Source organism: Streptomyces sp. NPDC056480, from assembly GCF_042795405.1.
Taxonomy (GTDB): domain Bacteria; phylum Actinomycetota; class Actinomycetes; order Streptomycetales; family Streptomycetaceae; genus Streptomyces.
On the sequence record NZ_JBHTSA010000074.1, the window covers coordinates 1 to 40,393 of the forward strand.

General features: G+C 72.9%; 34 protein-coding genes and 2 pseudogenes. 18 read left to right on the forward strand and 18 right to left on the reverse strand.

Going from position 1 to position 40,393, the window contains the following annotated elements; translation table 11 throughout:
- Nucleotides 1–12: 12 nt before the first annotated feature.
- Both ACFQ79_RS27295 and ACFQ79_RS27300 read right to left on the reverse strand, forming a co-directional pair.
- Nucleotides 13–1,332, reverse strand: a complete 1,320-nt coding sequence (locus tag ACFQ79_RS27295; protein WP_383588240.1) for an MFS transporter — start codon at nucleotides 1,330–1,332, stop codon at nucleotides 13–15.
- Between the two features lie 115 nt (nucleotides 1,333–1,447).
- The gene (locus ACFQ79_RS27300; RefSeq protein ID WP_383588243.1) at nucleotides 1,448–2,050 is read right to left on the reverse strand and encodes a hypothetical protein; all 603 of its coding nucleotides are present in this window, start codon (nucleotides 2,048–2,050) and stop codon (nucleotides 1,448–1,450) included.
- A 107-nt stretch (nucleotides 2,051–2,157) separates the two neighbouring features.
- Here ACFQ79_RS27300 and npdG point away from each other — a divergent pair, with 107 nt between their 5' ends.
- Together npdG and ACFQ79_RS27310 are read left to right on the forward strand one after the other, a co-directional pair.
- The gene (gene npdG, locus ACFQ79_RS27305) at nucleotides 2,158–2,871 is read left to right on the forward strand and encodes an NADPH-dependent F420 reductase (RefSeq protein ID WP_383588246.1); all 714 of its coding nucleotides are present in this window, start codon (nucleotides 2,158–2,160) and stop codon (nucleotides 2,869–2,871) included.
- Nucleotides 2,872–2,972: 101 nt separating this feature from the next.
- Nucleotides 2,973–3,158, forward strand: coding sequence for a hypothetical protein (locus ACFQ79_RS27310; RefSeq protein WP_383588248.1), 186 nt, complete (start codon nucleotides 2,973–2,975; stop codon nucleotides 3,156–3,158).
- A gap of 67 nt (nucleotides 3,159–3,225) precedes the next feature.
- Here ACFQ79_RS27310 and ACFQ79_RS27315 read toward each other — a convergent pair whose 3' ends face one another.
- Nucleotides 3,226–4,020, reverse strand: a complete 795-nt coding sequence (locus tag ACFQ79_RS27315; protein ID WP_383588251.1) for a site-2 protease family protein — start codon at nucleotides 4,018–4,020, stop codon at nucleotides 3,226–3,228.
- Between the two features lie 114 nt (nucleotides 4,021–4,134).
- Between ACFQ79_RS27315 and ACFQ79_RS27320 the strand changes: the two genes are divergently transcribed.
- Nucleotides 4,135–7,464 carry a BTAD domain-containing putative transcriptional regulator gene (locus ACFQ79_RS27320; RefSeq protein WP_383588254.1) on the forward strand — a complete coding sequence of 1,110 codons (3,330 nt, stop codon included), beginning with the start codon at nucleotides 4,135–4,137 and terminating at the stop codon, nucleotides 7,462–7,464.
- Between the two features lie 15 nt (nucleotides 7,465–7,479).
- On the opposite strand, the gene ACFQ79_RS27325 is transcribed toward ACFQ79_RS27320, so the two are convergent.
- The 3 genes from ACFQ79_RS27325 to panB form a co-directional block, all read right to left on the reverse strand.
- Nucleotides 7,480–8,334, reverse strand: coding sequence for an ABC transporter permease (locus tag ACFQ79_RS27325; RefSeq protein WP_383588257.1), 855 nt, complete (start codon nucleotides 8,332–8,334; stop codon nucleotides 7,480–7,482).
- A complete protein-coding gene (locus tag ACFQ79_RS27330) occupies nucleotides 8,331–9,323 on the reverse strand; it encodes an ATP-binding cassette domain-containing protein (protein WP_383588260.1) in 993 nt (330 codons plus the stop codon). Before ACFQ79_RS27330 ends, ACFQ79_RS27325 begins: the two co-directional genes overlap by 4 nt.
- A gap of 120 nt (nucleotides 9,324–9,443) precedes the next feature.
- Nucleotides 9,444–10,307, reverse strand: coding sequence for a 3-methyl-2-oxobutanoate hydroxymethyltransferase (panB, locus tag ACFQ79_RS27335; RefSeq protein ID WP_383588263.1), 864 nt, complete (start codon nucleotides 10,305–10,307; stop codon nucleotides 9,444–9,446).
- A gap of 236 nt (nucleotides 10,308–10,543) precedes the next feature.
- On the opposite strand from panB, the gene ACFQ79_RS27340 reads away from it, so the two are divergent.
- From ACFQ79_RS27340 to ACFQ79_RS27355, 4 genes are all read left to right on the forward strand, one after another.
- On the forward strand, nucleotides 10,544–12,373 hold the full coding sequence (locus tag ACFQ79_RS27340) for an MFS transporter (protein ID WP_383588267.1): 1,830 nt from the start codon (nucleotides 10,544–10,546) through the stop codon (nucleotides 12,371–12,373).
- 60 nt (nucleotides 12,374–12,433) lie between these two features.
- Nucleotides 12,434–13,105 carry a TetR/AcrR family transcriptional regulator gene (locus ACFQ79_RS27345; RefSeq protein WP_383588270.1) on the forward strand — a complete coding sequence of 224 codons (672 nt, stop codon included), beginning with the start codon at nucleotides 12,434–12,436 and terminating at the stop codon, nucleotides 13,103–13,105.
- A 212-nt stretch (nucleotides 13,106–13,317) separates the two neighbouring features.
- Complete coding sequence (locus ACFQ79_RS27350) at nucleotides 13,318–14,343, forward strand: endonuclease/exonuclease/phosphatase family protein (protein WP_383588274.1); 1,026 nt, start codon at nucleotides 13,318–13,320, stop codon at nucleotides 14,341–14,343.
- A gap of 170 nt (nucleotides 14,344–14,513) precedes the next feature.
- Nucleotides 14,514–15,764, forward strand: coding sequence for an MFS transporter (locus ACFQ79_RS27355; RefSeq protein ID WP_383588277.1), 1,251 nt, complete (start codon nucleotides 14,514–14,516; stop codon nucleotides 15,762–15,764).
- On the opposite strand, the gene ACFQ79_RS27360 is transcribed toward ACFQ79_RS27355, so the two are convergent.
- A complete protein-coding gene (locus tag ACFQ79_RS27360) occupies nucleotides 15,733–17,490 on the reverse strand; it encodes an NAD+ synthase (RefSeq protein WP_383588280.1) in 1,758 nt (585 codons plus the stop codon). The genes ACFQ79_RS27355 and ACFQ79_RS27360 overlap by 32 nt on opposite strands.
- Nucleotides 17,491–17,694: 204 nt before the next feature.
- Between ACFQ79_RS27360 and ACFQ79_RS27365 the strand changes: the two are divergent.
- From ACFQ79_RS27365 to ACFQ79_RS27375, 3 genes and pseudogenes are all read left to right on the forward strand, one after another.
- Nucleotides 17,695–17,925, forward strand: a pseudogene (locus ACFQ79_RS27365) (DUF998 domain-containing protein); the annotation flags it as partial.
- 417 nt (nucleotides 17,926–18,342) lie between these two features.
- A pseudogene (locus tag ACFQ79_RS27370) lies at nucleotides 18,343–18,798 on the forward strand (DUF998 domain-containing protein); the annotation flags it as partial.
- Nucleotides 18,795–19,691 (forward strand): alpha/beta fold hydrolase, encoded by an 897-nt coding sequence (locus tag ACFQ79_RS27375; protein ID WP_383588283.1) that lies wholly within the window; start codon nucleotides 18,795–18,797, stop codon nucleotides 19,689–19,691. The pseudogene ACFQ79_RS27370 and the gene ACFQ79_RS27375, both read left to right, overlap by 4 nt.
- On the opposite strand, the gene ACFQ79_RS27380 is transcribed toward ACFQ79_RS27375, so the two are convergent.
- The 4 genes from ACFQ79_RS27380 to ACFQ79_RS27395 all read right to left on the reverse strand — a co-directional run bounded on the left by ACFQ79_RS27380 (nucleotide 19,676) and on the right by ACFQ79_RS27395 (nucleotide 22,069).
- Complete coding sequence (locus ACFQ79_RS27380; protein WP_383588286.1) at nucleotides 19,676–20,095, reverse strand: CBS domain-containing protein; 420 nt, start codon at nucleotides 20,093–20,095, stop codon at nucleotides 19,676–19,678. The genes ACFQ79_RS27375 and ACFQ79_RS27380 overlap by 16 nt on opposite strands.
- A gap of 155 nt (nucleotides 20,096–20,250) precedes the next feature.
- Nucleotides 20,251–20,895, reverse strand: coding sequence for a DUF305 domain-containing protein (locus ACFQ79_RS27385; protein ID WP_383588335.1), 645 nt, complete (start codon nucleotides 20,893–20,895; stop codon nucleotides 20,251–20,253).
- 32 nt (nucleotides 20,896–20,927) lie between these two features.
- Nucleotides 20,928–21,575 (reverse strand): DUF3105 domain-containing protein, encoded by a 648-nt coding sequence (locus tag ACFQ79_RS27390; protein WP_383588289.1) that lies wholly within the window; start codon nucleotides 21,573–21,575, stop codon nucleotides 20,928–20,930.
- A gap of 74 nt (nucleotides 21,576–21,649) precedes the next feature.
- Nucleotides 21,650–22,069, reverse strand: coding sequence for a hypothetical protein (locus ACFQ79_RS27395; RefSeq protein ID WP_383588292.1), 420 nt, complete (start codon nucleotides 22,067–22,069; stop codon nucleotides 21,650–21,652).
- A gap of 249 nt (nucleotides 22,070–22,318) precedes the next feature.
- On the opposite strand from ACFQ79_RS27395, the gene ACFQ79_RS27400 reads away from it, so the two are divergent.
- Entirely contained in the window at nucleotides 22,319–23,680 is a 1,362-nt protein-coding gene (locus tag ACFQ79_RS27400) for a glutamine synthetase family protein (RefSeq protein ID WP_015033133.1), read from the forward strand.
- 36 nt (nucleotides 23,681–23,716) lie between these two features.
- On the opposite strand, the gene ACFQ79_RS27405 is transcribed toward ACFQ79_RS27400, so the two are convergent.
- On the reverse strand, nucleotides 23,717–23,869 hold the full coding sequence (locus ACFQ79_RS27405) for a hypothetical protein (RefSeq protein ID WP_383588295.1): 153 nt from the start codon (nucleotides 23,867–23,869) through the stop codon (nucleotides 23,717–23,719).
- Nucleotides 23,870–23,930: 61 nt separating this feature from the next.
- Here ACFQ79_RS27405 and ACFQ79_RS27410 point away from each other — a divergent pair, with 61 nt between their 5' ends.
- The 3 genes from ACFQ79_RS27410 to ACFQ79_RS27420 all read left to right on the forward strand — a co-directional run bounded on the left by ACFQ79_RS27410 (nucleotide 23,931) and on the right by ACFQ79_RS27420 (nucleotide 26,040).
- A complete protein-coding gene (locus ACFQ79_RS27410) occupies nucleotides 23,931–24,671 on the forward strand; it encodes a hypothetical protein (protein ID WP_383588298.1) in 741 nt (246 codons plus the stop codon).
- Between the two features lie 140 nt (nucleotides 24,672–24,811).
- Nucleotides 24,812–25,306 carry a GNAT family N-acetyltransferase gene (locus tag ACFQ79_RS27415; protein ID WP_383588300.1) on the forward strand — a complete coding sequence of 165 codons (495 nt, stop codon included), beginning with the start codon at nucleotides 24,812–24,814 and terminating at the stop codon, nucleotides 25,304–25,306.
- 44 nt (nucleotides 25,307–25,350) lie between these two features.
- On the forward strand, nucleotides 25,351–26,040 hold the full coding sequence (locus tag ACFQ79_RS27420) for a histone deacetylase (RefSeq protein WP_383588302.1): 690 nt from the start codon (nucleotides 25,351–25,353) through the stop codon (nucleotides 26,038–26,040).
- Here the strand turns inward: ACFQ79_RS27420 and ACFQ79_RS27425 are convergent.
- The 3 genes from ACFQ79_RS27425 to ACFQ79_RS27435 form a co-directional block, all read right to left on the reverse strand.
- The gene (locus ACFQ79_RS27425) at nucleotides 25,967–26,398 is read right to left on the reverse strand and encodes a VOC family protein (RefSeq protein WP_383588305.1); all 432 of its coding nucleotides are present in this window, start codon (nucleotides 26,396–26,398) and stop codon (nucleotides 25,967–25,969) included. The genes ACFQ79_RS27420 and ACFQ79_RS27425 overlap by 74 nt on opposite strands.
- An 11-nt stretch (nucleotides 26,399–26,409) precedes the next feature.
- Nucleotides 26,410–26,946: a pyridoxamine 5'-phosphate oxidase family protein gene (locus tag ACFQ79_RS27430; RefSeq protein ID WP_383588308.1), complete on the reverse strand. Its 537-nt coding sequence runs from the start codon at nucleotides 26,944–26,946 to the stop codon at nucleotides 26,410–26,412.
- Between the two features lie 124 nt (nucleotides 26,947–27,070).
- Entirely contained in the window at nucleotides 27,071–29,227 is a 2,157-nt protein-coding gene (locus tag ACFQ79_RS27435) for a PIG-L family deacetylase (RefSeq protein WP_383588311.1), read from the reverse strand.
- A 380-nt stretch (nucleotides 29,228–29,607) separates the two neighbouring features.
- On the opposite strand from ACFQ79_RS27435, the gene ACFQ79_RS27440 reads away from it, so the two are divergent.
- Nucleotides 29,608–32,610 (forward strand): bifunctional [glutamine synthetase] adenylyltransferase/[glutamine synthetase]-adenylyl-L-tyrosine phosphorylase, encoded by a 3,003-nt coding sequence (locus ACFQ79_RS27440; RefSeq protein ID WP_383588314.1) that lies wholly within the window; start codon nucleotides 29,608–29,610, stop codon nucleotides 32,608–32,610.
- Between the two features lie 35 nt (nucleotides 32,611–32,645).
- Here the strand turns inward: ACFQ79_RS27440 and ACFQ79_RS27445 are convergent, their stop codons facing one another.
- The gene (locus tag ACFQ79_RS27445) at nucleotides 32,646–33,263 is read right to left on the reverse strand and encodes a TetR/AcrR family transcriptional regulator C-terminal domain-containing protein (RefSeq protein WP_383588317.1); all 618 of its coding nucleotides are present in this window, start codon (nucleotides 33,261–33,263) and stop codon (nucleotides 32,646–32,648) included.
- A 99-nt stretch (nucleotides 33,264–33,362) separates the two neighbouring features.
- Between ACFQ79_RS27445 and ACFQ79_RS27450 the strand changes: the two genes are divergently transcribed.
- Both ACFQ79_RS27450 and ACFQ79_RS27455 read left to right on the forward strand, forming a co-directional pair.
- Entirely contained in the window at nucleotides 33,363–34,979 is a 1,617-nt protein-coding gene (locus tag ACFQ79_RS27450) for an APC family permease (RefSeq protein WP_383588321.1), read from the forward strand.
- Nucleotides 34,886–36,457: an amidohydrolase gene (locus tag ACFQ79_RS27455; protein WP_383588323.1), complete on the forward strand. Its 1,572-nt coding sequence runs from the start codon at nucleotides 34,886–34,888 to the stop codon at nucleotides 36,455–36,457. Before ACFQ79_RS27450 ends, ACFQ79_RS27455 begins: the two co-directional genes overlap by 94 nt.
- Here the strand turns inward: ACFQ79_RS27455 and ACFQ79_RS27460 are convergent.
- Complete coding sequence (locus ACFQ79_RS27460) at nucleotides 36,441–37,412, reverse strand: phosphatase PAP2 family protein (RefSeq protein WP_383588326.1); 972 nt, start codon at nucleotides 37,410–37,412, stop codon at nucleotides 36,441–36,443. The genes ACFQ79_RS27455 and ACFQ79_RS27460 overlap by 17 nt on opposite strands.
- A gap of 195 nt (nucleotides 37,413–37,607) precedes the next feature.
- Entirely contained in the window at nucleotides 37,608–38,636 is a 1,029-nt protein-coding gene (locus ACFQ79_RS27465; protein WP_383588329.1) for a LacI family DNA-binding transcriptional regulator, read from the reverse strand.
- Nucleotides 38,637–38,996: 360 nt separating this feature from the next.
- Here ACFQ79_RS27465 and ACFQ79_RS27470 point away from each other — a divergent pair, with 360 nt between their 5' ends.
- The gene (locus tag ACFQ79_RS27470; RefSeq protein ID WP_383588332.1) at nucleotides 38,997–40,271 is read left to right on the forward strand and encodes an extracellular solute-binding protein; all 1,275 of its coding nucleotides are present in this window, start codon (nucleotides 38,997–38,999) and stop codon (nucleotides 40,269–40,271) included.
- Nucleotides 40,272–40,393 lie beyond the last annotated feature (122 nt).

Sequence of the window (40,393 nt, forward strand, 5' to 3'; positions counted from 1 at the left end):
GGCCGGGACCGTTCACACTGTCCCGGCCGCCTCCCGCTCCGCCGCTTCCTGCTGAGCCGCTTCCTGCTGGGCCTTGCGGCGCAGCGAGTCCTCGTCGGTCTCGGAGTCGTACGTGAGGAGCTTCGGCAGCGCCAGGCAGAGCAGGCCCACCGAGGCGACGCAGGCCACGCCGCCCGTCCAGACGGCCGACCGGGTGCCGGTCCAGCCCGCCATCGCGCCCGCCCTGACCTGGCCCAGCTGCGGGCCGACGCTGTACGAGAGCACCTCGATGCCCGCGAGCCGGCCGCGCAGCTCCTCCGGGATCGTCTGGTTCCAGATCGTCGCCCGGCCCAGGCCGCTCAGCATGTCGCCGGCCCCGGCGAAGGCCAGGCAGAGCAGGACCAGCCAGATGTTCCCGAACCAGCCCGCCGCCGCGATCGCCAGACCCCAGCCGGCGGCGCCCGCGACCACGAGCAGCCCGTGCCGGCGCACCTTCGACGTCCAGCCGCTGGTCAGCCCCAGCACCAGCGAGCCGACCGAACCCGCCGCGTACATCAGGCCGAGCGACCAGTCCGCGTCCAGCTCGTCCGCGAGGAACGGGAAGATCGTGTTCGGGAAGGCGAAGAACATCGCCGCGAGGTCGACCGCGTACGTGCCGAGCAGCACCGGCCTCGACCAGGCGTACCGCGCGCCCTCCGCGATGCCCCGCAGCGAGGGCTTCTCCGCGTCGTGCGCGGGCGGCGCGGGCGAGAGCCGGCGGCACAGCACCACCGAGGCGGCGAATCCGACGATGGTCACCCCGTACGCGGGCGCGTGACCCGCGTACGCCACGACCAGGCCCGCGAGCGCCGGGCCCGCGATCGAGCCCATCTGCCAGCGCAGCGAGTTCAGCGCGGCCGCCGCGGTCTGGTGCTCGTGCGGCACGATCCGGGCCAGGAGCGAGTCCAGGGCCGGCCGCTGGAGCCCCGCGAGCGCCGAGACACCGGCCGCGACCACGTACAGCGGCCAGAGCATCGGGGTCGGAAGCAGCGAGTTGACGAGCAGGAGCCCGGCGAGCAGGCCGAGACCCGCCTCGGTCAGGAGGATCACCTTCCGCCGGTCGACGGCGTCGGCGAGCGCCCCGCCGTACAGGCCGAACACCACCAGCGGCACCAGCTCGACCGCGCCCATCGCGCCGACGGCGAGCGGCGAGCCCGTGAGCTCCTTGATCTGCAGCGGCAGGGCGATCATCGCCATCGCGCTGCTGAAGTACGTGACGAGCCCCTGCACCCAGAGCAGCCGGAAGTCCCGGGACGCGCGCCACGGCGCCAGATCGGGCAGGAGCGCGGAGAGCTTCGCGAAGGCAGGGGACACGAGAGGCCATGCTGCGGTGACGAACCGGACGAGGCAAACGATTTTCCCGCTCGCGCACCGGCCGGCGGCGACCGCACCGGCCGGCGGCGACCGCTCCGGGCGGACCGGCCTCCGCCTACCAGCGCGCCGGCGGCGGCGCCGTCAGCCGGTCCGCGAGGTCGGAGAGCCGGTCGCGGAAGCGGCGGTGCCCCCGCGGTGACGGCAGGCTGTTCTCGCCGGCCGCCGCGCTCACCAGATGCTGCACCGTGTCCAGATCGACCTCCGCACCCTCCGCCACCGTGAGCGTCTCGTGCGCCAGCCCGCGCACCTCCTCGTCGCCCCCGTCGAGCGACAGCACCGTCGCCCCCGCCCGCCGGGCGTCGTGCACCCGCTGCAACAGGCCCGCGTCCGGCCGCTCCGGCGCCACCAGCAGCAGCGTCGCCCCCCGCCCCGCCAGCTCCAGCCGGCCGAGGCCCACCGCGAGATGCGCCGGATCGCCCGGCCGCACCCGGTGCCGTACCAGCGTCGGCGCCAGCTCGGGGATCCCCGACCAGGCCGACTCGTCGACCAGGTGCGCCGCCAGGTGCCAGGGCTCGTACTCCTCCGTGCCGACCAGGAGCAGCCCGCCCCGGTGCGGCACCACCGAAGACCTCAGCGCGCCCGCGAACCGGCGGGCCGCCCGCGGCCACTCCGTCCCGGCGAGCACTTCCCGCAGCAACGCGACCCGTACGGCATCCATGGCCCCGCATCCTGCACCAGACGGAGGGCTTCGCGTGGCCGGTCGTGGTCGTTCCACCCGTACGGGAGCCGCCCCGGCGGAGCCGACCGCTCGGTAGTGTCGGGTCCATGACTTCCTCGACTCCCAGCACCCCCGCCGCCAAGGCCGCCCCCAAGGACCCGTGGGACCTCCCCGACGTCTCCGGACTCGTCGTCGGCGTCCTCGGCGGCACCGGCGACCAGGGCCGCGGCCTCGCCTACCGGCTCGCCAAGGCCGGACAGAAGGTGATCATCGGCTCCCGCGCCGCCGACCGCGCCCAGGAGGCCGCCGGTGAGATCGGCCACGGCGTCGAGGGCGCCGACAACGCCGACTGCGCCCGCCGCAGCGACATCGTGATCGTCGCCGTGCCGTGGGACGGCCACGCCAAGACCCTGGAGTCCCTGCGCGAGGAGCTCGTGGGCAAGCTCGTCGTGGACTGCGTCAACCCGCTCGGCTTCGACAAGAAGGGCGCCTACGCGCTCAAGCCCGAGGAGGGCTCCGCCGCCGAGCAGGCCGCCGCGCTCCTCCCGGACTCCCGCGTCGCCGCCGCCTTCCACCACCTCTCCGCCGTCCTCCTCCAGGACACCTCCCTGGAGGAGATCGACACGGACGTGATGGTCCTCGGTGAGGAGCGCGCCGACGTAGAGCTCGTCCAGGCCCTCGCCGGCCGCATCCCCGGCATGCGCGGCGTCTTCGCCGGCCGGCTGCGCAACGCCCACCAGGTCGAGTCGCTCGTCGCCAACCTGATCTCGGTCAACCGCCGCTACAAGGCCCACGCCGGGCTGCGCGTCACCGACATCTGAGCCGCTTCCGGGCAGCACGCCCGAGCCGGTCCGGGCCGGACGGCGGGCATGGGGGACACTGGACGGGCACAGCAGCCGTACCCGGACAGGAGCCGACCCCCATGCCCCGCCTCGCCCTCTTCGCCCTCGTGGTCTGCGCCCTGGCCGTCGCCGCGGCCGTCGTCTCCTTCGTCGAGGGCAGCTTCCTCGGCGTCGTCTGGATCCTGATCGCCGGCCTGTCCTCCAACATGGCCTGGTACTACCTCCGCCGCGCGAAGGTCGAGAAGGCCGCGAACGCCGAGGCCTAGACCCGCCCCGGAGGCCGGACCGGCCCCCGGGCGCTCACCGGCCCCCGGGCGCTCACCGGCCGCCGCCTCAGACCTGGCAGATCTCCGGCGCCTCCTGCCAGAAGCGGAACAGCTGCGAGCCGCAGTAGCGGGACAGCTCCGGCACCCCGAGCGAGCGCATCAGCGCGTCGATCGCGTCGAAGAAGCCGTCGTTGACCGCCGGCACGAACAGCAGCGCGATCACGATGAAGAAGCCGTACGGCGCGTACGGCTCGATCTGCCGCTTCACCTTGTACGACAGCCAGGGCTCGACGATCCCGTACCCGTCGAGGCCCGGCACCGGCAGCAGGTTCAGAAGCGCCGCGGTCACCTGGAGGAACGCCAGGAAGGCCAGCGCGAACTGGAACGCGAGCGGGACGCCGTCGAGCGCGTCCAGCCAGAACGGGGCCGTGCAGACGAGCGCGAACAGCACGTTCGCGAGCGGACCCGCCGCCGAGATCAGGCTGTGCTTCCAGCGGCCCTTGATCCGGCCCTGCTCGATGAAGACCGCGCCGCCCGGCAGACCGATCCCGCCCATGATCACGAACAGCACGGGCAGGACGACGCTGAGGACGGCGTGGGTGTACGCCAGCGGGTTCAGGGTCAGATAGCCCTTCGCCCCCACCGTGATGTCACCGCCGTGCAGGGCCGTACGGGCGTGCGCGTACTCGTGGAGACAGAGCGACACCACCCACGCCGAGGTCACGAAGAGGAAGATCGCCAGACCGGGCAGGGCGGCGAAGTCCGTCCACACCGCCCAGCCCGTGACGGCCATGACGGCGAGGATCGCCAGGAAGACGGGGCTGATCCGCCGCTCGTGGCGCCGGGTGGTGGCCGTGGTCATCGCTGAAGCTCCCAGGGGACGGAGGTGGCGTCGTTCGGTGCCTGATGTGCGGGAAACGTATCGGGTGACGGGGCGAGTTCCGGAGTCGGGGACCCTCTCACGGAGAATGGGCCCGTGCACTACTCCGTCCTCGGCCCGACCCTCGCCCGCACACCCGACGGCACCGACGTGGCCGTCGGCGGCCCCCGGGTCCGCGCCCTGCTCACCGTCCTCGCACTGCGGGCCGGCCGGACCGTGCCCGTACCGGACCTCGTCGACGAGGTGTGGCACGGCGACGAACCGCCCGCCGACGCCGTCGCCGCGCTCCAGGCCCTCGTCGGACGGCTCCGCAAGGCCCTCGGCCGGGACCGGATCGTCTCCGCCGAGGGCGGCTACCGGCTCGACGCCCGGCCCGAGGACGTGGACGCCCGCCGCTTCGAGCACCTGGCCGTCGAGGGCGTCGCCGCGCTCGGCGGCGGGGACCCGGCCCGTGCCGCCGCCCTCCTCGACGAGGCCCTCGGGCTCTGGCGCGGGCCCGCCCTCGCCGACCTGCCCGACCGGGACGCGGAGGCCCCCCGCTGGGAGGCCCGTCGCCTCGACGTCCGCCGGGCCAGGCTGGACGCCGCCCTCGGGCTCGGCGAGGCGCCCGCGGCCCTCCCCGAACTGACCGCCCTCTGCGCCGCCCACCCCCTGGACGAGACCCTGCAGGCGCTGCGGATCCGGGCCCTGCGGGACACCGGGCGCGCGGCCGAGGCCCTCGCCGCGTACGAGTCGGTCCGGCGCGCCCTCGCCAACCGCCTCGGCACGGACCCGTCACCGGCCCTGCGCGCCCTCCACGCGGAGCTGCTGACCCAGGGGCCCAGGGCGGAGCCGAGGCGCGGGCCGAAGCCCGAGCCGGACCGCGCGCCCGCCACCTCCCCCGGCAACCTGCGCGCCCGGCTCACCAGCTTCGTCGGCCGGGACGAGGAGATCGCCGCCCTCCGCAGGGACCTGAAGGACGCCCGGCTCGTCACCCTGCTCGGCCCCGGCGGCGCAGGGAAGACCCGGCTCTCGCAGGAGGCCGCCGAGCGCGGGGCCGCCGGCGGGGCCTGGCCGGACGGCGTCTGGGTCGCCGAACTCGCCCCCGTCACCGACCCCGAGGCCGTCCCCGAGGCGGTCCTCGCGGCCGTCGGCGCCCGCGAGACCGTCCTGCGGGGCGCGGGTGCCGAGGAGCTCCGGGCCGGCGACGACCCGCTCGGCCGGCTCGTCGAGCACTGCGCGGGCCGCCGGATGCTGGTGCTCCTCGACAACTGCGAGCACGTCGTGACCGCCGCCGCCGAACTGGCCGAGACCCTGCTCGCCCGCTGCCCGGGACTCCGGGTCCTCGCGACGAGCCGGGAGCCGCTGGGGGTGCCGGGTGAGCTGGTACGGCCGTTGGCCCCGCTGCCGGTGGGCACGGCGATGCGCCTGTTGGACGAGCGGGGCGCGGCGGCGCGGCCGGGGTTCACCGTGGGCGAGGACCCCGAGGCGGCGGAGGAGATCTGCCGCCGTCTCGACGGCCTGCCGCTGGCGATCGAACTGGCCGCGGCCCGGCTGCGGATGCTGACGTCGCGGCAGATCGCGGACCGGCTCGACGACCGGTTCCGGCTGCTGACGACGGGGGCCCGGACCGTGCTGCCGCGACAGCAGACGCTGCGGGCGGTGGTGGACTGGTCGTGGGACCTGCTCGACGGGGTGGAGCGCGCGGTGCTGCGACGGCTCGCGGTCTTCACGGGCGGCTGTGATCTGGCGGCGGCCGAGGCGGTCTGCACGGACGACGAGACCGGCGAGGCGCTCGACGTACTGGATCTGCTGGGGGCGCTCGTCGACAAGTCGCTCGTGGTGGCCGGCCCGGGGGACGAGGGGATGCGCTTCCGTCTCCTGGAGACCGTGGCGGAGTACGCGGGGGAGCGGCTCGACGAGGCCGGTGAACGGGCGGCGGTCGAGCGGCGCCATCTGACGTACTACCGCGAGCTGGCCCGCCGTACCGATCCCGAGCTGCGCGGATCGGGCCAGGTCGCCGCCATCGCCTGCTTCGGGCGCGAGTACGGCAACATCCGGACCGCCCTGCGCCGGGCCGTCGACGCCCACGAGGAGGACGAGGCCCTCGTCCTCGTCCACTCCCTGCTCTGGTACTGGCAGATGCGCGACCTGCGGACCGACGCCCTGCACTGGGCGAGGGCGGCCGCGGCCCTCGGACCCGACCCCTTCACCCCGCCCGCCGCCCCCGTCGTACCCCTGCACGAGCCGTGCACGGCGACGCCGCCGCCGCTCTCGGAGGAGCAGCGCTGGGAGGCCCGGCGCGGGGTACGGCTCGTCGAACTCCTCAACATGGACCACGACACCGGGCGGTGGACCCGCCCCGACGGGGTGCACCGGCTCCGTGAGATGACCGGCGTCTACACGCCGGGTCTGCCCCAGACCTGCCGGCTGCCCGGCTCCTTCGCCGTCTTCGCGGTCCTCATCATCGGAGAGGCGGGCCGACTGCGCGAGCTCCTCGACGCGACCGTCGACGCCTGCCGCCGCCACGGCTACACCTGGGAACTCGGCAACGCGCTCCAGATGCGCGCCAACATGTCCGCCAACCGGTCCGACATGGCCCGCGGCGCGAGCGTGGACGCCGACGAGAGCCTGGAGATCTTCGAACGGCTCGGCGACGCCTGGGGAGCGGCCGAGGCGCTGTCCTCCCGCGCGGAGTCCCGCGAGCGCCGGCTCGAGTTCGAGGGCGCGGCCGCGGACTACGTCGCCGCCATCGGCTACGCGGAACGGATCGGTGCCCAGTCGCAGATGGCGCTGCTGCGGGCCCGGTACGCCAGTGTCCTCGTCGAGACCGGGCGGTTGGAGGAGGGCGAGGCGATCCTCCGCGAGATCGTCGAGGGGGGCACCAGCCTGGGGCACGAACCGCTGCTCGGCGCCCGGCTGTTCCTCGGTCTCGCGCTCGGCCGCAGCGGGCGCTTCGACGAGGCCCGGGAGCAGCTGAACGAGCTGCGGAAGGAGTTCAGCTCCGAGACGCTCTCGCTCTTCGAGGGCTTCGCCATCGGCAGCCTGGGCTGGCTCGATGTGGTCGAGGAGCGGTACGCGTCCGGGTTCGCCCTGGTCAAGGAGGCGTACGAGCGCTCCATGGGCGATCTTTCGCTGATGGTGGCGCCGCAGATGCCCTCGGTGCACCTGGCCGTCGCGGCCTGGGCCCTCGTGGGTCTCGGCGGGCCGGTGGCGCGGATCGGCGGGGTGCTGCTCGGGGCGGCGGAGGGCCTGCGGCCGGCGGGGCACCTGTCGCTGTCGCTCGAAGTGGACAACCTGCGGCGGGCGACGGAGCTGGCCCGGTCCGTGCTCGGCGAGGACGCGTTCGGCGCGGCACACGCGGAAGGCGACGGCCTCTCCTTGGAAGAGGCCGCCGCCCTGCTCGGTCGCGCCGCCGACGCGATCAGTGAGCGCGCCGAGTCCTGAACCCCCGTGGTGGACTCAGGTCTTCTTGCGGAACTTGGTCACCGCCAGGGGCGCCGTGACGACCGTGATCACGAGGGCCCAGCCGAGGGTCATCCACACCGAGTGGGCGACCGGGCCGCCGTTGATCAGGTTGCGGGCGGCGTCGGCGAGGTTGGACAGCGGGTTGTAGTCGGTGAAGGTCTCGAGCCAGCCCGGCATCGAGGTCGTCGGGGCGAAGATCGAGGAGCCGAACTGCAGCGGCATCAGGACCAGCATCGCCATGCCCTGGACGGCCTGGGCGGTCTTCAGGGTCAGCCCGAGCAGGATGAAGATCCACATCAGTGATGCCCCGAAGACCATCGAGAGGCCGATGGCGGCGAAGAGGTGCAGCACCGAGGTGTGGATCTCCAGGCCGAGCAGGAAGCCCATGCTGAGCAGGATCGCGGTGGCGATCAGCATCCGGCCGACCTCGACGACGATCTTCGCGATGAGGACGGAGGACCGGGCGATCGGCATCGTCCGGAACCGGTCCATGACCCCCTTCTTGAAGTCGTCGTTGATGCCCACGCCGACGGCCATCGCGATGTTCATGCCCATCATCGCCATCAGGCCGGGCGTCACGTAGTTGACGTAGACGTCGTTGTTGCCCTTGCCGGCGATCGCGCCGCCGAAGACGTACACGAAGAGCAGGATGAAGATGATCGGCATCAGGACGGCGTCGAACATCGACTCCGGGTCCTGCTTGATCTGGAGCGCGTTGCGGCGGGCCAGCGCGCCGATGTGGCGGAGGTTGGCGCGGAGACCGATCCGGCCCTCGGCGACGGGCGCGCGCCGCGCGGCAGCCGGACTCGGGGATCCGACGGGGGACTTGGTGACCGTGGTCGTGCTCATGCGGCGACCTCCTCGTTGATCTCGTCGGAAACGCTGGTCTTCTGGCCGGTGATGGCCAGGAACACCTCGTCCAGGCTGGGCAGATGGGTGCCGATGTGCGCGATGCCGAAGCCGCGGGCGCCGAGCAGCGCCACGACGGCGGTCAGCTGCTGGTCGGTGAGGATCGGCACGTACAGCGCGCCCTCGTCGGGCACGACGGTCGATCCGGCGATCCCGTCGAGGCCGGTCTCGCGGAGCGCGGCGGCCATCGCGGGCAGGTGGCCAGGGTCCACCGGGCGGATCTTCAGGGTCCGGCCGCCGACCTTGGCCTTGAGCTCGTCGACGCCGCCCTGGGCGATGACCTTGCCCTTGTCGATGACGGTCAGCTCGTTCGCGAGCTGCTCCGCCTCCTCCATGTACTGGGTGGTGAGGAGGACGGTGACGCCCTCCGAGACCATCCGCTGGACCTCGTCCCACACCTCGTTGCGGGTGCGGGGGTCGAGACCGGTGGTCGGCTCGTCCAGGTAGAGGACGGCGGGCTGGCCGATCATCGAGGCGGCGAGGTCGAGCCGGCGCCGCATGCCGCCCGAGTAGTTCATGGCGGGCCGCTTGGCGGCGTCGGTGAGGGAGAAGCGCTCCAGCATCTCGTCGGCCCGGCGGCGGGCGTCGGCGCGGGAGAGGTCGAGCAGCCGCCCGATCATGTACAGGTTCTCCCAGCCGGACAGCTTCTCGTCGACCGAGGCGTACTGACCGGTGAGCCCTATGGTGCGGCGCAGCTGGCGGGGGTGCTTCACCACGTCGTACCCGGCGACGGTGGCGGTCCCGGCGTCCGGGACGAGGAGGGTGGAGAGGCAGCGGACGAGGGTGGTCTTCCCGGCGCCGTTCGGGCCGAGCACGCCGAGGACGGTGCCCTCCCGTACGTCCAGGTCGACCCCGTCGAGGGCCTTGGTGTCGCCGAAGTGCTTCACGAGGCCCCGGACCTCGACGGCGTTGGTGTGTGATCGCGTCATGGCCCCTACTAGACCAGGGGCCACCGACAATCCTCCGACAGACGACCGACAGCCCGCCGATGGGGGATGTCGGCGGGCTGTCGGGTGGTGCCGCAGTGGCTGTGTGGGCCTGTCGCGGAACTAGTGGAAGGTGTGCTCCTCGGCGGGGAACGCCCCGCCGCTGACGTCCTCGGCGAAGGCGCGCGCGGCGTCGCCGAGCGTCTCGCGGAGGTTGGCGTACTGCTTGGTGAAGCGCGGGACCTTGCCGCCCGTCAGACCGGCCATGTCGGTCCAGACGAGCACCTGGGCGTCGGTGCCGGCGCCCGCGCCGATCCCGATGGTCGGGATGTGCAGCGAGCGGGTGACCTCGGCGGCCAGCTCGGCCGGCACGAGCTCCAGGACGACCGCGAACGCGCCCGCGTCCTGCGCCGCCTTCGCGTCGCGGAGCAGCTTGTGCGCGGCCTCGTCGGAGCGGCCCTGCACCCGGTAGCCCATGGTGTTCACGGACTGCGGGGTGAGGCCCAGGTGGGACATGACGGGGATGCCGGCCTGGACGAGCAGCTCGGTCTGGGGCAGCGAGCGCTCGCCGCCCTCCAGCTTGATCGCACCGACGCCCGCGTCCTTGACCAGCCGGGTGGCGTTGCGCAGGGCCTGGACCGGCCCTTCCTGGTACGAACCGAAGGGGAGGTCGCCGACGACGAGGGCGCGCTTCGTGCCCCGGACGACGGCGGCGGAGAGCAGCGTCATCTCGTCCATCGTGACGGGCACGGTGGTGTCGTAGCCGAGGTGACAGTTGCCCATGGAGTCGCCGACGAGGATCACCGGGATGCCGGCCTCGTCGAAGACGGACGCGGTCATCGCGTCGTAGGCGGTGAGCATGGGCCACTTCTCGCCGCGGGTCTTGGCGGCGGCGATGTCGTGGACGGTGATGCGGCGCGTGCCCGTGCCGCCGTACAGCGCCTTGCTGCTGTCGGCGGGCGGTTTCTGGGCAGCCTGAAGCGTCATGGTGCACGGCTCCTTGTGTCATCTCGAGGCGCCCTGACGGCGTCCCCGGACCACATCCATGGTGGCACTTCGCCGGGCGGGCGGGGAAGTGGGCCGGAGTGGCGCTGTTCACACCGGCGCGCCGGAGCGGGCGCGCCGCGCGCCGTGACGGCGTTCACACGCCCGCAACGTAAAGGCTCGGTCAGGAATTTCGATACGAGACGGTCTCGTATCGAAATGCCTCTAGGGTGGTGGGCATGTCACAGCCGTCCTCCGCATCCGACGCACCCGCCGTGCCCCCCGGAGCCTCCGGACCCCGGGTCCCCGAAGCCGTCCACCGGCGCCGCTGGGCCGTCCTCGGCGTCCTGATGCTCAGCCTGCTGATCGTCGTCCTCGACAACTCGATCCTGAACGTCGCCGTCAAGACGATCGCCGCCCCCGCGCCCACCGGCATCGGCGCCACCCAGAGCGAGCTGGAGTGGGCGATCAACTCCTACACGCTCGTCTTCGCCGGGCTCCTCTTCACCTCCGGCCTGCTCGGCGACCGCCTCGGCCGCAAGAAGGTGCTGCTCTTCGGCATCACCGTCTTCGGCATCGGATCCGCTCTCGCCGCCCTCTCCGGCTCCCCGGGCGAGCTCATCGCCTTCCGGGCCGTCATGGGACTCGGCGCCGCCTTCGTCATGCCCGCGACGCTCGCCGTCCTCATGAACGTCTTCGAGCGCGAGGAGCAGCCCAAGGCCATCGGCATCTGGGCCGGCGGCGTCGGCCTCGCCATCGCGATCGGCCCGATCACCGGCGGCATCCTGCTCGAACACTTCTGGTGGGGATCGATCTTCCTCATCAACGTGCCCGTCGTGCTGATCGCCCTCGCCCTGATGACGTGGCTGGTTCCCGACTCGCGCGACCCCAGGCCCGGCCGGATCGACATCCCCGGCGTGCTGCTCTCCGTCGTCGGACTCGTCCTCCTCGTCTACGGGATCATCCGCGGCGGCGAACTGGCCGACTTCACCGACGTCACCGTCCTCGCCCCGGTCCTCGGCGGCCTCGCCGTCCTGGTCCTCTTCGTCCTCCACGAGCGGCGCAGCGACCACCCGGCGATCGACATGACCTACTTCAAGAGGCCCGCGTTCTCGGCCGCCGTCGCCGCGATCGCGCTCGTCTTCTTCGCCCTCATGGGCGTGACCTTCTTCTCCGCCTTCTACCTGCAGAGCGTCCGCGGGTACAGCGCCCTGCAGTCCGGGCTGCTCATCCTGCCGCTGGCCGTCGCCCAGATGGTGTTCGCGCCCCGCGCGCGGCTCGTCGTCGAACGCTTCGGCGCCAAGGCCGTCTGCACCGCCGGCATGCTGCTGGTCGCCCTCGGCCTCGCGGCCTTCGCCTTCTTCGACGCCTCGACCCCGGTCTGGGTCATGGAGGTCGTCTTCTTCGTCCAGGGCGCGGGAATGGCGCACATCATGCCGCCGGTCACGGTCGCGATCATGCAGGCGCTGCCGCGTGAGAAGGCGGGCTCCGGCTCGGCGATCAACAACACCTTCCGGCAGGTCGGCGGTGCGCTCGGCGTCGCCGTCCTCGGCTCGCTGCTCTCCTCCACGTACCGCGGCGAGATCGAGGGGCACCTCGGCGGGGTCCCGGAGGCCCTGCGTGCCACGGCGGGCGAGTCCGTCGAGGCGACGCTCGCGGTCGCCGAGAAGCTCGGCCCGGCGGGCCGAGACCTGGTGGCCCCGGCGTACGACGCCTTCCTGGACGCCATGCACGTCACCGCGCTCGCCTCGGCGGTGATCGGCCTGATCGGCGCGGTGGTGGTCGCGGTCTTCCTGCCGGGCCGTACGCCGACGGGCACCGCGGGCGTCCCCGGCCAAGGCGCCGCCGGACCGGGCGTTCCCGGACCGGGTGCCGCCGGACCGGGTGCCCCCGGCCGAGGTGCCGCGGGACCGGGCGTCCCCGGCCAGGGCGTCCCCGGACCGGGCGGGACGGGTCCGGGCGAGGCGGGACCGGGCGCCGCGGCGCCCGGAACCGGCCCCGAGGATGACGCCCGGCGGGGCTCGGTGCCGGGCCCGGCCTCCGAGGCGGGAGAATCGGCCCGACGGTAGGACACCGGGTGCCGAAGGCGCCGGTGGTGTCCGAGGGTCCGAACGAGAGGTGGAGCGCACGTGTCGCGGCAGGACGGCGGGACCCCGGGAACCCCGGAAACCCACGACGACGGGACCGCGAACGGCGCCGCCACCGGTGCCGCGCCCGGCGCCCGGCGGGGCCGGCCCCGGAGCGAGGGCGTCGAGCGGGCCGTCTTCGACGCGGTCGTCGGGCTCCTGGACGAGGGCGTCCCGCTCGCCGAGCTGTCCATCGAGCGGATCGCCCGCACCGCCGGCGTCGGCAAGGCCACCATCTACCGCCGCTGGACCGGCAAGGAGGAGCTGTTCGTCGAGCTGCTCCGCTCCGTGGAACCCCCGGACCCGGTGCTCTCCGGCACCTCGGTCCGGGGCGACCTGGTCGTCCTCCTGGAGTCGCTGCGCGAACGCGGCGTCGCCAAGCGGACCTCCAGCCTGCTCCACAACGTGTTCGCGCAGATGCAGCTGTACCCCCGGCTGTGGGAGGTCTACCACCACACCGTCATCGAACCGCGCCGCCGCCTCAGTCTGGACACCGTCCGGCGCGGGATGGAGCAGGGGGAGATCCGCGACGACCTCGACATCGAGTTCGTCACCGACCTCCTCACGGGCCCGCTGCTCCTGCGCACCGTCATCCGCCCCGGCGCCTCCCTGGAACCCGGCCTCGCCGAGCGGGTCGTCGACACCGTGATGGAGGGCCTGCGGCCCCGGGACTGACCACCGCCCGGGACGGCAAGTCCGGACCCGGCCGAATGTGCGCGTTCTGTCACAGCCCGCCCCAGGGTGCCACCTGCAGGAACCCGCCACGCCCCGGCTGTCGTCCCACCGGACGTACGACGACCCCGTCATCCCCTAGTGTCGACGTCGGGTCACGGAGCAAGACAGCTATACGGCAAGACGGCACGGCAGCAAGGCAGTGAGGACGGGCGATGGCGCGGGTGGACATGACGGAGACCGAGCAGGGCGGCGCGGGGAACGGGCCGACGACCTCCTCCCGCTTCCGGACCGCCCTCGGCGGACTCCGCCGCGACCCCGGGATCTGGCGCCGCGGCATCCTGCTCGCGCTCTTCGCGGTGGCCCTCACCCTGCTGATGGTCCTCCACGCCGACATCCCCAACCGGATCGGCAACCTCGGCAGCCTCACCGAGACCTTCCTGCCCTGGCTCGGCCTCTTCGTCCCCCTCCTCCTCGTCCTCGCCCTGCTGCGCCGCTCCGCCACCGCACTGATCGCCCTGGTGCTGCCGGCCGTGGTGTGGCTGAACCTGTTCGGCGGCCTCGTCGCCGACAAGTCCGTGGCCGGCGGCGACCTGACCGTCGCGACCCACAACGTGAACGCCGACAACCCGGACCCCGCCGGCACCGCCGAGCAGCTCGCCGCGTCCGGCGCCGACGTCCTCGCCCTGGAGGAACTGAAGGGCGACATGGTCCCGGCGTACGAGAAGGGCCTCGCGAAGGCCTACCCGTACCACTCCGTCCAGGGCACCGTCGGGCTCTGGAGCAAGCTGCCCCTGCGCGACCCGCAGCCCGTCGACATCCGGATGGGCTGGACCCGCGCCATGCGCGCCGACGTCGTGACCCCCCAGGGCGAGATCGCCGTGTACGTCGCCCACCTGCCGTCCGTCCGGGTCAAGCTGAACGCGGGCTTCACCGCCAACCAGCGCGACGACAGCGCGAACGCCCTCGGCGAGGCCATCTCCCGCGACCGCCACGAGCGGATCGTCCTCCTCGGCGACCTCAACGGCACCATGAACGACCGCGCGCTCAACGGCATCACCTCCCAGCTCCGCTCCACCCAGGGCGCGGCGGGCGACGGCTTCGGCTTCAGCTGGCCCGCCTCGTTCCCGATGGCCCGTATCGACCAGATCCTGGTCAAGGGCGTCGAGCCGATGTCGTCCTGGGCCCTCCCGGAGACGAAGAGCGACCACCTTCCGGTCGCGGCCCGCGTGAAGTTCTGACGACGTGCGGCCCGCGTCCCGCGCCGACGGCGCGGGCGCCACGCGGCAGACGCGTGTGTCACGTAGCACACGGGTCGAAACCTCCTCTTCACTCCCCGGAAGCCGTCGGGAAGAAAACATCTGAGAGCCTTTGTTCCGTTGAAGAACTATCTTCCGGAAAGGCCCTCCCCATGCCCCTGGCGCTGCTCGCGCTCGCCGTCTCCGCCTTCGGCATCGGCACCACCGAATTCGTGATGATGGGCCTGCTCCCGCAGGTCGCCGACGACCTCGGCACCTCCGTCCCCACCGCCGGGTACCTCGTCTCGGCGTACGCGATCGGCGTCGTCCTCGGCGCCCCGCTCCTCACCGCCCTCGGCTCCCGCGTCCCGCGCAAGCGGATGCTGCTCCTGCTCATGGCCCTCTTCACCGTCGGCAACCTGGCCTCCGCGCTCGCCCCCGGCTTCGGCTGGCTGATCGCCGGCCGGGTGCTCGCCGGGCTCCCGCACGGCGCGTTCTTCGGGCTCGGCGCGGTCGTCGCCGCCCGGCTCGTGCGCGAGGGCCGCCAGGCACGGGCGGTGGCCACCATGTTCCTCGGCCTGACCGTCGCCAACATCCTCGGCGTACCCGCCGCGACCCTGCTCGGACAGCACCTCGGCTGGCGGGCCACCTTCCTCGTCGTCTCCGTCATCGGCCTGCTCGCCATGGCCGCGCTCGCCCGTCTCGTGCCGCACGTCCCCGTGGACGAGCGGCAGAGCCTGGGCCGCGAGGTGCGCGCGCTCCGCCGCCCGCAGGTGCTGCTCGGTCTGCTCACCGCCGTCTTCGGCTTCGCGGGGGTCTTCGCCGTCTACTCCTACCTCGCCTCGATGACCACCGAGGTGATGGGCTTCGGCGACTCGACCGTCACCGTCGTCCTCGCCCTCTTCGGCCTCGGCATGACCGGCGGGGCGCTCGCCGCCGGCCCGCTGACCGACCGGGCGCTCCGCCCGACGCTGTACGGCTCGCTCGCCGCCCTCGTCCTCGCCCTGGTCGCCTTCCGCTTCACGATCCATGTGCCCTGGCTGGCCCTGGTCACGGTCGTGGTGCTCGGCGCCGTCGGCTTCATGACCACCACCCCGCTCCAGATGCTGGTCATGAACAAGGCCAAGGACGCCCCGACGCTCGCCTCCGCCTCCAACCACTCCGCCTTCAACCTCGCCAACGCCGGCGGCGCCTGGGCGGGCGGCGCCGCTGTCGCCGCCGGCTGGGGCTGGACCTCGCCGACCCTGGTCGGCGCGGTCCTCACGGTGGTGGGCCTGGCGATCGCGGCGGTGGCGGGCCTCCTCGACCGCGACCGGGGTACGACGGAGGGGGCCTCGCGCGTCGTCGCGCAGAGCCCCCTCGCCGAAGCTTCCCCCGCTGCCGGGCAGCAGGTCAGCTCGTCGTCTCCCGCCAGCGGTTCGTGATCGGCAGGCGCCGGTCCTTGCCGAAGCCCTTCGCCGAGATCTTGGTGCCCGGCGGGTACTGGCGCCGCTTGTACTCCGCCGTGTCCACCATCCGCAGCGTCCTCGTGACCAGCTCCTCGTCGAAGCCGGCGGCCACGATCTCGTCCCGGCCCCGGTCCTGGTCCACGTACAGGGCGAGGACCGCGTCCAGGGTGTCGTAGTCCGGCAGCGAGTCCGTGTCGACCTGCCCCGGGCGCAGCTCCGCGCTCGGCGGCTTGCTGATCGAGCTCTCCGGGATCGGCGGGGTCTGGCCGCGCTCCTCGGCCGCCCGGTTGCGCCAGCGCGCCAGCCGGAACACGGTCGACTTGTAGACGTCCTTGATGGGCCCGAACGCGCCGACGGAGTCGCCGTACAGCGTCGAGTAGCCCACCGCCAGCTCGGACTTGTTGCCCGGGGCGAGGACGATGTGGCCCTCCTGGTTGGAGAGCGCCATCAGGGTCGTTCCCCGCAGCCGCGACTGGAGGTTCTCCTCGGCGAGGCCGGTGAGGCCGAGCGCGCCCATGTACGCGTCGAACATCGGCTCGATCGACACCGTGCGGTAGTGGAGCCCGGTGCGGCGGGCCAGCTCGGCGGCGTCGCCGCGCGAGTGGTCGGAGGAGTACTTCGAGGGCATCGACACCCCGTACACGTTCTCCGAGCCGAGCGCGTCGCAGGCGATGGCGGCGACGAGCGCCGAGTCGATGCCCCCGGAGAGGCCGACGATCACCGAGCGGAAACCGTTCTTCGCGACATACGCCCGGACACCGATGACCAGCGCCGAGTACACCTCCTCGATGTCGTCCAGCCGGTGCGCGTAACCGCCCGTCAGCTCCGGCTCGTACGCCGGCAGAGGCTCCTCCGAGAGCACCACGCGGTCGATCGTCAGCCCGTCGTTCACCAGGCCCTCCGGCGCCTCGGCCTCGGCCGCCGGCAGCTCCAGGTCCAGGATCACGCTGCCCTCGACGAACTGCGGGGCCCGCGCGATCACTTCGCCGTCCGCGTCCACCACGATCGAGTCGCCGTCGAAGACCAGCTCGTCCTGACCGCCCGTGCTCGCCAGATACGCGGTCACGCACCCGGCCTCCCGGGCCCGCCTGCGGACCAGTTCGAGGCGCGTGTCGTCCTTGTCCCGCTCGTACGGCGAGGCGTTGACCGACAGCAGGAGCCCCGCCCCCGCGTGACGCGCCGCCGGGACCCGGCCGCCCTCCTGCCACAGGTCCTCGCAGATCGCCAGGGCCACGTCGACCCCGTGGACCGTGACGACCGGCAGGGTGTCGCCCTGGACGAAGTAGCGGTACTCGTCGAAGACGCCGTAGTTCGGCAGGTGGTGCTTGGCGAAGCGCAGCACCACCTCACCCCGGTGCAGCACGGCGGCGGCGTTCTCCGGCGAACCGGCCGGCCGGCCCAGCTTCGGCTCCGCCCGCTCGGAGCGGTCCAGGTAGCCGACGACGACCGCCACCTCCCCGAAGCCCTCGTCCGCGAGCCGGCGGGCGAGACCGCGCAGGGCCGTCCGCGAGGCCTCGACGAACGAGGAGCGCAGCGCGAGGTCCTCGACGGGGTATCCGGTCAGCGCCATCTCGGGGAACGCGACGAGATGCGCGCCCTGTCCGGCGGCGTGCCGGGTCCAGTGCACGATCGCCTCGGCGTTCCCGGCGATGTCTCCGACGGTCGAGTCGATCTGATTCAGGGCGAGGCGTAGTTGAGGCACCCGGCCAGTGTAATCGTCAGACCGACGCGATGTCCTGGGAAACGGGCCGTGACCCGTCCCTCCCACCCGGCGTGCGGCTCTGCCGCGCCCGATCGATCATGGCTTCCATGGCTCCCATGACGATCACTGACGCCCCGACAGAACCGGGCCCGATCCACCCCGGGCACCGGCAACCCTCCGGAACGCCGTAGCGTCAGACCCACTATGCCCGGAAACGTGACGCGAGCCTCGGCCGCCCTGCTGGCCCTCGGCGCGCTCGCGTACACCGCGTGGGTCCTCGAAGCCGTCCTGCGGACCGGGCTCGACCCGGTCCGGACGTACGTCTCCGAAATGGCGGCGTCCGACCAGCCGTTCGGCACCTTCTTCCGGGCGACCGACCTGGTGTCGGGGGCGCTGGTCCTGGCGGGGGCGGTGCTGGGCTGGGCGTGGACGCGGCGCCCGGGGCCGACGCGCCCGGGGCCGACGCGCCAGGAGCCGACGCGCCCGGGGCCGACGCGCCCGGAGCCGCCGCGCCAGGAGCCGACGCGCCAGGGGCCGAGGGGGCCCGGTCCCACGGGGACGCCGGAGGCAGGCCGGGCGGGGCCGCCGATGGCTGGTCCGACGGCTGGTCCCATAGACGGTCCGATGGCTGGTCCGAGGGACGGTCCGACGGCTGGTCCGACGGCCGGTCCGATGGCCGGCCCCACGGCCGGCCGGGCGGGGCCCCGGGGGTCAGGCCGGACCGGTGAACCATGGGCCCCGAAAGCCCGCCACGCGGCGGAGGGGCACCCGCGGGACTCGGCGGTCGGGCGGCCGGGCGTCCTGGCGGCCCGGCGGCCGGGCGCCCCCGGGGCCGGCCGGGCGCGGCGGATCCGTGAGCCCTGGGTGGTCCTCGGGTGGGGCGCGCTCGCGCTCTTCGGCGCCGCCACGATCGCCGACTCCCGCCTCCCGCTCAGCTGCGCCGCGACCGTCGACCCCGCGTGCGCCGCGCGCGAGACCGCCGGGCTCGTGCCCGCCACCCATACGGCCCATGCCGTCAGTTCCGGTCTCGCCATGACCGGCGCCCTCGTCGCCCTCGTCGCCCTGACCGTGGCCGCCCGCCGGTACGGCCGGTGGCGGCCCCTCGCCCGTACCGGCCCGGCCGTCGTCGCCCTGGAGGTCGGCGCCACCGTCTGGACCCTCGCCGCCGTCGCCGCCTTCGAGGCGGGGAAGGGCGCCTGGGCGCTCGGCGTCGGCCAGCGGCTCCAGGTGCTCCTGGTGGCGGTGTGGCTCGCCGTCCTGGCGTACTCCCTCGCGACGTCCCGGACCACCACGGAGGAGGAACGATGACCGGACAGCCGGCCTTCGTACGGGTCGACGGCGTCGCCCACCACGTCGTCGTCGAGGGCTCGGGACCGCTCTGCGTCCTGAGCGCGGGGCTCGGAATGAGCTGGTTCGACTGGGACCCGGTCGTCCCGCTCCTCGCCCGGCACCGTACGGTCGTCCGCTTCGACCGCCCCGGACACGGCCTCTCCCAGCCCGCCGCCGGCCCGCCCACCGCCGCGGGCGAGGCCCACCGGATCGCCGCGCTCCTCGACGCGCTGGGGCTCCCCGGCCCCGCCACCGTCGTCGGTCACTCGATCGCCGGATTCCACGCCGAGGCCTTCGCCCGCCTCCACCCGGACCGGACCGCCGCGCTCGTGCTCGTGGACTCGTCGGTGGAGGAGCACCCCCGGGTGAGCACGTCCCCGGGGTCCGTCGCCCGGGTCCTCGGCGCCGTCCTGTCCGCCGCCGGACTCCCGGCGGCCCTCGGCCCCGCGGCGCGCCGCGCGGCCGTGCGCCACGACCCGGCCCCCACCGCCCTCGTCCACCGCGTGTACCGCACCTCGCGCGTCCTGCGCGGCACCCTCTGGGAGAACGCCCACTACGGAGCCGTCGCGGCCGAACTCCTCGTCCTGCGCGGCGCGCACCCGCTGCCGCCCGGCCTCCCCGTCACCGTCCTCGCCGCCCCCGACGGCTCGGCCCGCTGGGAACGGCGTCAACGCGCGCTGGCCCGACGGCTCGGCGCCCGCTACGAGGCGGCCGTGCCGTCGGGCCATCTGGTCATGAAGGACCGCCCGGAAGCGGTCGCCACCGTGATCCTGCGATCCGTCCCGGGGTCCGGTCAGGAAGGCGCGTCGGGGCCTCAAGGAGGCGCGCAACCGCTTCAGGAAGGCGCGCAACCGCCTCAGGAAGGCGCGTAGACGCTCTCGCAGAACCCCTTGAGCTGCTCGTCCGACAGGTGCTGGGCCAGATCGGCCTCACTGATCATGCCGACGAGCCGCTTCTCCTCGATGACCGGCAGCCGCCGGATCTGGTGGCCCTGCATCTCCTCCAGGACGGCGCCCACGTCCGCGCCCGACTCGACCCAGCGGGGGGTGCCCTTGGACATCTCGCCGCAGGTGATCTTCGAGGGGTCGTGGCCCATGGCCACACAGCCGACCACGATGTCGCGGTCCGTGATGATGCCGCAGAGCCGTTCGTTCTCGTCGGCGATGGGCAGCGCGCCGACGTTCAGGTTGCGCATCAGCTGCGCGGCACGGTCGAGCGTCTCGTGAGCCGGGATCCACTGGGCCCCGGGGTGCATGATGTCCTTCGCCGTGGTCATGGGGTGCGTACCTTTCGTCGGACGTGGTCACACGTACGTCCCCGAGCCCCATCCATTGTCGGCGCACCGCCCGACCGCCGCGACTTGTCGGCGTACGACAGGGCCCCCGCGACCGCGGAGGGTCACGGGGGCCGACCGGTCATCGGACCGGGCCGTCAGGCACCACGCTTCTTGAGCATGTCGGCCATCAGCAGCATCTCGGACTTCTGGGCGTCGACCATGCCCTGCGCGAGACCGCGCTCGATCTCCACCGAGCACTTCTGGACGCAGCCCTCGGCCATGTGGACCCCGCCCCTGTGGTGCTCGGTCATGAGCTTCAGGTACAGGATCTCCGCCTCGCGGCCGTCGGCCCGGCGCAACTCGTCGAGCTGGGCGTTGGTCGCCATGCCGGGCATGAGCGCCCCGTCGAGCGGACCGGTGTCGCCGGAGCCGCCCATGCCCATCCAGGTCATCGGCTCGACGCCGGACTCGATCTTGGGCAGCCCCCACAGGTCGAGCCAGCCGAGCATCATGCCGCGCTGGTTGGCCTGCGTGTTGGCGATGTCGTACGCGAGACGGCGCACCTCCTCGTCCTGGGTGCGGTCCCGGACGATGAACGACATCTCGACGGCCTGCTGGTGGTGGACGGCCATGTCCCGGGCGAAGCCGGCGTCCGCGGAGAGCGAGGAGGGCGTACGCGGCGCCTCCTCGCGCTCGGCGGAGGCGACGGTGACGGCGCCCCCGGCGAACAGCAGGGCGAGCGCGACGGCGGTGATCGCCGCCCACTGCGTCCGGTTCGGCCGCCGGGCCGGGGGCGTCAGGAGGTCGTCGCCGTCGTCCTCGCCGATCCGGCTCACTGGCCGATCCCGCCCGTGCAGGCGGCGCCCGGCTCGGGGGTCTGCAGGCCCTGGACGTACTTGGTGAAGAAGGCGTCGATGCGCGGGTCGCTCGCGTTGTCCACGGTGACCTGCTTGCCCCAGGCGGACAGCATGATGGCGCCGGCCTGGTCGTCCACCGGGCTCATCAGCGTGTACTTGGTCTTGCCGACCTTGTCCTCGAGCTTCTTCACGTCGTCGGCCGCGGCCTTCTTGCTGTACGTCACCCAGACGGCGCCGTGCTCGAGGGAGTGCACGGCGTTCACCTCGGCGACGGCCTTCTTGTAGACGACGCCGTCGCAGTTCATCCAGACCGGGTGGTGGTCACCGCCGACCGGCGGCTTCATCTCGTACTTCACGGCCGTCTCGACGTGGTTGCGGCCGAGCTTCTTGGCGTCCCAGGACTTCTCGGCGGCGATGGGGGCCTTCGCGGCCGCGTCCTTCTTGTCCTGCTCGTCGGACTTCTTCATCAGCACGAAGGTGCCGAAGCCGACGAGGCCGAGGACGACGACGCCCGAGATGCCGATCGTGACGAGGCGGTTGCGGCGCTCACGGGCCTGCTCGGCGCGGCGCATCTCCTCTATTCGGGCGCGGCGGTCGGCGTTGGCGGAGCTCTTGGCGGCCATGGTGATGTCGTCCTTCTTCAGGGATGGGGGTGGAGTTCGGGGGTGGACGGAGCGGGGCGGGACGCCCGCCGCCGCTATGTCCGAAGAACTTGAAGGACGTGCAGATCCGGCGCGCGCGGCCGGACGCCGGAACGGCGCGCGGCGCCGTCACCGGACGGCGGCTCGAAGCGCGGGAGCCCGTCGGCCGCGTGCAGCGGCGGATCGAGCGGGGGCGCGCTGAGCACCGCGGGGGAGAGCGAGGGGAAGAGGGAGCAGCCGCCGCGGTCGTACGGGCAGATGTACTCGACGACGGTGCCGGTGACCGTGGGGGCGGCCGTGGTGCCGGTGGCCGTGGGCCCGCTCGCGGTCCTCGGTCCGGTGCCCGTGTGATGGTTATCGGGACCGGGTCCGGCGCCCAGACAGAAGAAGAGCGCGGCGAGGAGCGTCGCCACGGCACTCACCAGTGCCATGGGACGCGCGTGCTGGGACGGGCGTACGAGCCGTGTGGCCCCCATGGGCGGAGATCGTAGTGGGCGCGGGGGCTCTGTGGGCCGAACGGGGTACCACTCGGTACCGACGGGTGGGCGGCCGAGGGGAGAACGGGCACCCGGACGCCGCCCTTCCCGCGTTACCTGAGTCACACCCGAGCAGGCACTATGGGTGTGCAACGTGCGCGAAACCATGTGGTGGGATGCTCAGGTGCCCCCCGATGTGCTCTGAGGCGGTGGGAGCAGGCGGCCTGACCAGCGAGGATGGGTGTGGAAATGGACAAGCAGCAGGAATTCGTGCTCCGTACGCTCGAGGAGCGCGACATCCGCTTCGTACGTCTCTGGTTCACCGACGTGCTGGGCTTCCTCAAGTCGGTGGCCGTGGCGCCCGCCGAGCTCGAGCAGGCCTTCGACGAGGGCATCGGCTTCGACGGCTCCGCGATCGAGGGCTTCGCACGCGTATACGAGTCGGACATGATCGCCAAGCCGGATCCGGGGACGTTCCAGATCCTGCCGTGGCGCGCCGAGGCGCCGGGGACGGCGCGGATGTTCTGCGACATCCTGATGCCGGACGGATCGCCGTCCTTCGCGGACCCGCGGTACGTCCTGAAGCGGGCGCTGGCCAAGACCTCGGACCTGGGCTTCACCTTCTACACCCACCCCGAGATCGAGTTCTTCCTCCTCAAGGACAAGCCGCTCGACGGCACCCGCCCCACCCCGGCGGACAACTCGGGGTACTTCGACCACACCCCGCAGAACGTGGGCATGGACTTCCGCCGTCAGGCGATCACGATGCTCGAATCGATGGGCATCTCGGTGGAGTTCAGCCACCACGAGGGCGCCCCGGGCCAGCAGGAGATCGACCTCCGCTACGCGGACGCCCTCTCCACGGCGGACAACATCATGACCTTCCGTCTGGTGATGAAGCAGGTGGCGCTGGAGCAGGGCGTGCAGGCCACGTTCATGCCGAAGCCGTTCTCGGACTACCCGGGCTCGGGCATGCACACCCATCTGTCCCTCTTCGAGGGCGACCGGAACGCGTTCTACGAGTCGGGCGCCGAGTACCAACTGTCCAAGGTCGGCCGCTCGTTCATCGCGGGCCTGCTGAAGCACGCGGGCGAGATCTCCGCCGTGACGAACCAGTGGGTCAACTCGTACAAGCGCATCTGGGGCGGCTCGTCCCGCACGGCGGGCTCGGGCGGCGAGGCCCCCTCGTACATCTGCTGGGGCCACAACAACCGCTCGGCCCTGATCCGCGTCCCCATGTACAAGCCGGGCAAGACGGGCTCCTCCCGCGTCGAGGTCCGCTCCATCGACTCGGGCGCGAACCCCTACCTGACGTACGCGGTCCTCCTGGCCGCCGGCCTCAAGGGCATCGAGGAGGGCTACGAACTCCCGGCCGGCGCCGACGACGACGTCTGGGCCCTCTCGGACGCGGAACGCCGGGCGATGGGCATCGAACCGCTCCCGCAGAACCTGGGAGAGGCGATCGCCCTGATGGAGAAGAGCGAACTGGTGGCGGAGACGCTGGGCGAGCACGTCTTCGACTTCTTCCTCCGCAACAAGAAGCAGGAGTGGGAGGAGTACCGCTCCGAGGTCACCGCCTTCGAACTCCGCAAGAACCTGCCGGTGCTGTAGCCGAAGGGCAGAACGGGCACAGCCCGGAACCGGCGATCAGGGCCGACGGTGGCGAACCGTCGGCCCTGAGTCGTGCCATGCGGCATGGGCCGTCTCCGGGCCGCCGGACGTGGAACCAGAGGTCTCGTTCGCCTTCACCCGGTTGGTCACGTGCAGCCATTCGGTGATGTCCGCCTCGCGGTAGCGCATGCCGATGCCGTAGCGGTCGCGAACCCGTGCAAGGTGGCGGCATCCTCACGAGGGAGAGCGCATGGATCAGGAGACGCCGCCGAGTACGGGTGCGCCGGATGGAGAGGGCCGTCCCGACCAGACCCGCGGTGGCCGTCTGCAGCGCTGGCAGACACTGCTGGCCGCCGTGGTCACCGCGGCGGCAGCGGTGATCGGCGTCCTGCTCACGAGGGGGTCCGATGACTCGGAACCGCCGCGCGTCGAGCCCACCGACGAGATCCGGCAGGAGGCATACATCACCAAGGTGCGGTCCGGACCGCATCCGAACCTGCCCTCGCCGGCCGTGGCGTGGCATCTTGAGGGGACGTTCAAGAACCTCGAGCCCGGAACCGCCGTAGTCGGTCTCCTGGGGCCTGAGATGGCTGCCGGCAACGGGAAACGGTGGGTGGTCGCCAACGCCGTCCTGAACAGAAGCCGCGGCACCTGGACGGTGGATCTCCGGCTGCGGCGTCCGGCGAAGAGCATCGCGTACCAAGTCGGTACGGCCTCGGAGGAGCTGTGGAAGGAGTGCACTGCCGAGACGGAATGCCTCGCCGGCCCCCGCGAGAGCAGCCCGACGGAGCAGGACCTCACCCCCTCGCCCGAGCCCGAGTCGTCGGGGGAGGATGCCCATACCGCCGAACCCCCGCCCCCGGCCGAGCCATCGGGGGAGGGCGACGGGGGAGAACTGGAAACCCCGGTGGACGGCCTCACTCCCACGACGCCCCTCACCGACACCAAGACGGGCCAGGAGTACTCATCCGCCCCTCCCGGCCAGGACTGACTGAATCGCCGTCCCCGGGCGTCAGAGAGAGAGGCCCTAGGCGGCCGCGTCGATTCCGCCGAATCCTCGGACCACGCGGCCGGCCGTTCACGGGTGGTTAATCCGTTGCCCGGGGCGGTGTGTCCGTTCAGACTGCCCCGGTGAAGATCGAATCCGTCGCCACCGAGCGGCTCCTGCTCCAGCCCCTGACCGTCGCCGAGGCCGAGCGCGTCATCGCCCGGGAGGCCGGGGCGGGGGATCTTTGGGGAGAGGGGTATCCCGGTGACGGGGACGTCCGCTCGGCCACCGGGTTTCTGCGGGGGGTCGCCGAGCGGGGCGACCCGGGAGTGTTCCGGCCGTACGCGATACGGATCGCGGAGAGCGGCGTCACCGTCGGGGGGATCGGGTTCCACGGGCCGCCCGACGAGATCGGGGTCGTCACCGTGGGGTACGGGCTGGTGCCCGCCGCCCGCGGCAACGGGTACGCCTCCGAGGCGCTGCGGGCGCTCCTCGAGATCGCCCGCCGGGCCGGTGTCTCCGGGGCGAAGGGCGACGCCGACCTGGACAATCCGGCGTCCCACCGGGTCATGGAGGCCGCCGGGATGCCGTGCGTCGCGGAGGACGAGCAGCTCCGCCACTTCTACCGGGGGTTCTAGGGGGTTCTAGGTGTGACGGGCCGTCCGCGCTAGCGTCGGGTTCCATGCCGGAACCCCGTCCCCGCGTCTGGTACGCCGCCTACGGCTCCAACATGCATGCCGACCGCCTCGGCTGCTATCTCGCCGGCGGCCGCCCGGCCGGGGGCACGCGGGAGTTCCCCGGGTGCCGGGACCCGCGGAGCCCCGACCGGTCCGTGGCCGTCGAGCTGGACGGGCAGGTGTACTTCGCGACCGAGTCGGCCGTGTGGACCGGGGGCCGGGCGTTCTACGACCCCGATGCGGACGGCACCGCGTGGGGTGTCGCGCACCTGCTGACCGCCGGGCAGTTCTCCGACATCGCCGCACAGGAGATGTACCGGGAGCCCGGCACCGACCTCGATCTGGCCGAGGCCCTCGCCACCGGCCGCTGCGCGCTCGGTCCCGGCCGGTACGAGACCCTCGTCTGCCCGGGTCGCATCGACGGCATCCCCGTGCTGACCCTCACCGCGCCCTGGCCGATGCCGCCGGCGGACGGGCTCCGTCCGCCCTCCGCCGCCTATCTGCGGCACCTCGCGGCCGGGCTCCACGAGGCCGGGGCGTGGCGGCCCGCCGAAGTAGCCGACTACCTCGCCTCCCGGCCCGGCGCGGCGGGGCACTGGACGCCGCAGGACGTGGCCGCCTTCAGCGTTCCGAGAGCTCCGACGGCGCCTCCTGGACCATCCAGCCGTTTCCGTCCGGGTCCTCGAAGGTCATGAAGGCGTTCCACGTGCCGCCCTTGCCGTCCTCCCAGCCCTTCTCGCCCACGTGCCGGATCGCCGAGACCTCGACCCCGCGCCCGACGAACTCCGCCCGGGCCGCCTCGATGTCCGTCACGCAGAACTGCAGGCCCTGGAGGGTGCCCGGGGCCATCTCCTTCGTGCCCGGCATCGGCGGCATCCCGCTCAGCAGCGCGAGCGAACAGCGCGAGCCCGGCGGCGTCAGCTGGACGACGCGGACGCCGGGCGCCACCGCGTCGTCCAGGTCGACGGCGAATCCGCACTTCTCGGCGTAGAACTCCTTCGCCCGGTCCATGTCGGTGACGGGGACCGGGACGACTTCCAGTGTCCAGTTCACAGGGGTTCTCCTCAGAAACGCCAGCGGGTCTGTCCGAAGGGGTCGCCCTTGGTGAAGCCGAAGGCCGTGCGAGGCGCGACCGCGAACACCAGGGCCGTACCACCGTCCCCCCGGAACGCCCCGTCGCGCACCTCGAAACGCCAGTCCTCGCCGTACTTCTCCACCCACGCCCCGGCGAGCGCCGCGAGCCGGTCCTCGTCCGTCACCCGCGCCGCCTCGCCCTCGACCACGAGGTCGAGGCCCTCGCCGAGCGCGGGCGCGCCCGTGGTCAGGACCACGGAGGCGTTGGTCTCCAGGTTGCGGGCCTTGCGCTCGTCCGGGCCGGTGCAGAAGTGGAGCGCGCCCTCCGACCAGACGGCGATCAACGGGGTCACATGGGGGCGGCCGTCGGGACGCACGGTCGTCAGCCAGAAGACCTCGGCCGCCGCGAGCCGCGCCTCGGCCTCGGACCAGGGGACCGGGCCCGCCTTGTCGTCGCTGTACCGGGGATCGAGGACCGTCTGCGGGGTCTGCGGGGTCTGCGGGGTCTGCGGGGCCTGCGGGTTCATCGCCGTTCCCTTCGTCGCCTGTGCCGCCGCGCGCGGTTCGGCGCGTGTGCACAGGTAACGACCGGACCGGCCGGCGAAACTCATCGGCCCGCCGGGGGGACCCTGGCTCATTCGCCCGCCCGGCTCATTCGCCCGCCGCGGCTCCCGGCCCCGCCGCGGCTCCCGGCCCGGCCGGGACCCCCGGTCCCGTCGGCGTCCAGTGCAGACGGCCGTCCAGGCCGATCGTCGCCACCCCGTCCTTCCCCGCGTCCGGCGCCCCCGCGAACAGGAACTTCTCCAGCTTCCACGCCGGTCCCGCCGCCCCCGTCCTGCCGTGCGGCGCCGTCGCGAGGAAGCCGGTGCGGGACCGGACCGCGAGGAGTCCGTCGCCGCCGCTCACCGGGCCGAAGCCCGCCACGCCGCCGGCCAGCTCCGTGACCGGGGAGACCGGGCCGAGGCCCGAGAAGTCGGCGCTGCGCAGATCGCCGGAGGCCGGCTTGCGGAACCAGAGCCGTACGCCGTCGCCGTCCGGCGCCGGGCTCGCGCTCAGCGCCAGGGTCGTCGGCGGGAGCGCGGCCGGCGCCGGACCCGTGAGCGGCCCGCCGGGCACGTGCTGCGCCCACACCAGAACGCTCTTCAGGGTGCTCGCGAAGACGTACCCGCGCCCCTGCCCGTCCGTCGCCGCGACCGGGTCGCCGACCACGTCCACGCCGCCGAGCACCCGCCACGGCCCCCAGCCGCCGTCCGGGCCCTGCTCACGGGCGGTCAGACGGCGGAGGCTGTCGCGCAGCACCAGGGTCGCGCGGCCGTCGGGGCCCACGGTCACCGCGGGCGCGCTGATGTCGGAGGTGCCTGCCGCGTCGTTCCGCTCGGGCGTCCCGAGCGAGCGCCACGGGCCGAAGGCGCCGCCGGGCACCGTCTGCTCGGTGCTCACGACCTCGCGGCGGTAGCCGGCCGGGCCGCCCGCGAGGAGCGTCCGGGTGCCGTAGACCGCGATGCGGCCGTCGGGCAGCGACACCGACGTGACGCCGGTGTCCATGCCGCGGCCGGGCAGCAGCGCCGGGTCGCTCCACGCGCCGCCGTCGGCGGGCTTCCGCCAGACCGCGAGCCGGCCGTCGAGGACGGAGAAGGCGTGCAGCCCGCCGTCCCGGTCCCGCTGCACCCAGGAGGTGGAGGTCCCGCGGGCGTACCGCACGGTCGCGGTCCAGCCGCGTCCGGCGGGCCGCGCCGCCACCTTGAGGTCGCCGCAGCCGGCGGGCGTCCCGCAGTCGTTGACGCCGTCCGTCCAGGCGTAGGTCTCGAGGGTCTTCAGCTTGTCGCCCGCCGTCTCGGGGTCGAGCGTGTGCGGCAGGACGCTGGTGGGGTAGCCGAGATAGTTCTGCACGCCGACCCGCGGATGTCCGGGCAGTTCCGCGTACCGGGCGAGCGCGGCCTGGGCGAACCGCGCCCCGTACAGGTGGTCCTGGTGGTCGCGGATCTTCCCGCTCTTCGGGTCGGCGCCGGGGCTCGGGTCCTGCATCCGGACGAAGGTCGGCCGGAACCGGTCGAGGAGCCCGGCGATCGTCGCCACGACCTCGTCCTTCGTGTAGCGGAAGTCGGCGGCGACCGGGGTGCCCGACGAGCGCTGCGACTCCAGCGTGCCGATCTGTCCGTGCCAGAGGCCGTTCAGGCTGTGGGGGCGGAAGTCGTTGATCGACCCCGCCTCGCGTATCTGCAGCCACACCAGCCTGACCTTCGGGTCGGCGCGCAGGGTGTCCAGCTCGGCCAGGCCGCCGCCGGCCGTGGGGATCGCCACCCGGTCCCAGGGGCTGGTCCGGCTGCCGGTGGCCATCTCGGAGTACGCGGCACGGATGCCGTTCTGCCGGGCCTCGGCGTAGGCCGCCTTGTCGGCCGTGGCGGCGGCGGCGTCGCGGGGGCGGGCGTTGACGCCGTCGGACTCGCCGGCCGTCAGGTACACCGAGGCCAGCGCGGTGCCGGAGCGGATGGTCTGGGATATGTCCGGGTTCATGAAGAACAGGTCGTCGTCCGGGTGCGCCACGATCTGCACGACCGACGTGGCGGTCTTCGCGCCGGGCGCGGCGGACGCCGGGGGCCGTGCGGTCCGTCCGGACGTCCTGGGGGCCGGAGCGGGGGCCGTGGGCGCCTTCGCCTCCGGCGCCGTCGTCTGCGCCGCGGCCGTCTTCGGCGCACCGGTCACCGACAGGAGTCCGGCGAAGGTGCCGCCCACCAGGAGGACCGTGACCGCGGTGGAGACGGTCCTGCGGCGGGACGGGGGAAGACGACGGCGGAGGCGTACGGGCATGGTCGGCGGCGCGCTTTCAACAGGTCGGGCAACAGGTCGGGCAACGGGTCGGGCAACGGGTCGACAACAGGTCGGGCAACAGGTCGGGCAGGCGGATCGGCCCCGCGCCGGCGCAGGGGTCACTTCGGCGCGCGGGGTCGCTTCGGCGGGTTCGGGCAGGCGGGAGCGGTCCGCCTCCAGCAAGACGGACTTTCAAGGAATACGGTTCATCGGCCCCGAAAAGCCATCGATGTGCGGGACATCACGTGTGATCCGCTGCGAACCGAAGGCCTGAACGCCCGGGTCCCCCGCTCCGGATAGGCTCGATCCGCCCGGGTTCCGACCCGGGGGTGAGCCCTGGGGTCGGCCCCGGGGCGGACCTGCTCGGAGGGAGCGGCGGAATGACGGTGCCGGGACGCAGGAGCAGCACGTTCTCACGTCTGCTGCGGCACGGATTCACCGACCCGTCGGGGGCGGAACGGCTCCTGGACGTGCCCGAGCTGTCCACGCTGCGCGGCGACGACGTCCTCCTCGACGCCCTCGGCGCGACCGCCGACCCCGACCTCGCCCTGCGCGGTCTCGTCCGGCTCGTCGAGGCGCAGCCCGAGACCGACCGGCAGACCTTCACGACCACGCTGCTCGCGGCCAAGCCGTTCCGGGACCGGCTCCTCGGGGTGCTCGGCGCCTCCGAGGCGCTCGCCGACCACCTGGCCCGGCACCCCCGCGACTGGGAGTCCCTCGTCACCTACGAGGCCGCCGACCTGCACCCGGGGGTCGCCGAGTTCGAGCATGGTCTCGCCGATGCCGTCGACGCGGACTCGCTGCGGGTCGCCTACCGCCGGTGCCTGCTGGCCATAGCGGCCCGTGACGTGTGCGGCACCATCGACGTCGCCGAGAGCGCAGCGGAGCTCGCCGACCTGGCGACGGCGACCCTGCGCGCCGCCCTCGCCATCGCCCGTACGGCCGCGCCCGCCGACGCGGCCCTGTGCCGGCTCGCCGTGATCGCGATGGGCAAGTGCGGCGGCCACGAGTTGAACTACGTCTCCGACGTGGACGTGATCTTCGTGGGGGAGCCGGCCCCCGAGGTCGGCGACCGGGAAGGGGGCGAGGCCAAGGCCATGCAGGCCGCGACCCGGCTCGCCTCGCACCTGATGCGGATCTGCTCGGAGACCACCGTCGAGGGCACGATCTGGCCGGTCGACGCCAATCTGCGCCCCGAGGGCCGCAACGGCCCCCTCGTCCGTACGCTCTCCTCACACCTCGCCTACTACCAGCGCTGGGCGAAGACCTGGGAGTTCCAGGCGCTGCTCAAGGCGCGTGCGGTGGCCGGCGACCCGGAGCTGGGCGCCCAGTACATCGACGCCGTCTCCCCGCTGGTCTGGCAGGCCGCCGAGCGCGAGAACTTCGTGCCCGACGTGCAGAAGATGCGCCGCCGGGTCGTCGACAACATCCCCGCCGCCCAGGTCGACCGCGAGCTCAAGCTCGGCCCCGGCGGCCTGCGCGACGTCGAGTTCGCCGTCCAGCTCCTCCAGCTCGTGCACGGCCGCAGCGACGCCGGACTGCACAGCGGCACCACCCTCGACGCGCTCGCCGCCCTCGCCGCCGGCGGCTACGTCGGCCGGGCCGACGCCGCCCAGCTCGACGAGGCCTACCGCTTCCTGCGGGCCATGGAGCACCGCATCCAGCTGTACCGGCTGCGCCGCACCCACCTCGTCCCCGAGGACGAGGCCGACCTGCGCCGCCTCGGCCGCTCGCTCGGACTGCGCACCGACCCGGTCGCCGATCTGAACAAGGAGTGGAAGCGGCACGCGGCCGTCGTCCGCCGCCTGCACGAGAAGCTCTTCTACCGGCCGCTGCTCGACGCCGTCGCCCAGCTCGCCCCCGGCGAGATCCGGCTCAGCCCGAAGGCTGCGGGGCAGCGGCTCGAAGCGCTGGGGTACGCCGACCCCGCCGCCGCCCTGCGCCACCTGGAGGCCCTCGCCTCCGGGGTCAGCCGCAAGGCCGCGATCCAGCGGACGCTGCTCCCGGTGCTGCTCGGCTGGTTCGCGGACTCGGCCGACCCGGACGCCGGCCTGCTCGGTTTCCGCAAGGTCTCCGACGCCCTCGGCAAGACCCCCTGGTACCTGCGGCTGCTCCGTGACGAAGGCGCCGCCGCCGAGAACCTCGCCCGTGTCCTCTCCGCCGGACGCCTCGCGCCCGACCTGCTGCTGCGCGCCCCCGAGGCGGTCGCGCTGCTCGGCGACCCGGAGGGGCTGAAGCCGCGCGGCCGGGACCACCTGGAGCAGGAGGTCCTGGCGGCGGTGGGCCGCGCGTCCGACGCCGAGCAGGCCGTGGCGGCGGCCCGCGGGGTGCGCCGCCGGGAGCTGTTCCGGACCGCCGCGGCCGACCTCATCGGCTCGTACGGCACCGAGGACAGTCCTCGCGAGCCCGACCCGGGCGCGCTGGTCGACCGGGTGGGGGAGGCCGTCACCGACCTCAACGCGGCGACGATCGCGGGCGCCCTGCGGGCCGCCGTCCGCGCCGAGTGGGGCGACGAACTGCCCACCCGGTTCGCCGTCATCGGCATGGGCCGCTTCGGCGGTCACGAGCTGGGCTACGGCTCCGACGCCGACGTCCTGTTCGTGCACGAGCCGCGCGAGGGCGTCGACGAGCAGGACGCGGCACGGGCCGCGGGCAAGGTGGTCGCAGAGATGCGGCGACTGCTCCAACTCCCGACCGCCGACCCGCCGTTGCTGATCGACGCGGACCTCAGGCCGGAGGGCAAGAGCGGCCCCCTGGTCCGTACCCTGAAGTCGTACGCGGCCTACTACCGCCGCTGGTCGCTCGTCTGGGAGAGCCAGGCGCTGCTGCGTGCCGAACCCATCGCGGGCGACCGTGAGCTGGGGGACCGGTTCGTCGAACTCGTCGACCCGCTGCGCTACCCGGCGGAAGGCCTCGGCGAGGACGCCGTCCGCGAGATCCGCCGCCTCAAGGCCCGGATGGAGTCCGAGCGGCTGCCGCGCGGCGCCGACCCGACCCTCCACGCCAAGCTGGGGCGCGGCGGTCTGAGCGACGTCGAGTGGACGGTCCAGCTGCTCCAGATGCAGCACGGCTGGGTGGAGCCGGGGCTGCGGACGACCCGTACCCGCGCGGCACTCCGGGCGGCCCACGCGGCCGGGCTCATCCCGACGGACGAGGCGCAGACCCTGGACGAGGCGTGGGTCCTCGCCACCCGCGTCCGCAACGCGGTGATGCTGGTCCGTGGCCGGTCCGGCGACACCTTCCCCTCGGACCCGCGTGAACTCGCGGCGGTCGGAAGGTACTTGGGATACGAGGCCGGCCATGTCGGCGAGATGGTCGACGACTACCGGCGGGTGACCCGCCGGGCCCGCGCCGTCGTCGAGGAGCTGTTCTACGGGGCGTAGGGAGTGCTGGGGCCGGCCGCGCGGGCAGGCCCGTGTCACGCCCGCGCCGCGTCCGGCATGCCCCGGATGTGGGTCAGATAGCCGGCCAGGGCCAGTTCGAAGGCGGTGTCGGTGCGGCCGCCCTCGGGGAAGGCGGCGAGCGCCCGCGTGAGGTGCGGGGTCGCCGTGTCGTCGGCCGGCTCCCACATCGCCTCCGGGGCCGCCATGTCGAGGGCCGACCCGAGGACGAGGTTCTCCAGGGCGATGATCACCGGCATCACGTCCGGGAGGGCGAAGCCCGCGTCGAGGAGGAGGGCGACCGCCTTCTCGTACTGCTCCAGGACCCGGGGGGCGCGCACGGGCGAGGTGGTGAGCAGCGGGATCGCCTTCGGGTGGGCGGCGAAGGCGGCCCGGTAGGAGCGTGCCCAGGCGGCGACGGCCGCGTCCCACGGCTGTCCGTCGAGGGTGCCGCCGTCGATGGCGGCGCAGATCCGCTCCCGCAGGAGCTCCACGATGCCGTCCCTGCCGTCCACATGGTGGTACACCGAGGCGGTCTGCACACCGAGTCGCCTGGCGATCTGGGGGACGCTGAAGTCGCCCTGCTCGTCGACGAGTTCGAGTGCCGTGGTGGTGATGCGCACCCGGTCGAGCAGGGGCTTGTGCGGCCGGCCCATGGACGTTCTCCCGCTGTTCAGGTCTTCCCGAATCGTTGGACACGAGGCTACATTGCGCCAACCGAAAGCCTTTAGGTTTACGAGAAGGGCTTCTCCCGCATGTCCTCCAGCACCTCCGACAAGCCGCCCGGCCTGCGCACCGGCACCCTCGGCACCGCCGACATCTCCTTCTTCGTCGTCTCCGCCGCCGCCCCGCTCACCGTGATGGCCGGCGTCGCCCCCATCGCCCTCGTCCTCGGCGGCATCGGAGCCCCGGCCGGCTACCTCCTCGCGGGCATCACCCTGGCGATCTTCGCCGTCGGCTTCACCACCATGAGCCGCCACGTCCGCAGCGGCGGCGCCTTCTACGCGTACATCGCCCAGGGGCTCGGCAAGCCGCTCGGCATCGCCGCCGCCCTCGTCGCCATGGTCGGCTACAACGGCATGGAGATCGGGGTCTACGGACTCCTCGGCTCCGCCACCTCCGACACCGCCGGCGCCCTGTGGGGCACCGACCTGCCCTGGCTCCCGATCGCCCTCGCCGGCCTGCTGGTCATCTGGTACGGCGGCTACCGCTCCATCGACTTCGGCGCCAAGGTCCTCGGCGTCCTGCTCGTCGCCGAGACCGGCATACTCGTCCTCCTCGCCGGCGGCGTGCTGCTCGAGGGCGGCGCGAACGGGCTCTCCCTCGCCTCCTTCGCCCCCGGCCACGTCCTGGTCCCCGGCACGGCGGCCGTCCTGGCCTTCGCCTTCTCGGCCTTCACCGGCTTCGAGTCCACCGTGATCTACCGCCGCGAGGCCCGCGACCCGGCCCGCACCATCCCCCGCGCCACCTACATCGCGGTCGGCTTCCTCGGCCTGTTCTACGCCTTCGTCGTCTGGACCGTCATCCAGGCCTTCGGCGACGACAAGGTCGTCGCGGCCGCCGCCGGCGACACCGGCGGACTCTTCTTCGCCGCCATCACCACCTACGTCGGACCCTGGGCCGCCGACCTGATGCACGTGTTCATCGTGACCAGCATCATCGCCTCGCTGCTCGCCTTCCACAACGCGATCAACCGCTACGCCCTCGCCCTCTCCGAGGAGGGCGTCCTGCCCGCCGACCTCGGCCGGATCCACCCCCGCCACCGCTCCCCGTACGTCGCGGGCCTCGCCCAGACCGTGCTCGGCGCGGGCGTCGTCCTCGGCTTCGCGGCCGCCGGCGCCGACCCGTACACACAGCTGCTGCTCTGGGTGAACACCCCCGGAATGCTCGGGCTCATGGCGCTGATGCTGCTCGCCGCCCTCGCCGTCGTCCGCTACTTCCGGCGCGTCCCGCACCGGGAGGGCGCCCTGCGCACCCTCGTCGCCCCCGCCACCGCGGCGGTCCTGCTCGCCGTGGCGATCTGGCTGGTCGCCTCCAAGGTGGCGCTCTTCACCGGCGCCTCCCCGACGGTCAACGCGGTCCTCGTCGCCGTCGTCCCCGCCGTCCTCGTCCTCGGGCTCCTCCTCGCGTACCGGCTGCGCCGCACGCGCCCCGAGGTCTACGCCCACTTCGCCGAAGAACCGCCCACCGAGCCGCACGGCGGACCGTCCGGCGCCGCGAACCCCCACGCGAGCCCCGACCCGCAGACCGCCCCGCACGCCGAAGGAGCCGACCCCTCGTGTCCGCAGCCCCCGACCTCCTCCTCGTCGACGCCCGCGTCCGTACCCCCGAACCGAGCGGCCACACCACTGTCGCCGTCCGCGACGGACTGATCACCGCCCTCGGCGACGCCGCCGACGCCCGCACCTGGCGCGGCCCCGGCACCGAGGTCGTCGACCTGGCGGGCGCCACCCTCACCCCCGGTCTCACCGACGCCCACAGCCACCCCGTCTGGGGCCTGGAGATGTTCACCGGCACCGACCTGTCCGGCGTCACCGACCTCGACGGACTACGGGCCGCCCTCCGTGACGCCGAGCGCCGCGACGGCTGGATCATCGGCTTCGGCCTCGACCACAACGTCTTCGGCGGCCGCCCCGTCCACCACGACCTGATCGAGGACGTCCTCGGCGGTGCCCCCGCGTACCTCCGGCTCTACGACGGACACTCGGTCCTGGCCAGTGCGGCCGCCCTCAAGGCCGCCGGCATCGAAGGGCCCCGCGCCTTCGCCCAGCTCTCCGAGATCGTCTGCGACACCGAAGGGCGCCCCACCGGGCACCTGGTCGAGCACGCCGCCATGGACCTGATGACCCCGGTCCTGCCCGCGCAGCCGTACGCCGAGCGCCGCGACCGGCTCGTCGACCTGCTCACCGGCATGGCCGCCACCGGGCTCACCTCCGCCCACGTCATGGACCTCGGCGGACCCGACGTCCCCGGCCTCCTGACCGCCCTTGAGGAGGACGGCGAGCTGCCGCTGCGCCTCCGTCTCGCGCCCTGGTGCATGCCGGGCGTCGGCGAGGAGGAGCTGGACGCGTTCGTACGGCTCCAGGGGCGGGCCGGGCGCATGTGGGCGATCGGCGGCGTGAAGTTCTTCATGGACGGCACCGTCGAGGGCGGTACCGCCTGGCTGGAACACGCCGACTGCCACGGCCGGGGCACCGACGCCTTCTGGCCCGATCCGGCCGCGTACTCCGCCGCCGTACGCCGTCTCCACCGCGCGGGCGTCGGCACCGCCACCCACGCCATCGGCGACGCCGCCGTACGGCACGTCCTCGACACGGTGGAATCCCTGGGTACGGGCGGCCCCCGCCATCGCATCGAGCACATCGAGACGGTCCCCGACGACCAGCTGGGACGGTTCGCCGCGCTCGGTGTCGTCGCCTCGATGCAGCCCCCGCACACCGCGTACACCCGCGCCGACCACACCGACGAATGGTCCAGGCGGCTCGGCGAGGAGCGGGCGGCCCGGGCCTGGCGCTGCCGCGACCTGCGGGACGCCGGAGCGCACCTCGCGCTCGGCTCGGACTGGCCGATCGCCCACTACGACGCCCGGCAGGTCCTCGCCACGGCGCGGGCCCCGCGCGGCGCGGCCTCGGCCCGGCACGGGCTCACGGGTCTGATGGCCCTGGAGGGGATGACCACGCACGCGGCGGTCGCGGCGGGGGAGGAGAGGATCGCGGGCCGGATCGCCCCGGGCCACCGGGCCGACCTCACCGCCTTCGCGGTGGACCCGGTGGAGGCCCCGGCGGACGAGACGGAGAGCGCCCCGATCCGTCTCACCGTCGCCGGCGGCCGGATCACCTGCCGGAGCTGACCGAGCGCTCCGTAGCGGCCTTCCCGGCCTCGTCCGTCCCGGCGGCCTTCACGGTCGACGAGACGGCGTCGGCCTTCGCGTCCGTGCGGTCCGTCTCCCCCTTCGGAGGCGGGCCGCCGCGCGTCACGGCGCCCGGCATCGGTTCGACCAGCTTGGGCAGGCGGTGGGGGCGGGAGCCGTACCAGAAGTAGGAGACGGCGAAGCCGAAGGCGAGGCAGATCATGCCGCCGACCGCGTCCAGCCAGAAGTGGTTGGCGGTGGCGACGATGACGACGAGGGTCGCCATGGGGTAGAGCAGGCCGAGGATCTTCGCCCAGGGCGCCTTGGCCAGGAGGAAGATGGTCAGGCCGCACCAGAGGGACCAGCCGATGTGCATCGACGGCATCGCCGCGTACTGGTTCGACACGTGCTTGAGGTTGCCCGAGGCCATCGAGCCCCAGGTGTGGTGGACGAGCACCGTGTCGACGAAGTCCTGGCCGTTCATGAGCCGGGGCGGCGCGAGCGGGTACAGGTAGTAACCGACCAGGGCCACACCGGTGGTGGCGAACAGGACGGTCCGGAACGCCGCGTAACGGCCCGGGTGCCATCGGTACAGCCACACGAGCACACCGATGGTCACGACGAAGTGCAGCGTCGCGTAGTAGTAGTTCATCGACACGATCAGCCATGTCACCGAGTTCACGGCATGGTTGACGGCGTGCTCGAAGGCCAGCCCGAGGGACTCCTCCGCCTGCCAGATCCAGTCGGCGTTCTTGAGCGCCTGGGCCTTCTGCTCCGGCACCGCGTTGCGGATGAGCGAGTACGTCCAGTAGCTCACCGCGATCAGCGCGATCTCGAACCAGATCGTGGGACGCCGTGGCGCGCGCGCACGGAGGCGCGCGAACCTGCCGTCGGCCACGGTGGGTGACGACGGGGTCGTCCGGTTGTCCAAACTCTTCACGGTCGTTTCACCCATAGGGAGAGAGTCTGCCAGATCCCTTCCCCCCGACCGATCATCCCTCCGACGGGTTCGGGGCGCACCCGGTCCACCTCAGGAATGAGGTCGTACGGAGGGTGCCGTAAGGGTCGGAAACAGGTACAGGGACAGGTCAGGGACAGGTCAGGGGCGGGTCGGGCGGCGCGGGGCGGGAGCGGCTTCGGCGCGCGGCCGTCAGGCGCGTACGGCGGGCGGGGCCGAGGCCGTCGACCCGCGGACGACCAGCTCGGGCATGAAGACGAACTCGGAGTGCGGGGCGGGAGTGCCCCCGACCTCTTCGAGCAGCGCGCGGACCGCGGCCTGCCCCATCGCCTGCACGGGCTGCCGGATGGTGGTCAGCGGCGGATCGGTGAACGCTATGAGGGGAGAGTCGTCGAAACCGACGACGGAGACGTCCCTGGGGACGTCCAGCCCCTGCTGCCGTGCGGCCCTGATCGCGCCGAGCGCCATCATGTCGCTCGCGCACACCACCGCCGTGCAGCCGCGGGAGATCAGCGCCCCGGCGGCGGCCTGGCCGCCCTCCAGGGTGTAGAGGGAGTGCTGGATCAGCGCCTCGGACTCCTCGAAGCCGAGGCCGAGCCGCTCCTCCATGCCCTGCTGGAAGCCCTCTATCTTGCGGAGCACCGGCACGAACCGCTTCGGTCCGACGGCGAGCCCGATCCTGGTGTGCCCGAGCGCGGCCAGGTGCGTCACCGCGAGCCGCATCGCGGCCCGGTCGTCGGGGGAGACGAAGGGCGCCTGCACCTTGGGGGAGAAGCCGTTGAGGAGGACGTACGGGACGCCCTTGCCGCGCAGCTGGTCGTAGCGCGTCATGTCGGCGGTGGTGTCGGCGTGCAGTCCGGAGACGAAGATGATGCCGGCGACGCCCCGCTCGACCAGCATGTCGGTGAGCTCGTCCTCGGTGGACCCGCCGGGGGTCTGGGTGGCGAGCACCGGGGTGTATCCCTGCCGGGTCAGGGCCTGCCCGATGACCTGCGCGAGCGCGGGGAAGATCGGGTTGTCCAGCTCGGGGGTGATGAGGCCGACGAGGCCGGCGCTGCGCTGGCGCAGGCGTACGGGCCGCTCGTAGCCGAGCACGTCGAGCGCGGCAAGGACGGATTCACGGGTGGCCCCGGCCACACCGGGCTTGCCGTTGAGCACGCGGCTGACTGTGGCCTCACTGACCCCCGCCTGGGCTGCGATGTCGGAGAGCCGCGCGGTCATGAGGATGGACTGTACCGGTCACGGGGCGTATTGCCCACCGCACGGCTGAGGTACGGGTGATGCAAGCCACTCCGCAAGCTCTTGCAGGTCTTGCGGGGCGCGCGTGGTGCGTTCGGGGCGTGCGCGCGGGGTCGTACGGCGCCCGAGGGGCGTGTGTCAGCTGCTGTCAAGCGATTCAACGGCAACCTTCGGGACACGTGGATGTAACGATCCCCGGTCCTTGCAGAAAGTTGCCGCAAGCTCTTTCGGCTCGTTTTCATCCCTGTTACGTTCCTGGCAACCCGGAGCGCCGCGAGGGAGCGGTCGCATGAGGAAGGTTCCAGCCCCTCGTCCCCCCCGGGATCAGTTGAAGGAGTTCACATGCGGCGTGGCATAGCGGCCACCGCGCTGGTCGCGGCCCTGGGCGTGACCCTGGCGGCGTGCGGGAGTGACAGCGGTTCGGACGGCGGCTCGAAGAGCTCGGGCGAGCTCTCCGGCACCGTGACCTGGTGGGACACCTCCACGGTCGGCTCCGAGGACAAGGTCTTCAAGAAGGTCGCCGAGGACTTCAAGAAGAAGCACCCGAAGGTCACCGTCAAGTACGTGAACGTGCCGTTCGGTGAGGCGCAGAACAAGTTCAAGAACGCCGCGCAGTCCGGCTCCGGCGCCCCCGACGTCATCCGCTCCGAGGTCGCCTGGACCCCCGAGTTCGCGGACCTCGGCTACCTGGCCCCGCTCGACGGCACCCCGGCCCTCAAGAGCGCGGACGACTTCCTGGAGCAGGCCGCGGCCTCCACCAAGTACAAGGGCAAGACCTACGCCGTCCCGCAGGTCATCGACTCCATGGGCATCTTCTACAACAAGAAGATCTTCAAGGAGGCCGGCGTCGAGGTCCCCAAGACCATCGACGAGCTCAAGACCGTCTCCGCCAAGATCAAGAAGAAGACCGGCAACCCCGGCCTCTACCTGCGCGGCGACGACGCCTACTGGTTCCTCTCCTTCCTCTACGGCGAGGGCGGCGACCTCGTCGACGCCGAGAAGAAGCAGATCACCGTCGACAACCCGGCCGGTGTGAAGGGCTTCAAGGTCGTCAAGGACCTGGTGGACTCCGGTGCCGCCAAGACCGACGCCACCGACGGCTGGAACAACATGCAGACCGCCTTCAAGGAAGGCAAGGTCGCCATGATGATCAACGGCCCGTGGGCCGTCGCCGACACCTACGCCGGCAAGGAGTTCACCGACAAGGCGAACCTGGGCATCGCCCCGGTCCCCGCCGGTTCGGCCGGCCAGGGCGCCCCGCAGGGCGGTCACAACCTCGCCGTCTACGCGGGCTCCAAGAACCTCGACGCGTCCTACGCCTTCGCCGAGTACATGACCTCGGCCGAGACCCAGGCGACGGTCGCCAAGGAGCTCAGCCTGCTCCCGACCCGCGAGTCCGTCTACATCAAGCCTGACGTCGCGACCAACGAGATGATCGGCTTCTTCAAGCCGGTCGTCGACAAGGCCGTCGAGCGCCCCTGGATCCCGGAGACCGGCAGCCTCTTCGCGCCGCTCGTCACCGAGTACACCAAGGTCCTCACCGGCCAGACCACCCCGGACGCGGGAGCCAAGGCGACGGGCGACGCCTACCGCAAGCTCCTGAAGGACTGGAAGTAACAGGAAGGCAGGCCGGCTGATGGCTGTGGACACCCCCAGCCAGTCGGTGGTGAAGGCCGCGGGCGACAGCGTCGCCCGCGGCCGGCGCCGCGGCACAGGGCAGCGCAGGAGCGGGAGGGAGC

Excerpts from the sequence above, each read along its gene's own strand:
- ACFQ79_RS27300 (WP_383588243.1), bottom strand. The coding sequence starts at position 2,050 with ATGGATGCCGTACGGGTCGCGTTGCTGCGGGAAGTGCTCGCCGGGACG.
- npdG (WP_383588246.1), top strand. The coding sequence starts at position 2,158 with ATGACTTCCTCGACTCCCAGCACCCCCGCCGCCAAGGCCGCCCCCAAG.
- ACFQ79_RS27310 (WP_383588248.1), top strand. The coding sequence starts at position 2,973 with ATGCCCCGCCTCGCCCTCTTCGCCCTCGTGGTCTGCGCCCTGGCCGTC.
- ACFQ79_RS27315 (WP_383588251.1), bottom strand. The coding sequence starts at position 4,020 with ATGACCACGGCCACCACCCGGCGCCACGAGCGGCGGATCAGCCCCGTC.
- ACFQ79_RS27325 (WP_383588257.1), bottom strand. The coding sequence starts at position 8,334 with ATGAGCACGACCACGGTCACCAAGTCCCCCGTCGGATCCCCGAGTCCG.
- ACFQ79_RS27330 (WP_383588260.1), bottom strand. The coding sequence starts at position 9,323 with ATGACGCGATCACACACCAACGCCGTCGAGGTCCGGGGCCTCGTGAAG.
- panB (WP_383588263.1), bottom strand. The coding sequence starts at position 10,307 with ATGACGCTTCAGGCTGCCCAGAAACCGCCCGCCGACAGCAGCAAGGCG.
- ACFQ79_RS27340 (WP_383588267.1), top strand. The coding sequence starts at position 10,544 with ATGTCACAGCCGTCCTCCGCATCCGACGCACCCGCCGTGCCCCCCGGA.
- ACFQ79_RS27350 (WP_383588274.1), top strand. The coding sequence starts at position 13,318 with ATGGCGCGGGTGGACATGACGGAGACCGAGCAGGGCGGCGCGGGGAAC.
- ACFQ79_RS27355 (WP_383588277.1), top strand. The coding sequence starts at position 14,514 with ATGCCCCTGGCGCTGCTCGCGCTCGCCGTCTCCGCCTTCGGCATCGGC.
- ACFQ79_RS27375 (WP_383588283.1), top strand. The coding sequence starts at position 18,795 with ATGACCGGACAGCCGGCCTTCGTACGGGTCGACGGCGTCGCCCACCAC.
- ACFQ79_RS27380 (WP_383588286.1), bottom strand. The coding sequence starts at position 20,095 with ATGACCACGGCGAAGGACATCATGCACCCCGGGGCCCAGTGGATCCCG.
- ACFQ79_RS27390 (WP_383588289.1), bottom strand. The coding sequence starts at position 21,575 with ATGGCCGCCAAGAGCTCCGCCAACGCCGACCGCCGCGCCCGAATAGAG.
- ACFQ79_RS27395 (WP_383588292.1), bottom strand. The coding sequence starts at position 22,069 with ATGGGGGCCACACGGCTCGTACGCCCGTCCCAGCACGCGCGTCCCATG.
- ACFQ79_RS27400 (WP_015033133.1), top strand. The coding sequence starts at position 22,319 with ATGGACAAGCAGCAGGAATTCGTGCTCCGTACGCTCGAGGAGCGCGAC.
- ACFQ79_RS27405 (WP_383588295.1), bottom strand. The coding sequence starts at position 23,869 with ATGCGCTACCGCGAGGCGGACATCACCGAATGGCTGCACGTGACCAAC.
- ACFQ79_RS27410 (WP_383588298.1), top strand. The coding sequence starts at position 23,931 with ATGGATCAGGAGACGCCGCCGAGTACGGGTGCGCCGGATGGAGAGGGC.
- ACFQ79_RS27420 (WP_383588302.1), top strand. The coding sequence starts at position 25,351 with ATGCCGGAACCCCGTCCCCGCGTCTGGTACGCCGCCTACGGCTCCAAC.
- ACFQ79_RS27430 (WP_383588308.1), bottom strand. The coding sequence starts at position 26,946 with ATGAACCCGCAGGCCCCGCAGACCCCGCAGACCCCGCAGACCCCGCAG.
- ACFQ79_RS27435 (WP_383588311.1), bottom strand. The coding sequence starts at position 29,227 with ATGCCCGTACGCCTCCGCCGTCGTCTTCCCCCGTCCCGCCGCAGGACC.
- ACFQ79_RS27440 (WP_383588314.1), top strand. The coding sequence starts at position 29,608 with ATGACGGTGCCGGGACGCAGGAGCAGCACGTTCTCACGTCTGCTGCGG.
- ACFQ79_RS27445 (WP_383588317.1), bottom strand. The coding sequence starts at position 33,263 with ATGGGCCGGCCGCACAAGCCCCTGCTCGACCGGGTGCGCATCACCACC.
- ACFQ79_RS27450 (WP_383588321.1), top strand. The coding sequence starts at position 33,363 with ATGTCCTCCAGCACCTCCGACAAGCCGCCCGGCCTGCGCACCGGCACC.
- ACFQ79_RS27460 (WP_383588326.1), bottom strand. The coding sequence starts at position 37,412 with ATGGGTGAAACGACCGTGAAGAGTTTGGACAACCGGACGACCCCGTCG.
- ACFQ79_RS27465 (WP_383588329.1), bottom strand. The coding sequence starts at position 38,636 with ATGACCGCGCGGCTCTCCGACATCGCAGCCCAGGCGGGGGTCAGTGAG.
- ACFQ79_RS27470 (WP_383588332.1), top strand. The coding sequence starts at position 38,997 with ATGCGGCGTGGCATAGCGGCCACCGCGCTGGTCGCGGCCCTGGGCGTG.